The 54,148-nt window shown below is 73.1% G+C and carries 58 protein-coding genes and 1 tRNA gene (1 of these 59 cut by a window edge); 30 read left to right on the top strand and 29 right to left on the bottom strand.

The annotated features are described in order from the left end of the window. Window positions 1-198 carry the start of a DUF4383 domain-containing protein gene (locus BFL37_RS13560; protein WP_086515614.1) on the bottom strand. The gene continues 222 nt to the left of window position 1, outside the view, so only the first 198 of its 420 coding nucleotides appear in the window; its start codon is at window positions 196-198; its stop codon lies off the left edge, out of view. A gap of 100 nt (window positions 199-298) precedes the next feature. Continuing rightward, the gene (locus BFL37_RS13555; protein WP_086515613.1) at window positions 299-949 is read right to left on the bottom strand and encodes a dienelactone hydrolase family protein; all 651 of its coding nucleotides are present in this window, start codon (window positions 947-949) and stop codon (window positions 299-301) included. 55 nt (window positions 950-1,004) lie between these two features. On the opposite strand from BFL37_RS13555, the gene BFL37_RS13550 reads away from it, so the two are divergent. Beyond that, the gene (locus BFL37_RS13550) at window positions 1,005-1,718 is read left to right on the top strand and encodes a DUF305 domain-containing protein (RefSeq protein ID WP_086515612.1); all 714 of its coding nucleotides are present in this window, start codon (window positions 1,005-1,007) and stop codon (window positions 1,716-1,718) included. A gap of 88 nt (window positions 1,719-1,806) precedes the next feature. Here the strand turns inward: BFL37_RS13550 and BFL37_RS13545 are convergent, their stop codons facing one another. The 6 genes from BFL37_RS13545 to BFL37_RS13520 form a co-directional block, all read right to left on the bottom strand. Continuing rightward, on the bottom strand, window positions 1,807-3,102 hold the full coding sequence (locus BFL37_RS13545) for a M18 family aminopeptidase (protein WP_086515611.1): 1,296 nt from the start codon (window positions 3,100-3,102) through the stop codon (window positions 1,807-1,809). Continuing rightward, window positions 3,102-3,824, bottom strand: a complete 723-nt coding sequence (deoC, locus tag BFL37_RS13540) for a deoxyribose-phosphate aldolase (RefSeq protein ID WP_086515610.1) — start codon at window positions 3,822-3,824, stop codon at window positions 3,102-3,104. Before deoC ends, BFL37_RS13545 begins: the two co-directional genes overlap by 1 nt. Window positions 3,825-3,979: 155 nt before the next feature. Further along, a complete protein-coding gene (locus tag BFL37_RS13535) occupies window positions 3,980-4,705 on the bottom strand; it encodes a hypothetical protein (RefSeq protein ID WP_086515609.1) in 726 nt (241 codons plus the stop codon). Window positions 4,706-4,853: 148 nt separating this feature from the next. Beyond that, on the bottom strand, window positions 4,854-5,057 hold the full coding sequence (locus BFL37_RS13530) for a hypothetical protein (RefSeq protein ID WP_043583726.1): 204 nt from the start codon (window positions 5,055-5,057) through the stop codon (window positions 4,854-4,856). 71 nt (window positions 5,058-5,128) lie between these two features. Continuing rightward, window positions 5,129-5,908: an MBL fold metallo-hydrolase gene (locus BFL37_RS13525; protein ID WP_206601278.1), complete on the bottom strand. Its 780-nt coding sequence runs from the start codon at window positions 5,906-5,908 to the stop codon at window positions 5,129-5,131. A 130-nt stretch (window positions 5,909-6,038) separates the two neighbouring features. Continuing rightward, entirely contained in the window at window positions 6,039-6,923 is an 885-nt protein-coding gene (locus BFL37_RS13520; protein ID WP_086515608.1) for a manganese catalase family protein, read from the bottom strand. 339 nt (window positions 6,924-7,262) lie between these two features. On the opposite strand from BFL37_RS13520, the gene BFL37_RS13515 reads away from it, so the two are divergent. The 3 genes from BFL37_RS13515 to BFL37_RS13505 all read left to right on the top strand — a co-directional run bounded on the left by BFL37_RS13515 (window position 7,263) and on the right by BFL37_RS13505 (window position 9,602). Continuing rightward, the gene (locus tag BFL37_RS13515; RefSeq protein ID WP_086515607.1) at window positions 7,263-7,586 is read left to right on the top strand and encodes an ATP-dependent DNA ligase; all 324 of its coding nucleotides are present in this window, start codon (window positions 7,263-7,265) and stop codon (window positions 7,584-7,586) included. 136 nt (window positions 7,587-7,722) lie between these two features. Beyond that, a complete protein-coding gene (locus BFL37_RS13510; RefSeq protein WP_086515738.1) occupies window positions 7,723-8,049 on the top strand; it encodes a hypothetical protein in 327 nt (108 codons plus the stop codon). Between the two features lie 377 nt (window positions 8,050-8,426). Next, a complete protein-coding gene (locus BFL37_RS13505; RefSeq protein ID WP_086515606.1) occupies window positions 8,427-9,602 on the top strand; it encodes a zinc-dependent alcohol dehydrogenase in 1,176 nt (391 codons plus the stop codon). A gap of 91 nt (window positions 9,603-9,693) precedes the next feature. Here the strand turns inward: BFL37_RS13505 and BFL37_RS13500 are convergent, their stop codons facing one another. Both BFL37_RS13500 and BFL37_RS13495 read right to left on the bottom strand, forming a co-directional pair. Then, window positions 9,694-10,245 carry an NAD(P)H-dependent oxidoreductase gene (locus BFL37_RS13500; RefSeq protein WP_086515605.1) on the bottom strand — a complete coding sequence of 184 codons (552 nt, stop codon included), beginning with the start codon at window positions 10,243-10,245 and terminating at the stop codon, window positions 9,694-9,696. Between the two features lie 133 nt (window positions 10,246-10,378). Then, entirely contained in the window at window positions 10,379-11,410 is a 1,032-nt protein-coding gene (locus BFL37_RS13495) for a Gfo/Idh/MocA family protein (RefSeq protein ID WP_086515604.1), read from the bottom strand. Between the two features lie 129 nt (window positions 11,411-11,539). On the opposite strand from BFL37_RS13495, the gene BFL37_RS13490 reads away from it, so the two are divergent. Beyond that, a complete protein-coding gene (locus BFL37_RS13490; RefSeq protein WP_086515603.1) occupies window positions 11,540-12,568 on the top strand; it encodes a LacI family DNA-binding transcriptional regulator in 1,029 nt (342 codons plus the stop codon). Between the two features lie 47 nt (window positions 12,569-12,615). Here BFL37_RS13490 and BFL37_RS13485 read toward each other — a convergent pair whose 3' ends face one another. Beyond that, a complete protein-coding gene (locus tag BFL37_RS13485; RefSeq protein WP_086515602.1) occupies window positions 12,616-13,362 on the bottom strand; it encodes an SDR family oxidoreductase in 747 nt (248 codons plus the stop codon). A 265-nt stretch (window positions 13,363-13,627) separates the two neighbouring features. Between BFL37_RS13485 and BFL37_RS13480 the strand changes: the two genes are divergently transcribed. Continuing rightward, window positions 13,628-14,653, top strand: coding sequence for a hypothetical protein (locus tag BFL37_RS13480; RefSeq protein ID WP_143331611.1), 1,026 nt, complete (start codon window positions 13,628-13,630; stop codon window positions 14,651-14,653). A 40-nt stretch (window positions 14,654-14,693) separates the two neighbouring features. Further along, window positions 14,694-15,503, top strand: a complete 810-nt coding sequence (locus BFL37_RS13475) for a DNA-formamidopyrimidine glycosylase family protein (protein ID WP_086515600.1) — start codon at window positions 14,694-14,696, stop codon at window positions 15,501-15,503. A gap of 20 nt (window positions 15,504-15,523) precedes the next feature. Here the strand turns inward: BFL37_RS13475 and BFL37_RS13470 are convergent, their stop codons facing one another. From BFL37_RS13470 to BFL37_RS13460, 3 genes are all read right to left on the bottom strand, one after another. Beyond that, on the bottom strand, window positions 15,524-15,790 hold the full coding sequence (locus tag BFL37_RS13470; protein ID WP_143331610.1) for a hypothetical protein: 267 nt from the start codon (window positions 15,788-15,790) through the stop codon (window positions 15,524-15,526). 175 nt (window positions 15,791-15,965) lie between these two features. Beyond that, a complete protein-coding gene (locus tag BFL37_RS13465) occupies window positions 15,966-17,366 on the bottom strand; it encodes a GntP family permease (protein WP_086515598.1) in 1,401 nt (466 codons plus the stop codon). A 78-nt stretch (window positions 17,367-17,444) separates the two neighbouring features. Next, window positions 17,445-17,963, bottom strand: a complete 519-nt coding sequence (locus tag BFL37_RS13460; RefSeq protein WP_086515597.1) for a gluconokinase — start codon at window positions 17,961-17,963, stop codon at window positions 17,445-17,447. 149 nt (window positions 17,964-18,112) lie between these two features. On the opposite strand from BFL37_RS13460, the gene BFL37_RS13455 reads away from it, so the two are divergent. Beyond that, the gene (locus tag BFL37_RS13455; protein ID WP_172403822.1) at window positions 18,113-18,892 is read left to right on the top strand and encodes a FadR/GntR family transcriptional regulator; all 780 of its coding nucleotides are present in this window, start codon (window positions 18,113-18,115) and stop codon (window positions 18,890-18,892) included. Between the two features lie 220 nt (window positions 18,893-19,112). Beyond that, the gene (locus BFL37_RS13450; RefSeq protein WP_086515595.1) at window positions 19,113-20,795 is read left to right on the top strand and encodes an ATP-dependent nuclease; all 1,683 of its coding nucleotides are present in this window, start codon (window positions 19,113-19,115) and stop codon (window positions 20,793-20,795) included. A gap of 61 nt (window positions 20,796-20,856) precedes the next feature. Here the strand turns inward: BFL37_RS13450 and BFL37_RS13445 are convergent. Beyond that, a tRNA-Gly gene (locus BFL37_RS13445) sits at window positions 20,857-20,930 on the bottom strand. 82 nt (window positions 20,931-21,012) lie between these two features. Between BFL37_RS13445 and dcd the strand changes: the two genes are divergently transcribed. Next, a complete protein-coding gene (gene dcd / locus BFL37_RS13440; protein ID WP_043583745.1) occupies window positions 21,013-21,618 on the top strand; it encodes a dCTP deaminase in 606 nt (201 codons plus the stop codon). 15 nt (window positions 21,619-21,633) lie between these two features. Here the strand turns inward: dcd and BFL37_RS14895 are convergent, their stop codons facing one another. Together BFL37_RS14895 and BFL37_RS13430 are read right to left on the bottom strand one after the other, a co-directional pair. Then, on the bottom strand, window positions 21,634-22,410 hold the full coding sequence (locus BFL37_RS14895; RefSeq protein WP_086515594.1) for an SRPBCC domain-containing protein: 777 nt from the start codon (window positions 22,408-22,410) through the stop codon (window positions 21,634-21,636). 77 nt (window positions 22,411-22,487) lie between these two features. Then, window positions 22,488-23,294, bottom strand: coding sequence for an NAD-dependent epimerase/dehydratase family protein (locus BFL37_RS13430; RefSeq protein WP_086515593.1), 807 nt, complete (start codon window positions 23,292-23,294; stop codon window positions 22,488-22,490). Between the two features lie 80 nt (window positions 23,295-23,374). Here BFL37_RS13430 and BFL37_RS13425 point away from each other — a divergent pair, with 80 nt between their 5' ends. Next, entirely contained in the window at window positions 23,375-23,788 is a 414-nt protein-coding gene (locus tag BFL37_RS13425) for a winged helix-turn-helix transcriptional regulator (protein WP_086515592.1), read from the top strand. A 12-nt stretch (window positions 23,789-23,800) separates the two neighbouring features. Here BFL37_RS13425 and BFL37_RS13420 read toward each other — a convergent pair whose 3' ends face one another. Next, window positions 23,801-24,295, bottom strand: coding sequence for an Lrp/AsnC family transcriptional regulator (locus tag BFL37_RS13420; protein ID WP_086515591.1), 495 nt, complete (start codon window positions 24,293-24,295; stop codon window positions 23,801-23,803). Window positions 24,296-24,461: 166 nt separating this feature from the next. Between BFL37_RS13420 and ald the strand changes: the two genes are divergently transcribed. The 3 genes from ald to BFL37_RS13405 all read left to right on the top strand — a co-directional run bounded on the left by ald (window position 24,462) and on the right by BFL37_RS13405 (window position 27,191). After that, window positions 24,462-25,577: an alanine dehydrogenase gene (gene ald, locus BFL37_RS13415; RefSeq protein WP_086515590.1), complete on the top strand. Its 1,116-nt coding sequence runs from the start codon at window positions 24,462-24,464 to the stop codon at window positions 25,575-25,577. A gap of 77 nt (window positions 25,578-25,654) precedes the next feature. After that, window positions 25,655-26,374, top strand: coding sequence for a DUF4190 domain-containing protein (locus BFL37_RS13410; protein WP_086515589.1), 720 nt, complete (start codon window positions 25,655-25,657; stop codon window positions 26,372-26,374). 157 nt (window positions 26,375-26,531) lie between these two features. Then, window positions 26,532-27,191 carry a DUF4190 domain-containing protein gene (locus tag BFL37_RS13405; protein ID WP_086515588.1) on the top strand — a complete coding sequence of 220 codons (660 nt, stop codon included), beginning with the start codon at window positions 26,532-26,534 and terminating at the stop codon, window positions 27,189-27,191. 222 nt (window positions 27,192-27,413) lie between these two features. Here the strand turns inward: BFL37_RS13405 and BFL37_RS13400 are convergent, their stop codons facing one another. After that, on the bottom strand, window positions 27,414-27,917 hold the full coding sequence (locus BFL37_RS13400; protein ID WP_086515587.1) for a DIP1984 family protein: 504 nt from the start codon (window positions 27,915-27,917) through the stop codon (window positions 27,414-27,416). Window positions 27,918-28,020: 103 nt separating this feature from the next. On the opposite strand from BFL37_RS13400, the gene BFL37_RS13395 reads away from it, so the two are divergent. Then, window positions 28,021-28,629: a TetR/AcrR family transcriptional regulator gene (locus BFL37_RS13395; protein WP_172403821.1), complete on the top strand. Its 609-nt coding sequence runs from the start codon at window positions 28,021-28,023 to the stop codon at window positions 28,627-28,629. Between the two features lie 40 nt (window positions 28,630-28,669). On the opposite strand, the gene BFL37_RS13390 is transcribed toward BFL37_RS13395, so the two are convergent. Together BFL37_RS13390 and BFL37_RS13385 are read right to left on the bottom strand one after the other, a co-directional pair. Continuing rightward, window positions 28,670-29,422: an SDR family NAD(P)-dependent oxidoreductase gene (locus BFL37_RS13390; protein ID WP_086515585.1), complete on the bottom strand. Its 753-nt coding sequence runs from the start codon at window positions 29,420-29,422 to the stop codon at window positions 28,670-28,672. A gap of 89 nt (window positions 29,423-29,511) precedes the next feature. Next, window positions 29,512-31,602, bottom strand: coding sequence for an MMPL family transporter (locus tag BFL37_RS13385; RefSeq protein WP_086515584.1), 2,091 nt, complete (start codon window positions 31,600-31,602; stop codon window positions 29,512-29,514). 77 nt (window positions 31,603-31,679) lie between these two features. On the opposite strand from BFL37_RS13385, the gene BFL37_RS13380 reads away from it, so the two are divergent. Both BFL37_RS13380 and BFL37_RS13375 read left to right on the top strand, forming a co-directional pair. Beyond that, window positions 31,680-32,264, top strand: a complete 585-nt coding sequence (locus BFL37_RS13380) for a MarR family transcriptional regulator (protein ID WP_241534086.1) — start codon at window positions 31,680-31,682, stop codon at window positions 32,262-32,264. Between the two features lie 129 nt (window positions 32,265-32,393). Then, entirely contained in the window at window positions 32,394-33,272 is an 879-nt protein-coding gene (locus tag BFL37_RS13375) for a patatin-like phospholipase family protein (RefSeq protein WP_086515583.1), read from the top strand. Between the two features lie 72 nt (window positions 33,273-33,344). Here BFL37_RS13375 and idi read toward each other — a convergent pair whose 3' ends face one another. Beyond that, a complete protein-coding gene (idi, locus tag BFL37_RS13370) occupies window positions 33,345-33,911 on the bottom strand; it encodes an isopentenyl-diphosphate Delta-isomerase (protein ID WP_086515582.1) in 567 nt (188 codons plus the stop codon). A gap of 44 nt (window positions 33,912-33,955) precedes the next feature. Between idi and BFL37_RS13365 the strand changes: the two genes are divergently transcribed. Genes BFL37_RS13365 through BFL37_RS13345 form a run of 5 tightly spaced genes read left to right on the top strand, consistent with a single transcriptional unit; the run spans window position 33,956 to window position 39,236 of the window. Beyond that, the gene (locus tag BFL37_RS13365) at window positions 33,956-35,026 is read left to right on the top strand and encodes a polyprenyl synthetase family protein (protein WP_241534085.1); all 1,071 of its coding nucleotides are present in this window, start codon (window positions 33,956-33,958) and stop codon (window positions 35,024-35,026) included. Beyond that, window positions 35,023-37,638, top strand: a complete 2,616-nt coding sequence (gene crtI, locus BFL37_RS13360; RefSeq protein WP_086515580.1) for a phytoene desaturase family protein — start codon at window positions 35,023-35,025, stop codon at window positions 37,636-37,638. Before BFL37_RS13365 ends, crtI begins: the two co-directional genes overlap by 4 nt. Then, complete coding sequence (locus BFL37_RS13355; RefSeq protein WP_086515579.1) at window positions 37,638-37,982, top strand: lycopene cyclase domain-containing protein; 345 nt, start codon at window positions 37,638-37,640, stop codon at window positions 37,980-37,982. Before crtI ends, BFL37_RS13355 begins: the two co-directional genes overlap by 1 nt. Next, window positions 37,979-38,347, top strand: a complete 369-nt coding sequence (locus BFL37_RS13350) for a lycopene cyclase domain-containing protein (protein WP_086515578.1) — start codon at window positions 37,979-37,981, stop codon at window positions 38,345-38,347. The genes BFL37_RS13355 and BFL37_RS13350 overlap by 4 nt, the downstream gene beginning before the upstream one ends. Next, window positions 38,340-39,236 (top strand): prenyltransferase, encoded by an 897-nt coding sequence (locus BFL37_RS13345; protein WP_086515577.1) that lies wholly within the window; start codon window positions 38,340-38,342, stop codon window positions 39,234-39,236. The genes BFL37_RS13350 and BFL37_RS13345 overlap by 8 nt, the downstream gene beginning before the upstream one ends. Before the next feature lie 12 nt (window positions 39,237-39,248). Here the strand turns inward: BFL37_RS13345 and BFL37_RS13340 are convergent, their stop codons facing one another. Continuing rightward, window positions 39,249-39,569, bottom strand: a complete 321-nt coding sequence (locus BFL37_RS13340) for a hypothetical protein (RefSeq protein WP_086515576.1) — start codon at window positions 39,567-39,569, stop codon at window positions 39,249-39,251. Window positions 39,570-39,696: 127 nt separating this feature from the next. Between BFL37_RS13340 and BFL37_RS13335 the strand changes: the two genes are divergently transcribed. Next, the gene (locus BFL37_RS13335) at window positions 39,697-40,428 is read left to right on the top strand and encodes a hypothetical protein (RefSeq protein ID WP_086515575.1); all 732 of its coding nucleotides are present in this window, start codon (window positions 39,697-39,699) and stop codon (window positions 40,426-40,428) included. A 31-nt stretch (window positions 40,429-40,459) separates the two neighbouring features. On the opposite strand, the gene BFL37_RS13330 is transcribed toward BFL37_RS13335, so the two are convergent. Beyond that, window positions 40,460-41,476: a LysR family transcriptional regulator gene (locus tag BFL37_RS13330; RefSeq protein ID WP_086515574.1), complete on the bottom strand. Its 1,017-nt coding sequence runs from the start codon at window positions 41,474-41,476 to the stop codon at window positions 40,460-40,462. Window positions 41,477-41,579: 103 nt separating this feature from the next. On the opposite strand from BFL37_RS13330, the gene BFL37_RS13325 reads away from it, so the two are divergent. Next, window positions 41,580-42,008, top strand: a complete 429-nt coding sequence (locus BFL37_RS13325) for a DUF5997 family protein (RefSeq protein WP_086515573.1) — start codon at window positions 41,580-41,582, stop codon at window positions 42,006-42,008. Window positions 42,009-42,109: 101 nt separating this feature from the next. Further along, window positions 42,110-43,579 carry a DUF2079 domain-containing protein gene (locus BFL37_RS13320; RefSeq protein WP_086515572.1) on the top strand — a complete coding sequence of 490 codons (1,470 nt, stop codon included), beginning with the start codon at window positions 42,110-42,112 and terminating at the stop codon, window positions 43,577-43,579. A 105-nt stretch (window positions 43,580-43,684) separates the two neighbouring features. Here the strand turns inward: BFL37_RS13320 and BFL37_RS13315 are convergent, their stop codons facing one another. After that, complete coding sequence (locus BFL37_RS13315) at window positions 43,685-45,112, bottom strand: CitMHS family transporter (RefSeq protein ID WP_241534100.1); 1,428 nt, start codon at window positions 45,110-45,112, stop codon at window positions 43,685-43,687. A 159-nt stretch (window positions 45,113-45,271) separates the two neighbouring features. Between BFL37_RS13315 and BFL37_RS13310 the strand changes: the two genes are divergently transcribed. From BFL37_RS13310 to BFL37_RS13295, 4 genes are read left to right on the top strand one after another with little or no spacing between them, the layout of a single operon-like run. Beyond that, the gene (locus BFL37_RS13310; RefSeq protein ID WP_086515570.1) at window positions 45,272-47,170 is read left to right on the top strand and encodes a sensor histidine kinase; all 1,899 of its coding nucleotides are present in this window, start codon (window positions 45,272-45,274) and stop codon (window positions 47,168-47,170) included. After that, a complete protein-coding gene (locus BFL37_RS13305; protein ID WP_086515569.1) occupies window positions 47,167-47,829 on the top strand; it encodes a response regulator transcription factor in 663 nt (220 codons plus the stop codon). Before BFL37_RS13310 ends, BFL37_RS13305 begins: the two co-directional genes overlap by 4 nt. Before the next feature lie 28 nt (window positions 47,830-47,857). Continuing rightward, window positions 47,858-48,325, top strand: a complete 468-nt coding sequence (locus tag BFL37_RS13300; protein ID WP_086515568.1) for a YybH family protein — start codon at window positions 47,858-47,860, stop codon at window positions 48,323-48,325. Between the two features lie 38 nt (window positions 48,326-48,363). After that, a complete protein-coding gene (locus tag BFL37_RS13295) occupies window positions 48,364-48,711 on the top strand; it encodes an ASCH domain-containing protein (RefSeq protein ID WP_086515567.1) in 348 nt (115 codons plus the stop codon). Between the two features lie 64 nt (window positions 48,712-48,775). Here BFL37_RS13295 and ectB read toward each other — a convergent pair whose 3' ends face one another. Then, complete coding sequence (gene ectB, locus BFL37_RS13290; RefSeq protein WP_206601277.1) at window positions 48,776-50,107, bottom strand: diaminobutyrate--2-oxoglutarate transaminase; 1,332 nt, start codon at window positions 50,105-50,107, stop codon at window positions 48,776-48,778. 150 nt (window positions 50,108-50,257) lie between these two features. Here ectB and BFL37_RS13285 point away from each other — a divergent pair, with 150 nt between their 5' ends. Further along, on the top strand, window positions 50,258-51,154 hold the full coding sequence (locus tag BFL37_RS13285) for an alpha/beta fold hydrolase (RefSeq protein ID WP_086515566.1): 897 nt from the start codon (window positions 50,258-50,260) through the stop codon (window positions 51,152-51,154). On the opposite strand, the gene BFL37_RS13280 is transcribed toward BFL37_RS13285, so the two are convergent. From BFL37_RS13280 to BFL37_RS13270, 3 genes are all read right to left on the bottom strand, one after another. Further along, window positions 51,151-51,825, bottom strand: a complete 675-nt coding sequence (locus BFL37_RS13280; RefSeq protein ID WP_241534084.1) for a HEAT repeat domain-containing protein — start codon at window positions 51,823-51,825, stop codon at window positions 51,151-51,153. The two genes, BFL37_RS13285 and BFL37_RS13280, sit on opposite strands and share 4 nt — an antisense overlap. 62 nt (window positions 51,826-51,887) lie before the next feature. After that, a complete protein-coding gene (locus tag BFL37_RS13275; protein ID WP_086515565.1) occupies window positions 51,888-52,994 on the bottom strand; it encodes a VIT1/CCC1 transporter family protein in 1,107 nt (368 codons plus the stop codon). Between the two features lie 266 nt (window positions 52,995-53,260). Next, on the bottom strand, window positions 53,261-54,124 hold the full coding sequence (locus BFL37_RS13270; protein ID WP_086515564.1) for a M56 family metallopeptidase: 864 nt from the start codon (window positions 54,122-54,124) through the stop codon (window positions 53,261-53,263). Between the last annotated feature and the right edge of the window lie 24 nt (window positions 54,125-54,148).

The following is a 54,148-nucleotide window of genomic DNA, read 5'->3' as shown; positions in this document are numbered from 1 at the left end:
TCCGATGAGGAGGGCCGCGCCGATGAGGAGGTGGGCCACGTTGTGGAACGGGTTCACCATGAAGATCCCGAGCAGCAGGCCGCCGTCGGAGGAGAAGAAGCCGCCGCTCTGCGGCGGGAACAGGAAGCCGAGTAGGCCGACGAGGACGTAGACGGCGCCGAAGACGGTGCCGAGCAGGCGGTTCGGGGACGAGCTCATGATGGTGCCTCCACTGGTAGGGAAGAGCCGGGACATTCCCAGGCTCTCTCCATTCGTACCGCCTCCGCGCCCGGATTGGTGACGACGCGGCACTGAACGGTCACGGGTTTCCCAGATGATCCAGGAGGAAGGCCTCCGTGCGCCGGTACGCGAGGGCCGCGGCGCCCTGATCGACCCGGTCGCGGAGGCTCGCGTTCGGGAACACGGGGTACGTGCCGGGGTAGGTGTGCGAGGTGACGGGGGTGCCGTGCTCGCGCAGGCGGCCGATGAACGCCTCGGGCCGCTGGTCGTCGATCCAGTCGTCGTGCTCGGCGAGGTGGAGGAGCACCGCGCACGGGATGACGCCGTGCTCCTGCGGCCCGAGGCTCGCGCAGTAGGCGACCACGGCGTCCGCGCCGCCGTCCTGCGCCTCGAGGAGCGCGAGCCACCCGCCGGGCGCGAAGCCGACGAGGCCGACGCGCTGGGATCCGCGGGCGCGGGCCGAGTCGATGCCGTCGCGGATCGTGCCGAGGGCGAACCCCACGTCGAGCTGCGCGGCGAGGCCCTCCGCGAGGCCGTCGTCGAGGGTGGCGCGGCCGTCGTAGAGGTCGGGCACGAGCACGTGGAAGCCGGCACGGGCGAGCGCGAGCGCGTACTGGTCGAGCCAGGGGAGGCGCCCGTGGTCGTCGTGGACGAGCACGACGACGGGGCTCCCGGGCTCGCCGAACTCGAGCGTGACGCCGGGATGCGGCAGGTCGACGATCTCGGGCATGGGGAGAACCTATCGTCGGGCCGTCACACGCCGCGCCGTGGAGGAGGATCGTCGCATGGGATACCGCTACCGCCTCGCCGCCGCCACGACCGCCATCGTCCTCGCCGCCGGTCTCGCCGGCTGCTCCACTCCGCCGCGCACCCCCGAGGACGCCGCCAGCCCGAGCGCCGACGCGGCCGCTCCCTCGGAGACCGAGTCGCAGGGCTGGAACCGCGCCGACCTCTCCTTCGCCGAGGAGATGGGCGACCACGCCGCGGGATCCGTGGAGCTCGCCGTCGCCGCGCTCGAGGTGCAGGACCTGCCGCCGGGAGCGGAGGAGCTGGCCGTGCAGATCCGCGACGAGCAGGGCCCGCAGGCCAGGACGCTCGCGCAGCTCGCCGAGGAGTGGTCGGGCGAGGAGGGCGGATCCGGCGCGAACGGCACCGAGGACCGCGACGAGGCGGGCGGCGTCGCGGCCGGCGGCGGATCCGAGGACGGCAGCGCCGAGGGCACGGAGGGCGGCGCCGCGTCCGAGGCCGACATCGAGGCGATGAGCGACACCGCGTTCGACTCCGAGCTGCAGGTGCTGAAGGCGGCGTCCGGCACGGATGCGGCCCGGCTGTTCCTGCAGGGGATGATCTCCCGGCACCAGGCCGGGATCGAGCTGGCCGACGGGGAGTCGCAGCTCGGCACCTCGACGGAGGCGCTGGGACTCGCCGAAGCCATGTCGGCCGCGCAGGGCGAGCAGCTCACGAAGATGCGGGCGCTGCTGTCGTCGTTCGGGGGCTGATCCCCGCAGCATGACCGAGGGCCCGGCGCGGATCGCGTCGGGCCCTCGGTCGTGCGTGCGTGCGTGCGTGCGGTGCGGTGGCGTCGCCTCAGCCGGTCGGGCGGAGGAACGCGGCGGCCGCGGCGGCGAGGTGCCCCGGGTCGTCGGCGCCGCACAGCTCGCGGGCCGAGTGCATCGAGAGCAGCGGGATGCCGACGTCGACCGTGCGGATCCCGAGCCGCGTCGCCGTGATCGGCCCGATGGTGGAGCCGCACGGCACCGCGTTGCTGGAGACGAACTCCTGGAACGGCACGCCCGCGCGCTCGCAGGCCAGGGCCCACTCGCGCGCGCCCACGCCGTCGGTCGCGTAGCGCTGGTTCGCGTTGATCTTCAGCAGCGGGCCGCCGTTCGGCACGGGCCGGTTCGCCGGGTCGTGGCGGTCCGGGTGGTTCGGGTGCACCGCGTGGCCGGCGTCGGCGGAGAGGCACCAGGAGGAGGCGAACGCGCGGCGGCGCTCCTCCGAGCCGGCGCCGAGCCCGGCGGAGATGCGGCCGAGCACGTCCTCGAGGACGGGGCCGGCGGCGCCCGACGCGGTCGCGGATCCGACCTCCTCGTGGTCGAAGGCCGCGAGCACCGCGATGGGCGCGTCCGCGTCGTCGTCCGCGGCGGCCGCGAGCTCGAGCAGCGCGGCGAGGCCCGCGTGCACGGAGCTGAGGTTGTCCATGCGGCCGGCGGCGAAGAGCTCGCCGTCGAGGCCGAGGGATCCGGGCGCCTGGGTGTCGGCGACGCCCACGTCGTAGCCGAGCACGTCGTCGGCCGCCAGCCCCGCGAGGCGCGCGAGGTGGCCGAGCACGTCGGCGTCCGCGGGGGAGCCGGTGCCGAGGATCGGCGACATGTGGCGCTGCGGATCCAGCCGCAGCCCCTCCGCGTTGACGCCGCGGTCGAGGTGCACCGCGAGCTGCGGGAAGCGCAGGAGCGGGCCGGTGCGGACGAGGTGGCGGCGGCCGTCGCGCGTGACGAGGCGGCCGGCGAGCTCGAGGTCGCGGTCGAGCCACGAGTTGAGGAGCGGGCCGCCGTAGACCTCGACGCCGGCCTGGACCCAGCCGTCGGATCCGATGGTGGGCTTCGGCTTGAGCTTGAAGCCGGGGGAGTCGGTGTGGGCGCCGACCACGCGGAAGGGCGTGGTGGCGTGCGCGCCGGTGGGCTGGATCCAGGCGAGGATGGCGCCGTCGCGGACGACGTAGCGCCGTCCGGCCTCGACCGGCCAGGCGTCGCGCTCGTCGAGGGCCGTGAAGCCCGCGGCGTCGAGGCGGCGTGCGGCCTCCGCGACGGCGTGGAAGGAGGAGGGGGAGGCCTGGATGTAGCGGCCGAGGTCAGCGAGGTGGGCGCGGCGGTCCGCCGTCATCAGTAGCCGCTCGATCCGAGCGCGCCGTTCTCGGGCGTCTGCACGGGACCGGCGAGCACGACCGCGCTGCCCGAGACGCCGAGGCGGGTGGCCCCGGCCTCGATCATCTGCACGGCGGTCTCGTGGGTGCGGATCCCGCCGGACGCCTTGACGCCGGCCTTCCCGTCGACCGTGCGGCTCATCAGCTCGACCGCGTGCACGGTGGCGCCGCCGGTGGGGTGGAAGCCCGTGGAGGTCTTGACGAAGTCGGCGCCGGCGGCGACGGCCGCCTGGCAGACGGCGACGATCTGGTCGTCGTCGAGCGCGGCGGACTCGATGATCACCTTGAGCACGGCCGGCGCGGGCACGGCCTCGCGCACGGCGCGGATGTCGGCCTCGACGTCGGCGAAGCGGCCCTCGCGGGCGGCACCCACGTCGATCACCATGTCGACCTCGTCGGCGCCCTGGCGGATCGAGAGCGCGGCCTCGGCGGCCTTGACCTCGCTGTGGTGCTTGCCGCTGGGGAAGCCGCAGACGACGGCGACCTTGAGCTCGGATCCCGCGGGCACCTCGAGCGGGAGCATCGACGGCGAGACGCACACGGAGTAGGTGCCGAGCTCGACGGCCTCGGCGACGAGCGCGGCGACCTCGGCGCGCGTGGCCTCGGGCTTCAGGAGCGTGTGGTCGATGATGCGGGCGATCGCGGCCGTGTCGGTCGCGGGCGTGGACGGGCTGGTGCTCATGCGGGTTTCCTCACGTGGACGCTGGGCCTCGATCCTACGGCGGGGGTGGCGGCGCGGCCGGTCGGGGGCGTGGACGCCGACGGCTCCAGCCCCGACGACGGAGCGGCCCGCCCTCGCGTGAGGACGGGCCGCTCCGGGAGGCGGTCAGCTGCGGATCAGCGGCCGAGGCCCACGCGGTCGACCTTGCGGTGGAAGCGCATGCCGGCGAGGCCGCCGAGCACGGCGCCCAGCAGGCTGATGAGCGCGACCGCGACGGCGGTGACGATGCCGACGACCGTGAGGTCGCCCTCGCCGACCGGGATGCGCGGGAACGCGTTCACGTTGCCGAGCACGTCGAGCTGCGAGCCGGCGATCGCGGTGACCACGGCCACGACGATCGCGATGACGACGGCCCACAGCCACACGGCGAGGCCCTGCTTGGCGCCGTCGAAGCGGGCCATGCGGCCGGCCACGTAGCCGCCGCAGTAGTAGGCGATGAGGATCACGACGGCGAGGGCGATGGCGCCGGCCCAGCCGACGGTGTCGGCGTTCTGCGCGGCGGCGTCCGCGGCCTGGCCGGTGTCGCCGCCGGCCTGGCCGAGCCCGACGGCGGCGCCCGTCGCGGCGACGAGCGCCGTGAGGATCACGGCCGTGCCGGTCGCGGTGAGCCACCCGAAGAAGGCGGACCCGAACTTGATGCCGCCGAAGCGGTCCTTCTCGCGGGCGAGGACGTCCTGGCGGAGCGAGTCGTGCCCGGCGGCGGGGACGGCGCCGGCGGGGACGGCGCCGGGATCGCGGTCGACGTGGTCGCGACGGTCATCGCCATGACGACGGTCGTCACGGCCGACGCGGTCGCGCCCGTCGTCGGAGGCGTCGTGACGCGGGGTGTCCGGGGTGCTCATGGTGGTTCCTTCCGTGCGTCTCCGCCGGACGGGGATCCCCACCCGGCGTGCCTCGGACGCTACGCGCACCCCCGACCATTCGTGTACGAAAGGTCGGGGGTGGACACCCGGGTCCCTCGCGTGCGAGGGGCCGTGGTCCAGCCGCGGATCAGGAGTAGTCGGCGCCCGGGATGCCCGCGGGACGGTAGACGTACCCGTCGGCGTCGGCGTCGAGCTCCCACACGACCTCCTCCTCGCTGAGCGAGGTGGCGCGGACGAAGCTCTTCACGGGCTCGCCGTTGATGAGCTCGACCTCGGTCTCCTCCGTGCCGTCGGGGCCGACCAGCTGTGCGGTGTACGTCGAATCAGTCATGACCCGACCCTACGACCGTCCGCGCCCGGCGACCGGGCCGGCCGGATCCGCACAGCCGCTGCGCAGGCCGGTCACGACGGGCCCACGGCGCGGGCCGCGGCGACGGCGGCGCGGATCCCGTTGGTCCAGGGCGCGCCGTGACCCGGCAGGACGATGCGCGCGTCGGTCTCCTCGAGGGACCGGAGCGAGCGGAGCGCCCGGCCGCTGTCCGCGGTGGCGGCGCCCGCGACGATGCGGCAGCCGGTGCGGCCCGTGTAGGGATCCAGCGTCACGAGCGCGTCGCCCGTGATGAGCGCGTCGCGGTCGGGGAGGTGCAGCGCGACGTGGCCGTCGGTGTGGCCCGGGGTGGGGATCGCGATCGGCCGGCCGGGCACGTCGAGCGGCCCGGCGGCGATGTCCGCGGTGGCCTCCACTCCCTCGACGCGCAGGGCGCCGGCGGCCGCCATCGCGGCGACCACGGGGATCGCCCGGCCGAACCGCAGCGGGTAGACGAAGGGCGTGCGCTCGCGGCGGTAGGAGTAGGGGTGGCGGGCGATCGCCGCGTCGCCCGGGTGCACGTGCACCGGCACGCCGAGCTCGCGGGCGGCGCGCGCGGCGGATCCCACGTGGTCGAAGTGCCCGTGCGTCAGCACGATCGCGCGCACGTCGTCGGGCGTGCGGCCGATGGCGCCGAGCGCGCGCAGCAGGTGCGGCCACGTGGCGGGGAACGCGGTGTCGACGAGGGTGACGCCGTCCTCGCCCTCCAGCAGGTACAGGTTCACGTGCGCGTGGGCGAGCAGGTGCACGCCCGGCGCCACGTCGCGGGTGAGCACGGGGGACGAGGGTCGGGGCGGCGTGCCGGTGCGGATCATGCGGTCCTCTCGGTCGGGGCGCCCGCGCGGGGTGCACGCGTGCGGCGGATCCGCGTCGCAGCGTCCTCGCCACGGACGCGGGCGGGCGGCCGACCCGCGTGGGGTCGACCGCCCGGTCGTGCGTCTCGGATCACTCGGGCGTGACGGCGTCCTTCACGGCGCTCGCGGCCTTCTTCAGCATGCCCGGGTCCTTGGGCGGGATCGTGCCGTGCAGCAGCGGGTTGCCGAGGGGCGGCGCGGGCATCGGCACCGAGGTGGTCGGGCCGTCGTGGTACGTGAACGTGCCCTTGCCGTCCGGCGCGGGGCCGGACGCCCAGGTGCCCTCGGCGGCGGCGGGGCCGTCGGAGAAGTTGAGGTACTGGTACGAGACGTCGCGTTCCTCGAGCTCGACGGGGAAGTCACCCGGGACGGGCAGCTGCTCCGTGCCCTCCGCCTGCAGCTCGGCGATGGCGGCGAGCCACTGGTTCTGGTGCATGGTGTCGCGTGCGAGGAGGAAGGAGAGGAGGTCCTTCACGCCCTTGTCGTCGGTCATGTGGTACAGCCGGGCCACCTGGATCCGGCCCTGCATCTCGGCGTTCGCGTTGGCGTGGAAGTCGGCGAGCAGGTTGCCGCTCGCGGTGATGAAGGAGCCCTGCCACGGGTTCCCGTTGCTGTCGACCGGGCGCGCGCCGGCGCCGGCGACGATGGCGTGCTGGATGTCGCCGCCGCCGATGACCGCCGCGAGCGTCGGGTCCTTCATGGCGTCCTCGGTCGCCTCGACGGGTGCCGTCTCGAGCAGCTTGGCGATCATGATGGCGAGCATCTCGACGTGGCCGAACTCCTCCGCGCCGATGCCGTAGAGCATGTCGCGGTACTTGCCGGGGAGCTTCGAGTTCCAGGACTGGAAGCCGTACTGCATGGCCACGGAGATCTCGCCGTACTGGCCGCCGAGCACCTCCTGGAGGTGGCGGGCGTAGATGGGGTCGGGCTTGTCGGGGGTGGCGCTGTGCTGCAGCTCCTGCTTGTGGAAGAACATGGAGGGGTCTCTCCTCGTCGTCGGCGGCGCGGTCGGCTCGATCGCGGCTCTCCACCGACCGTCCGCCGCACCGGGGCGGAGCGCCTACCCCCTTGACAGACGCGGAGCGCGTCGGGCCGGGCGCGTCGGTCGTCGGGCCCGAACCGCGCGCGGCCGCCCGACCGGGCCCCTCCCCAGCCTCCGTCCACTACCACATGCGCGTCCCTCTGCCGGACGAGCCGGAAATCGTCGGCGACGCTGGCATAGTGGGTGGGCACGGCCGAAGCTCAGCGCCGCTCTCTGGCCCCCTCTCCGTCGGCGCGGGGCCCGAGAGCTCATGAGGGGGACACGGGATCGATCATGGGCACGTTCAAGTACGACTCGACGCTGACGGCGGAGTTCGACGACCGCCTGCTGGCGCACCTGCAGCTCGTCATCGGCGCGAAGCTGCGCCGCGGGGAGAACTTCTACTTCTCCTGGCGCGACGACGTCGAGGTGGGCGACGGGCGCACCACCATCTGGATGCACAACTCGCTGCCGCTGGTGTTCAAGTACCACGGCAGCCGCGTGCCGCCCATCAACCGCAAGTGGGTGGACGCGCTCATGACCACGGCGAACAGCCCCGGCGGCCTGCTCATCATGCGCGAGCCCCCGGAGGACGAGCTGCGCGACGACGCGCGCTGAGCGCGACCCCATCCCCCGCCTAGGCGCGGGCGGACGCGCGTGTCAACCCCCCGGGTCCCATTGGGGCCGTGCTCGCGCGGCTGTCATCGTGGGAGCGCAGGTCGCGCTGGACGCGTGATCTCGGATGGGGGACGCGATGCAGGACACCGGCACCGACGACGGGGGTGATCTGGTCCAGTCCTCCGCCAGCGAGTCCATCCCGATGCGCCGCGAGGGTCCCGACCGCAGCCCGACCGAGCAGGCCCGCTTCGTGGCCGGCTACTTCGGCTGGTCCATCACGGGCGACGCCATCTGCGGCACCGACGACGCGGTGGCCCTCTACATCGAGGACCTCGCCGTCGCGCTCACCGAGCTCGGCTGGATCTCCGCGACCGGCATCCACTGGGATCGCCTGCCCTACGGCGAGCACGACGCCGCCGCGGCCCTCCGCGACGTGCAGCGCGCCCACGGCTGGGACGTCTGAGCCGCCCGATCCCGGGGATCCGCCGGGAGACATGACGGACCCCTGTCGATTTCCCCACCCGCGGAGCACACTGGCCGCACGAGGCCGTCGCGGGCTCGGGCGCTTGAGGGTTGTCGAGAGTCCTCCTATGCAGTCCGGACCGTCGTCATCGGCCCTCCAGATCCGCCCCGGATCGGTCGTGTCGTGGACGACCGACTCCCCGGGGCGGATCGTCTGAGCGCCCGCTCGCCGTGCCGGCCGCGTCCCGATCCGGCGCGCCCGGGGGTCCGCGCTCCCTGGGCGACTTCTGGCGTTCGCTTGGCGGACAGCCCCGGAGGGCGTTGTGTGGACGAGCGTGGGTCCCACGAGGATCCGCGCCCGAGAGCAGAAGGAGCACCATGAAGGCACTCACCTGGCAGGGCACCCACGACGTCGAGGTCAAGGAGGTCGCCGACCCCGTCATCGAGCAGGACACCGACGCGGTCATCCGCATCACCTCGACCGCCATCTGCGGATCCGACCTCCACCTCTACGAGGTCTTCGGCCCGTTCCTCGAGAAGGACGACGTGCTCGGCCACGAGAACATGGGCGTCGTCGAGCAGGTCGGCAGCGCCGTCACGAAGCTCAAGGTCGGCGACCGCGTCGTCGTCCCCTTCGTCATCGCCTGCCACGACTGCTTCATGTGCGACCGCGGCCTCTTCACGCAGTGCGAGACCACGCAGGTCAAGGCGCAGGGCAGCGGCGCCGCGCTGTACGGCTTCAGCGAGATGTACGGATCCATCCCCGGCGGCCAGGCGGAGCGCCTCCGCATGCCGCTCGCCGACGTGAACGCGATCGTCGTGAACTCCGAGCTCCCCGACGAGCGCTACCTCTTCCTCAGCGACATCCTCCCCACCGCCTGGCAGGGCGTGCAGTACGCCAACGTGCCCGACGGCGGCACGCTCGGCATCATGGGCCTCGGCCCGGTCGGCCAGTTCGCGGCCCGCATCGGCAAGCACCTGGGCTACCGCGTCATCGCGGTGGATCCCGTCCTCGAGCGCCGCGCCATGGCCGAGCGCCACGGCATCGAGACCCTCGACCTCACCGACGACGTGGCCGACAAGCTGCGCGAGATGGTCGACGGCCGCGGGCCCGACGCCGTGGTCGAGGCCGTCGGCATGGAGGCGCACGGCAGCCCCGTCGCCTCGTTCGCGCAGAAGGCCGCCGGGCTCCTGCCCGACGCCGTCGCCCAGAAGGTCATGGACACCGCGAGCGTCGACCGACTCGCGGCCCTGCACACGGCGTTCGACGCGGTCCGCCGCGGCGGCACCGTCTCCATCTCGGGCGTCTACGGCGGCGAGGCCGACCCGCTGCCCATGAAGTCGCTCTTCGACAAGCAGATCGCGATCCGCATGGGCCAGTGCAACGTCCAGTACTGGATCGAGGACCTGCTGCCCCTCGTCGAGGACCCGTCCGACCCGCTCGGCGTCATGGACCTCGTCACGCACTCCGTGCCGCTCAGCGAGGCCGCGCACATGTACGAGATCTTCCAGAAGAAGGAGGACGGCTGCATCAAGGTGGTGCTGAAGCCGTAGCCTCTCAGGCGCATGACGACGGCCGCGTCCCCTCAGGGGCGCGGCCGTCGTCATGTGTGGGGCGTGCGGCGCCCCGGTCGGCGTGGTGGGCTCAGGCGGCGGTCGCCGAGGACCGCACGGCGTCGAGCACCTCGCGGAGCTGCTTCACGACCTCGGCGTCGTCCGCCGGGTGGCGCTCGGCGAAGCGGACGACCGACTCGGGGACGGCCATCTTGACGTCCTCGAGCACGCGCGCGCCGGCGATGCCGAGCGACTTGCGGGCCTCGTCCTGCGCCCACACGCCGCCGTACTGGCCGAATGCGCTGCCGATGACCGCGGCGGGCTTGCCCGCCAGGGCGGACGCGCCGAACGGGCGCGACGCCCAGTCGATCGCGTTCTTCAGCACCGCGGGCATCGTGCCGTTGTACTCGGGCGTGATCACGAGGAGCGCGTCGGCGGCGGCGATCGCGTCGCGGAAGGCCACGGCGTCGGCGGGCACGGATCCCTCGATGTCGACGTCCTCGTTGTAGAACGGGAGCCGGTCGAGGCCGGCGTGGATGTCGAGGGTCACGCCGTCGGGGGCGTGGCGCAGCGCCGCCTCGGCGATCTGCTGGTTGGTGGAGCCGGCGCGCAGGCTGCCGACGAGCACGAGGACGTGCGTCATGGTGTTCTCCTTCGGGGTCGTTCCGGTCGGGTTGTCTCCGTCGACGTGCCGCAGGGCGGAGGCGCGTGCCTCCCGGGCGACCCTAGACGGCGACCTCGGACGTCTCCTCGGAGGGTGCCGGTGCGGGGTCCGGTCAGCGCGCGCCGATCTCCGCGAGGATCCCGTCCATCAGCTCGGCGAGGTCCACCGACGCCGCGTGCGGCATCTCCGCGCACTCGACGGAGCCCGCGCGGACGGCGTCGCGCGCCGCCCGGAACATGGGCGCGTAGCCGCGGCCCTCGATCTCGTGCTCCTGCCGCTCGGGATCCCCGTCGGCGGGCACGACCGTGAGCCCGCGCGAGGCGAGGAAGAGCGGATCCACCTCGATGCGGCCGGCCGTGCCGCTGACGGTCGCGCCCGTGGGCAGGGCGGCGACGAGCGAGCAGGCGAGCGTCGCCTGGCGGCCGTCGGGCCAGCCGAGCAGGATCGCGACCTCGGTGTCGACGCCGCCGGCGATCACCGTGCCGACCGCGGCGACCGACGAGGGCGCGCCGAACAGGCCGTGCGCGAAGGCGAGCGGGTAGACGCCCATGTCGAGGAGCGTGCCGCCGCCGACCTCCGGGTCCCAGAGGCGGCCCTTCCCCTCCTCGGTCACGAAGCCGAAGGCCACGGAGATCGCGCGCGGATCCCCGATGCGGCCGTCCGCGATGGCCTGGCGGACGGCGAGGTAGCCGGGGGAGAACGCCATCCAGAGCGCCTCGAGGAACAGCAGGCCCTCCGCGCGGGCGAGCTCGACGAGCGCGCGGGTGTCCGCGGCCGTGGTGGTGGCGGGCTTCTCGCAGACGACGTGCTTGCCGGCGCGGAGGGCGGCCTCGGCCTGCGCGCGGTGGAGCGTGTGCGGGGTGGCGACGTAGACGGCGTCCACCGCGGGATCGGCGAGGAGCGCCTCGAGGGTGTCGTGGATCCGGGCGATGCCGCACGCCGACGCCAGCTGCTCGGAGCTCGCGCGGGTGCGGGAGTGCACGGCGACGACCTCGACGCCGGGGACGAGGAGCATGTCGGGGACGACCGAGGTCGCGATGCCGGCGGCGCCGATCACGCCGAAGCGCACGGGGCGGGCGTCATCGGGCGCGTCGCCTTCGACTGCGGTGGTGGACACGGGCGAGGGCGGCATCGTCGTCGACATGCCGCGAGCCTATGCCGCGCCCCCGGGTCGCGGCCGATGCGGGGGATCACGGCGGGAGCGGGAGCGGGGCGGGGGCCCGCCCGTACACTCGTCCTGATCCACGCCGCGCCTGATCCGACGAGCACCGACATGAGGGGGACCGTGGCCGCCAACCCCGAGCAGCACTCGCCCACCCTCGAGATGGTCGGCGCGCTCGCCGGGGTCAGCCGGGCCACGGTCTCGCGGGTGGTGAACGGATCCGACCGGGTCGCGCCCGACGTCGTCGCCGCCGTCAACGCGGCGATCGCGCAGCTCAACTACGTGCCGAACCGCGCGGCGCGCTCGCTCGCCGGGCGTCGCACGAACGCGCTGGCCCTCGTGATGCCGGAGCAGACGGCCCGGGTGTTCGCGGATCCGTTCTTCTCGGCGCTGATCCAGGGCGCGATGACGCACCTGGCCGCCACCGAGTACACGCTCACGCTCCTCATCTCCTCGCCCGCGCAGGCCGAGAAGACCCGGCGGTTCCTGCTGGGCGGAAACGTCGACGGGGTGCTCGTGGTCTCGCACCACTCGGGCGACGCCACGTTCAGCGGCCTGCGGGACCGGCTCCCGGTGGTGTTCGCCGGTCGGCCGCTGCGGGACGACGACCGCGATGCGCCCACGGTCGACGTCGACAACGTCGGCGCCGCCAGGCTCGCGACCGAGCACCTCATCGCGCGCGGGCGGACGCGCATCGCGTCGGTGGCGGGCCGGCAGGACATGCCGGCGGGGATCGACCGGCTGCGCGGGTTCCGGGAGGCGATGACCGGGGCGGGGCTGGATCCGACGCTCGTCGCGTACGGCGACTTCTCGCCCGCGTCGGGCGCCGACGCGATGCGCACGCTCCTCGCGCGCGGCGAGCCCGTCGACGGGGTCTTCGCGGCGAGCGACCAGATGGCCGCGGGCGTGTACGCGGAGCTGCGCGAGCACGGGCTGCGCGTGCCCGAGGACGTGGCGGTCGTGGGCTTCGACGACGACTACTTCGCGAAGTCCGCCGTGCCGCCGCTCACCACCGTGCGCCAGCCCAACCAGGAGTTCGGGCGGAAGATGGCCGAGGTGCTGGTGCGGCTGGTGGACGGGGAGGCGGTGGATCCGCTGACCCTCATGCCGACCACGCTGGTGGTGCGGCAGAGCAGCTGACGCGCCGCAGGCTGCGGCCGGCGGCCGGCCGCCGGCCGCCGGCGCCGCTAGCGCCCGCTGAGGAGCGCGAGCATCTCGTCGTGGCGGCTGTCGCGCTCGGCGAAGCGGAGGCCGTGCACGTCCTGCACGAGGACCTCCTCGTCCTCGGGGCGGGCCTGGAGGATCCCCATGACCTCGTCGAGGAAGTCCTCGAGCGGCATGGCGTCGCCCGCGTCCTGCTGGCCGGGCATGAGCGCGGTCTGCACCTTGGGCGGCACCAGCTCGACCACCTCGACGGACGTGTCGGCGAGCTGCGCGCGGAGGCTCTGCGTGTAGGAGTGCACAGCCGCCTTCGAGGCGGAGTAGGTGGGGGTGGCCGGCAGCGGCACGAACGCGAGGCCGGAGGACACGGTCATCAGGGTCGCCTCGTCGCTCGCGAGGAGGCCGGGAAGGAACGCGTCGATGGTGCGGATCGTGCCGAGGAGGTTCGTCGTGATGATCGACTCGGCCGTAGCCTGGTGCGCGGGATCCTGGAGGTCCTCGGGCTGCATGATGCCGGCCGTGGTGATCACCACGTCGAGGTCGGGGTGGCTGGCGGCGAGCTGGTCGCGCGCGGCCGTGATGGAGGCGGGGTCGGCCACGTCGAGCACGACGGAGGCCATGCCGTCGTGCTGCGCGGTGATCTCCTCGAGCAGCTCGAGGCGGCGGCCCGCGATCACGACGCGGTTGCCCGCGGCGTGGAACCGCTCGGCCAGCCCGCGGCCGATGCCCGAGGTGCTGCCGGTGATGAGGACGGTGCGGCCGGTGATCTTCATGGGGCTCCTTCGCCGCGGTGGCGCGCGGCTGTCGGGTTCGGGTTCGTGGATCGAGTGTGGCCCGTCGCGCGGGCGGCGGCAGCGGGCGCGCGGGGGAGCGGGGAGGATCCAGCGGGAGTTCATGTGGGGAGGGGCGTCCGGCTCGAACGGGGGCCACCCGGCGGCCGGGCGGGCGATGCCGGGCCGATACGTTCGAGGGATGAGCGGACATGGCACCGACCAGGCATCATCCGGCTCGAACGCGCCCAGGCGAGGCACGGCGCTGTTGATCACTGTGCTGGCCCTGCTGGGCCTCGGCACCTTCGTGCTCCTCTTCGTCGGCATGTTCCTGACATTCGTGGACGTGCCGGAGGATCCCCCGATCGTCGTCCTCGTCGTGCAGATGATGGCCGGCACGATCGCCGTGGGGCTGGCGGCTGGAGTCGGGCTCCTCGTCGTCCAGAGCCCGCTGCGTGCGCAGGCCGCTTCGACTGCGCGCCCGATCCGGCTGCTCATCTTCGGGGGCGTGGCGGCGGCGATGGCTGTGCTCCACGCGGTCGCGGCGCACATCGCGGGGACTCCCGTGCTCATCGTCGTCGGGTTCCTGCTCGGTCTCGTCGGAATGGCGGCTGCGGGAGGGATCCTCGGCCACCGTGCGCGCCTCGCCTCGTACCGGAGGGAGCACGACAGGGCCACGACAGGACCCGGAAACGCCGCCTCGCCGGATCTCGGGTGGAGCCCGGAGGTGATCCGCAGGAAGTGGCGGGCGGTCCTCCTCGCGTTCGTGATCGGGCTCGTCGTGACGACCATGTTCGCCGGCGTCCTCGCCCTCACGACCGGTGAGGGCTTCGACGAGACGTGGGCGTTCATCGTGCAGCTCTCGTTCCTCGCTGCCGGCTTCACCTCCCTCGTCGTCGCCTTCCCGGCGCAGCTCGCCGCGGCGCCCATCACTCGCGACCTCGGCATCCCGGACCGCAAGGCGATCAACCGCCGCGTCTTCGGCAAGGGCGGCCCGCTCGCGCCGGATCTCGAGTGGCGGGCCGCGCGGGTGGCGGCCGTGACGCGCGTCTCGCAACCGTTCCTCATGGCGCAGAGCGGGCTCGTCTTCATCGGGATCGTCGTACCGAGCATCTTCCGCGGGCTCTTCGAGGGCTGGTTCCTCCTCGTATTCGTCGCCCTGGGCGTGTTCCTGCTCGCCATGACGCCCTACATCGTCCGGTCGCAACGCGGTCTACGGCGATTTGCGGATGCGACCCGCGAGCTCGCGCTCTCGCCGCATCCGGTCAGCGCATCGGAGACGGCCCCGCGGTAGCCGCTGTCCGCTCACCGCCCCCCGGGACTACCGTCGACCCATGCCCGAGGGTGACTCCGTCTTCGTCCTCGCGGCACGGCTCCGCGCGCAGGTCGGCGGCGCCCTCATCTCCGACGGGGAGCTCCGGTCCGGCGCGCGGGCGGGCGCGCGGCTCGGCGGGCGGCGGATCACCGGGTTCGACACGCACGGCAAGCACCTGCTCATGCGGCTCGACGACGCCACCACTCTGCACACGCACCTGCGCATGCAGGGCTCGTGGACGGTCACGGCCGCGGGCAAGCGCGTGCCGCAGCGAATCCAGCACCAGGTGCGCGTGCGCCTCCGCCTCGATGACGGGCGCACCCTCTGGGGCATCGACCTGCCGGTGGTCGAGCTGATCCCCACCCGCGACGAGCGCGCGGCCATCGGCCACCTCGGGCCGGATCCACTGCGCGACGACTGGGATCCGGCGCTCGCCGTGTCCCGCCTCGCCGCCCGCCCCGACGACACGATCCGCGCCGCGCTCCTCGACCAGCGCCCGATGGCGGGCCTCGGCAACCTCTGGGTCAACGAGATCGGCTTCCTGCGCGGCGTGCACCCGGCGACGCGGGTCCGCGACGTGGATCTCCCGTCGCTGGTCGACCTCGCCGCCCGCTCCCTCCGGCGCTCGGCGACGGTGCCGGCGGCGTACCAGATCACGACGGGCGACCCCCGCCGCGGCCGCACGCACTGGGTCGTCGGCCGCGCGGGCCGGCCGTGCCTGCGCTGCGGGACGACGGTGATCGGCGTCGACGATCCCGGGAGCACGAGCGAGCGAGCGCGGCGGGCGTGGTGGTGCCCGCGGTGCCAGCCGGAGGCGCGGGCCGCCTGAATGCTGCGCCCCGCGCGACGTCAGCTGCGGTCCCGGCCCACCGCGGTCGCCGCGTCTCCGATGGAGGTGCCGGGGTGGCTCTCGCGGTAGGCGCGCACCTCCTGCGCGTCGATGTCGCCCTCGGGTCGCGTCGGTACCCGCCCGAGCACGGCCCGGCCGGAGAGGAACGCGACGGCCAGGGCGACCACGATGAGGAGCATCCCGAGGATGCGATCGATCGTGAGGAAGGTCACGATCGCGAGGAGTGTCAGGAGGAGCGGCGCGAGGGCCCGGAGCCAGCGGTTCACGACCCGCACCACCTGGTGATCCGCATCGCGTCGACGAGCTCGCCGGCACCGACGGCGCGCGCCGCGGCCTTCTCCTCGCGCTTCATCTCCCTGGGGCCCTCTCGGATCGGAGTCGGATGATCGTGCTGCTCAGCGCTCCCCACGGTAGTAGGGGACCGCCGCCCGCTCCACCGGGTCAGACGACCGACGCCACCCCGAACACCGCCGCCGCGATCGCGAAGCCCATCAGGCCGATGGTGGTCTCCATCACGGTCCAGGTCTTGAGGGTCGTCTTCACGTCCATCTCGAAGAAGCGGCCGACGAGCCAGAAGCCGGAGTCGTTCACGTGGCTCGCGACCACGGATCCGCCGGCCACCGCCACGACGAGCGCCGCCACCTGGAAGGTGTTGTAGTCGCCCGCGAGGATCGCCGGGGAGATGAGGCCCGCGGCGGTGGTGAGGGCGACGGTCGCGGATCCCTGCGCGATGCGGAGGATCGCCGCGATGAGGAAGCCGGCCAGGATGATCGGGATGCCGAGGTCGCCGAGCACGTCGGCGAGGGCGTCGCCGATGCCGCTGGTGCGGAGGACGCCGCCGAACATGCCGCCGGCGCCGGTGATCAGGATGACGGACGCGACCGGGCCGAGCGCCGACTCGAGCGTCTTCTCGAGCGCGGACTTGTCGATCCCGCGGCGACGGCCGAGCATGAACGCCGCGAACAGCAGCGAGATGAGCAGGGCGACGGGCGTCTCGCCGATGGTGCGGAGCACCTGGTACCAGGCCTCGTCGCTCGTGCCCTCGGGGAGGATCCCGCCGGTCGAGGCGGCGTTGAGGCCGGTGTTCAGGAAGATCAGGATCAGCGGGAGCAGCAGCACGGCGAGCACGGTGCCGAACTTCGGCGGGTTCGACTCGGCGTGCTCGTCGGCCTGGCCGAGGATCGAGGGGATCGGCAGCACGTACTTCTTGCCGACCCAGAGACCGAAGAGGTACGCGGTGACGTACCAGGTGGGGATCGCGGCGATGAGGCCCACGATGATCACGATGCCGACGTTCGCACCGAAGAACTCGGATGCGGCGACGGGGCCGGGGTGCGGCGGCACGAAGATGTGCATGACCGAGAAGGCGCCGGCCGCGGGGAGGCCGTAGCGGAGCACGCCGCCGCCGAGGCGACGGGCCACCGAGAACACGATGGGCAGCATCACGACGAGCCCGGCGTCGAAGAAGATCGGGAACCCGAAGAGCAGCGACGCGACGCCGAGCGCGAAGGGGGCGCGCTTCTCGCCGAAGATGCGGATCAGGGTGTCGGCCAGCGTCTTCGCGCCGCCGCTGGTCTCGACCAGGCGGCCGAGCATCGCTCCGAGGCCGACGAGCAGCGCGACCGTGCCGAGGGTGGAGCCGAAGCTGCCGACGAGCACGGTGACGATCTGCGAGGTCGGGATCCCGGTGGCGAACGCGGTGGCGAGGCTCACGAGGATCAGGGCGACGAACGCGTGGACGCGCAGCGCGATGATCAGGAACAGCAGGACGGCGATGGCGCCCGCGGCGATCAGGAGGAGCGGACCCGCGGTGAGGGTCTGCGTCCAGTCTTCGATGGTCATGTTCTCTCCGTTGACGAACGTGCGGTGTGCGGTGGTGGTGCGGGTGGGATGCGGGGGAGCGGTGCGGGCGGGCGCGGTCTAGCGGGCGTCGAGCCCGAGCTCGCGGACGATGCGCTCGGTGACCTCGGCGGGCGTGCCCGTGTTCTCGACGAGCAGCCCGTGCTCGTCGTCCGCGAGGGGCTCGAGCGTGCTGATCTGCGACGGCAGCAGCGAGGCCGGCATGAAGTGGCCGCTGCGGGTCTTCATCCGCTCGAGGATCAGCTCGGTGTCGCCGGTGAGCTGCACGAGGTGCACCTCGCCCTGGGCCTCGCCGAGCAGGTCGCGGTAGGAGCGCTTCAGCGCCGAGCAGGTGACGACGGTGCTGCGGCCGGCCTCGGCTTCGCTGGTCATCCAGTCGCGCATGGCGCGGAGCCAGGGCCAGCGATCGTCGTCGGTGAGCGGGGTGCCGGCCGTCATCTTCTCAATGTTGGCCTCGGGGTGGAACTCGTCCGCCTCGGCGAAGGTCCAGCCGAGCCGCTCGGTGAGGGCGGTGGCGATCGTGGTCTTGCCGGATCCGGAGATCCCCATCACCACGATGTGGCGCGGACGTGCGGGCATGCGGACTCCCTTGTCGGTCGATGCGGACGGCGACGGGTCGCCGTGCCGAGAAAGGTAACACCTTTCCTGGGTGAGGTGTTCGGCCGCGCCCCCGCCCGACCTATGGTTGACCGATCGACCACCTGGCCGACGCGCACCCGGAGAGGACCATGACGACGCAGTCAGCGCCCACCCCGGCATCGGCGAACGCCGCCGCGGTCTCCTCCGCTTCGGGTCCCGCCGCCGCGACTCCTGCCGCTCCGGTTCCCGCCGCCGAGGTGATGGCCACCCGGATCATCGATGCGCTCGGCCGCGACATCGTCGACGGCGCGCTCGCCGAGGGCAGCCGCCTCACCATCGAGGACCTCCAGCAGCGCTTCGGCGTCTCCCGCACGGTGGTGCGCGACTGCGTGCGCGTGCTCGAGGCGATGGCGCTGATCGTGCCGAAGCGCCGCGTGGGCCTCGTGGTGCAGGGCCCTGATCGTTGGAACGTCTACGACCCGCGCATCATCCGCTGGCGCCTCACCGGCCCCGGCCGCTCGGACCAGTTCCGCTCCCTCACCCAGCTGCGCCGCGCGGTCGAGCCGGTCGCGGCGTCACTGGCTGCGCGCAATGCGACCGCTGCTCAGCGCACGCGTATCGCCGAGCTCGCGGTGGATCTCCGTCGCCTCGGCGAGGCCGGCGCCCTCGTCGACTTCCTCGCCGCCGACATCGAGTTCCACCACCTGATCCTCGAGGCCTGCGGCAACGACATGTTCTGCGCCCTCCGCGAGGTGATCACGGAGGTCCTCAGCGGTCGCACGCACCAGGGGCTGATGCCGCGGACGCCGCGTCCGCATGCGCTCGACACCCATGAGCAGGTGGCGCATGCGATTCGCGACGGCGATGCGGCGACGGCGGAGGCGGGCATGGCGTCGCTGCTGGCGGAGGTGAGCAGCGCAGTGGGTTAGTCAGGGGGGGCGCCACAGCAGACTTTGCGTCGCCGGCCAGGTTGCGCAATAAGTGCTGCCGAGTGACGTAAGCGGCACCCGCACCTGCAGTATCTACGCTTGGTGCAGGAGGCGCAGTCGTTAATACTTCTGACTTAAAATAGCTAGTCCCCAATTCGGGTCTGATGCGAGTCCGCATGCGTTGACGCCCGCCGGCAGCTTGATCAGCTAGATTGGCGATATGAGGCTCCATTCTCTCGTCATCAATAACTTCCGATCGATTCGTGCGGCTGAAATCGACATACGGGATGCTGTGGCTCTCGTTGGTCAGAATAGCGCCGGAAAGAGTTCAATACTTCGGGCGCTCAATGCATTCTTCAATTTTGACCAGGAGCGTTCAGCATTTGAAAGTGGTCAGCACTCGTTTCAGCCCTCCTCGTTCGCAACTATAGATGTGACCATGAGTGATGTGCCGTCCTCGCTAAAGTTGCCACGAGATAGTCAAGGCAACGTTCGCGCAAAGCTTCGGTTTAGAAAAACGCCTCAATGGAGCGTCATGAACGGCAATACCTGGCAGCCTGCGGAAGAAGATCTACATTCGAAACTAGCACGGCATATCTCGTATGTATTTGTTCCGGTTAGGCGCGATCATGCTGTAGCGGGTTGGGGGCCCGGGACGCTGATGGCAAACGTGATCGATGCGTCCGTTACTGCAACTCGCCAGCGAGATCATATTACGCCAAAGGTGAAAGCCCTCAGTGAGCGTGTAAAGCAACAGTCGCTGGATCCGCTGCTAGCGGAGCTACGTCGAGCGACTCCCCTTACCGGTGAATTCGAGTACGCGCTGAAATACGCTATTGCCCCGGATTATTCACTACTACTCCGTAATCTTGCGCTACAGGTAAAAGAGGGCAACCGAGTCGTCGATCTGGAAGATTCGGGCAGCGGCACGCAAAGCATGGCTGTCTTTTCTCTCTACTCTTATTTAGCGCGAATAAGTCAAGTCGCCTACGTACTAGGATTCGAGGAGCCAGAGCAAAATCTGCACCCGCAAGCCCAGTCGCAACTGATTAAGCACCTTCGAGGTACGGGTCTACAAGTTGTCTTTACGACACACTCGGCAACTATGATTGACGCTCTGGACCACGAGGAAGTGGTTCTATGCCGTCGATTTGCGTCCGCTACAAGGGCTGTTGAAACGGAAGTTGCCCAGTTAGCCTCGGACTTTTTCGTCGCGAATGGATTGGATCGCGACAACTACTACAAATTTCACAAGCGACGCAACTCGGAGTTTTTCTTCGCGGATCATGTTCTCGTTACTGAAAGTCCAATCGATGCCTTGGTCATACAAACAATTTTGGCGCAAGCGGCAAGGCCGCTTGATGACGCGAATGTGTCGGTGATGCCGCTTGATGGCGTTCCAAACATTCCCTATATGTATCATCTACTGCAAGCACTTGGCATCGGGTCCACCTACGTTGTAGACAAGGACTATTTTTTGCCTTATGTCAACGACAAGCTGGATCAGAGTCGCGATGCAAAGGGTTATGCCGTGTACAGAAAGGAACTTAAATCAGACTCCTTGGCCGCCACCCTGTTTCCAGAACCAGTCGATCAATTACGACTCCTCGACGCGCTTTATGCCGATCATCAGGAGGCGGCACGAATGCTGGAGGCGGTCGATTTTGTTTGCTTTAAGCGGTCTATAGAAATGGATATTGTGGGAAGCTTGAGCACACGAGTGGCACTGTGTGCTGCCATCGGTCTCGGAGGTAGCCCGACAGAATACGACCTCCTTGTCACAAACAAGAAAGCCATTAAGCAGCAACGAGCATTAGTGGGTGCTGTAGATGGTGTTGATGCCCGAGGGCTGCCGTCGACACTGAAAGCACTCCGCAAGATGTTGTCTGCGCTTACGCGGTAGCGCTAGTGGCAAGTCGACCTGGTTATGCGGGCACCAGCTGTGATACAGAGAAACTCTCGTGTGGAGCGAGTGACGGGAATCGAACCCGCGCTATCAGCTTGGGAAGCTGAAGTTCTACCATTGAACTACACTCGCGCGACCGGCCAGAAGCCGGGTCGAGACCACAGCCTAGCAAGAGTCCGGCCGGGCGCCACCCAGCCCCCGGTAGGCTCCTGCCGTGCTCCTCTCCGACCGTGACATCACCGCCGAGCTCGACGCCGGACGAGTGGCCCTCGATCCGTACGACCCCGGGATGCTGCAGCCCGCGAGCATCGACGTGCGCATCGACCGCTTCTTCCGGCTGTTCGACAACCACAAGTACCCCTACATCGACCCCGCCGAGGACCAGCCCGAGCTCACGCGCCTCATCGAGTCGAAGCCGGGAGAGCCGTTCATCCTGCACCCGGGCGAGTTCGTCCTCGGATCCACCTTCGAGCTGGTCACGCTGCCCGACGACGTCGCCGCGCGCCTCGAGGGCAAGAGCTCGCTCGGCCGCCTCGGCCTCCTCACGCACTCCACCGCCGGCTTCATCGACCCCGGGTTCTCCGGCCACGTCACGCTCGAGCTGTCGAACGTCGCGACGCTGCCCATCAAGCTCTGGCCCGGGATGAAGATCGGCCAGCTCTGCTTCTTCCGCCTGTCGTCGCCCGCCGAGAAGCCCTACGGATCCGGCGAGTACGCCTCCCGCTACCAGGGCCAGCGCGGCCCGACCGCTTCACGCTCGCACCTCAACTTCGTGCACACCGACGTGACGGTCACCGACGCGGGGCAGTCGGGGGAGTAGCCCGATCGCTGCGGCTCAGGTCGGGTCGGTGAAGGAGACCGGCTTGCCCGCCGCTCGGGCGTAGGCGATCTCCCTGCGCGTCGACTCCCCGACGTACCCGCCCGGGTTCACGACCAGCACTCGATCCGCCAGGTCGATCTTCCGGAGGTGCAGGGCGTCGAGCACCGCCTTCTGCTCTTCGTCGACCGGGCCGCCCGCATCCGCCGGCGCGACGACAATCACGCCCGCGAGGGCCAGATCGTGCGCGGCATCCCGCATCTCGGCCGGGAAGCGCATGGAGCCGCAGATGCATACGGTCTCGGGTCGGTCGGGCGCGGCTGATCCTCCGCCGAGTCCGCGCGTCAGCGTCTCGTGCAGCGACCAGAACTGCGACGCCGGCAGCGGCACGCCGGCCATCGCCGCCTCCAGGTAGGTGAGGTGCGTGATCCAGCCGATGCGGTACGACTCCGCTAGCTCCGCGAGCCCGGAGTGGACGAGCTCGAGCACCGCGCGGTCCTCGGAAGCGCGCAGCGTGATCGCCACGTGGGATGCCGGTTCGTCCGGGAAGTCCCACGTCATCGTCAGCCGACGCGGCGGGTCGGCCTCGAGCACCGCGCTGCGGGATCGGGCGCCCTCGCCGTGGTCGACGACGAGCGTCCCACCGGGCCGGATGTCCCACTCGACGACCTCGCCGAGCCACCGGGCGATCGCCTCCCGCTCCGTGAGAGCCGCCCACACCCTCTCGAGCGAGTGCGCGAACGACCAGGCGATCCACGCGCTGTCCGGATGGGGGGAGACGGCGACGAGCGGCATGCGCTCAGTGTCACGGGATGCGGGCAGGCCGTCCAGCGGGTAGCCCGCCGTCGGCGCATTCGGTGGGATCCACGTCCCTATGCCGGCCGCGCGGCCGAGGCGGCATCGGCCGCCACCTGCACGGCGTCCGAGGGCGCCCGGCCGAGCAGCATCGCGAGGTCGCCGCTCGACTCCGCCAGGAAGCCGTGCCGGACGGCCGTGTGGATCGACATCAGCATCGCCGGCTGGAACGGCTTGAGCCCGGCGCCCTCGTAGGACGCCCGTCGTGCCGCGAGGTCGATCCGATCCAGTGGCGCACCGACCCGGTCGGCGACCGCGCAGGCCGTGATGGCCGGACCGACGAGGTCGTACGACCGACCGGCGTGCGCCTGCGGATCGCGGGCGACGACAGCCGCCGCCTCCGCGAGATCGCCACGCGCGACGGCCGCGAGGGCGCCGTCCCCGAAGGCCGACTCCAGCCGGGATCCGCGCCAGGTCAGCAGCGCCCCGAGCAGCTCCGCGTACAGGCCGTTCCGCAGCACGGTCGACGGCACGCTGCTTCGTGCGAGGCGCCGCTCCGTCCAGCGGTGCGCCAGCGCGAAGGCGAGGTGATCCCCGCCCGCCGCCACGCTCGTGTAGACGACGTGGCCGACGCCGTCACGCTCGGCGGCGCTGATCGCCGCGTCGTGCCGGGCGGTGACGACGTCGTCCTCGGCCTCGCCCGCCGAGACGAGCACCAGGGTGTCGACGCCGACGAAGGAGACGGTCGCGGGATCGTCGAGGTCGATCCGACGCATCCCGGCGGCGCCGGAGCGGCTGCTGCCGATCGCGTCAGCCCCGGTCGCGCGGAGGTGCTGGAGGATGGCGGAGCCGAGCTGGCCCGTGGCGCCGGTGACGAGGATCATGGATCCACCTCTCGTGGTTCGGATTCGGTGACGTCACCGAGCGTGCTGCGACCCCCGACCCCTCACAAGGAGGCACTTCCGTGTCACTCACGCACACCACGGTGACCGCCGACCTCGAACCCTGCGGCCGAGAGGATCACCCCGACTGCGGGATCCGCGACGTGCTCGACCGCGTCGGCGACACCTGGTCGGTGCTCGTCGTCGTCGAGCTGGCGTCGGGCGAGCGTCGGTTCCGCGAGTTGCAGCGCGCAATCGACGGGATCTCGCAGCGCATGCTGACGCTCACCCTCCGCCGCCTCGAACGCGACGGCCTCGTGATCCGCACGGTCTTCCCGACGGTGCCCGCGCAGGTCTCGTACGCGCTCACGCCGTCGGGCAGCCGGCTCACGCACCTCGTGAAGGCCCTCGCCGACTGGGCGCTCGCGGAGCGCGCGGGCATCGCGGAGTCGCGGGAGCGCTACGACGCGGAGCACCCGGGGCACGCGATCCGCTGAGCGTCCAGCACGCTAGTCCGCCGGATCCCCCACCGCCGGCCCCGAGTAGTGGTGGTCGAACACCACGCTCGTGCGGGTCGACGCCACGGCCGGGTGCGCCGAGAGGTGCTGGAGGACGAAGTCGCGGAGGTGGTCGCTGTCGCGGACGGCGATGTGGACGATGAAGTCCTCGGATCCGCCGAGGAAGAAGAGCTGCACCACGTCGGCGAGCTCACGCATCTCGGACGCGAACGCGGCCATCTCGTGGCGGGCGCCCGCGCGGATCGCGATGCTGATGAGCGCCTGCAGGCCCACGCCCACCGCGTCGGCGTCGATGGTGGCGGTGAAGCCGGTGATCACGCCGCGCTCCACGAGGCCGCGCACCCGGGTCACGCACGTCGACGGCGCGATGCCCGCCTGCTCGGCGAGGCGGCTGTTCGGGGTGCGCGCGTCGGCCCGGAGGAGGGCGACGAGCGTGCGATCCACCTGGTCGAGCGGCTCGGGCGCCCGCATTTCCTTCGTCGGCATCGGTCATCCTCGCTATCGGGGCGAAGGATCGCGCAGGCGAGGCGATCCGTGCCGACGATCCTACGGAGTTCACGCGTTCGAAACGCACGATGGCCACCATGAGTCTCGCCCTCCTGCATCGCTGCCGCCGGCCGCACCTCGCGGGGAGACGAGACGGAGCACGCGCATGAAGGTCGGGATCCCCACCGAGATCAAGAACAACGAGAACCGGGTCGCCGCCACGCCCGCGGGCGTGCACGAGCTCGTGCGCCGCGGTCACGAGGTGCTCGTGCAGGAGGGCGCGGGACTCGGGTCGAGCATCACCGACGCCGACTACGTCGAGGCGGGCGCGACCATCGTCGCCACGGCCGACGAGGTGTGGGGCGCCGCGGATCTGCTGCTCAAGGTCAAGGAGCCCATCGCCGAGGAGTACCCGCGCATGCGCGCCGGCCAGACCCTCTTCACCTACCTGCATCTCGCGGCGTCCCGGCCCTGCACGGACGCGCTCGTCGCCTCCGGCACCACGGCCATCGCGTACGAGACCGTGCAGCTCCCGAACCGCCAGCTGCCGCTCCTCCAGCCGATGAGCGAGGTCGCCGGCCGGCTCTCCACGCAGGTCGGCGCGTACCACCTGATGCGCGCGGCCGGCGGGCGCGGGATCCTCCTCGGCGGCGTCCCCGGCACCCCGAAGGCGCGCGTGGTCGTGATCGGCGGCGGCGTCGCGGGCGAGCACGCGGCGGCGAACGCGCTCGGCATGGGCGCCGACGTCACGATCATCGACCTCTCCATCCCCCGGCTCCGCGAGCTCGAGATCCGCTTCGGCGGGCAGGTGCAGACGCGCGTGTCCTCCGCCTACGAGATCGCGGCGCAGCTGAAGGACGCCGACCTCGTGATCGGCTCGGTCCTCATCCCCGGCGCGCAGGCCCCGAAGCTCGTGACCGACCAGATGGTCGCGACGATGAAGAAGGGCTCCGTGCTCGTCGACATCGCCATCGACCAGGGCGGCTGCTTCGAGGGATCCCGCCCGACCACGCACGACGACCCGACCTTCGACGTGCACGACAGCGTCTACTACTGCGTCGCGAACATGCCGGGCGCGGTGCCGGAGACCTCGACGCGCGCGCTGACGAACGCGACGCTGCCGTACGTGATCGCGCTCGCCGAGAAGGGGTGGAAGCGGGCCCTCGCGGAGGATCCCGCGCTCGCGCTCGGCTTGAACGTGCACGACGGGCACGTGACGAACCCGCACGTCGCCGCCGCGCTCGAGATGCCGCTCACGCCGGTCGCCGACGTCCTGGCCTGACGCCTCGGGCGGCGGCCGTCGCGGGATCGTGACCCCGCGGCGGCCGGATCCGCCCGGATCCCTGGCAGGGTCGATGCATGACCTTCAGCTACGCCCCCGAGCCCGACACCAGCGCACCCCGCGAGCGGAAGACGTCCAACGGCGTCGGGCTCGCGGCGCTCATCGTCGGCGTGCTGTCGCTCATCGGCGCGGTCATCCCGCTCCTCAACTACGTCTCGGGCTTCCTCGCGATCGTCGGCATCGTGCTCGGGATCATCGGCCTCGTCCTCCGGGACCGGCCCAAGGGCATGGCGCTCGGCGGCCTCGTCGTGAGCGTGATCGCGCTGATCCTCTCGATCGTGCTCGCGATCGTCTACACGGTGGGCCTCGCCGCGGTCATCGGCGACGCCGTCGAGGACTCGCGCTCCTCGACGAGCCCGGTGCCCCTGCCCGAGCCGCAGGGCGTCGAGACGCCGGACGACGGATCCGCCACAGGCGACGTGACCGTCTCCTACGAGCTCACCGGCACCGTGCCCGCCGTGAGCGCCGCGTGGACCAGCCTGGTCGGCGAGGCGTTCGGCGCCGAGGAGGCCGACGCCCAGCCGCTGCCGTTCACGCGCGAGGTCGTGCTGCCGGAGGGCAGCGGGTTCGACGACGAGCGCCTGATCCTCGTCGGCACGGGCGGCGCCGAGGAGGGCGACGTGACCTGCCGGGTCCTCGTGGGCGGGAACGTGCTCACCGAGCAGACGTCCTCGGGATCGGCCGCGCGCGCCGCCTGCGTCGTGACGGCCGCCGAGGTCCGCGCGGCCGTCGGCTGAGACGGGCGACGCGCATGAGCGGCACCCGTCCGCCGGACGTGATGGCCACGGCGTGACGGAGCCGACCCCGTACGGGCCAGCCGACCCGGAGACCCCGTACGGGCCCGCGACGCCCCCACCGGATGCCGCGGCATCGCCGTCTCCGCCCGCCGCCCCCGTGCGCGGACGGAACGAGGCCGCGTGGACCGCCGTGGTGCTCGCGGTCCTCGCGCTGGTCGGCGCGCTCGTGCCGGTGCTGGATCTCGTCACCGGGCTCCTCGCCGTGCTGGGGGCGGTGTTCGGGATCCTCGCGCTCACCCGCAAGCGCCGACGGAACTCCCGTCCCCTCGCGATCACGGGGCTCGCGCTCAACGTCGTCGCGCTGACGGCGTGGGTGATCGCGATCACGACGCTGGTCGGCCTGGTGCTCGACACGTACCCGCCGTCGCCCCCGGAGGGCGCGTCGAGTCCGGTGCCGACCACGCCCGGCACCCCCGAGGTCGTCTACCCGGTCACGCTCACCGTCGAGCTGACCGGCAGCGCGCCGCAGGTGCGCACGATCTGGCTGGGCGGGCTGAACGGGGAGTACCGCGACGAGCCGGCGGATGACCTCCCCCTCACCCAGGAGCACGACGTCTACCTCACCGACGCCGCCTACTCCGCCGGCGACTACTTCAGCGTCACCGCCGTGCTCGGCGAGGCGGGCGGCACCGTCTCCTGCCGGCTACGGGTGGCGGACCGGATCCTGGCGGAGGACACCGCATCGGGACGGGGCGAGGCGGCGTCCTGCCACGTGACGGCGTTCGACATGCTCGACTACCGGCACAGCGCGGGATGACGCCGGCGGCCCGACGCAGGGGGGGGCGAGGTCCCCGAACCCTCCCTCGTCGTCCGACCGGCACGTGGTGGTGAGCTGTACCCGTGCACCGTTCCCGGTGCGAGGTGCGGGGCTGACGTGTGCTCGGCTCTCGCCGGGTGCGCTGCCCTCCGCGCCACAGGGGATCAGGTTGCCCGCTGATCCGCCGGGGTGTGCCCGCTCCGGACGACTACCGACTCGCCCCTACTCCGTCGTCCCGTCGGCCTCCCCGACGAGCTCCACCTCCCAGTTCGCGCGCTGGATCCTGGCGTCGAGCTCCCGCAGCTCCCGAGCCGTGTCGTCGGCCCGGTCGCGCACCTCGCGGATGGGCAGCGCTGCGATCTGCCGCAGCTCGCTCCGCATCTGCCGCGGGGCGTAGCCGGCGGCGCTCGCGCCTGCTCGACCGGAGGCGGCGTCGGCGGCCGCGGTGAGGATCCCGTGCCGCGTCCGCAGCGCGTCCCGCCGGGCGAGCGCCGCGGTGAGGGGCGTGCCGTCGTCGAGGCGGGCGGCCGTGTTGGTGAGGTTGATCCGCGTCACGAGCGCCGCGAGCCGGTCGATCTCGTCGCCCGCCTCGGCGAGGAGCGCCGCCGCGTCCTCCGCGGGATCCTCGCCCTCCTGGTATCGGGCGGTCGCCTGGATCCTGCCCCGCAGCGACTCGATGCGCCTCTGCAGGTCGGACCGTTCCATCAGCGCCTCGGCGAGTCTCATGCCTCCACCGTGCCACGCGGCCGGGCGCCTCGCCAGCGCGGGCGGCGCGCTCGCGGCTCGTCCGCGGCTCTCGGGCGGGCGCCCCGGGCATAGCATTCCGGTCATGCCGTCGACCCCGCCGCCCGAGCGCGCGACCCCCGGTCGACCCGCGGCGATCGACGCGCAGGACCTCGCCCGCGTCGCCATCGGCCTGTTCGCCGAGCGCGGCTACGACGCCGTGAGCATGGCCGACATCGCCGAGGCCGCGGGCGTCGGCCGCCGCAGCCTCTTCCGGTACTTCCCGAGCAAGGCCGACCTGGTCTGGGCGGGGGCGGACGTCGTCGGCGCGGAGCTCGAGCGGCTCCTCGCCGAGGGCCCCGGCGACCGGCCGCTGGGGGAGGCGTACGCCGACGCCTTCGTCGGCGCGCTCGGCCCGCGCTTCCTCGACGTGGGGATGACGCGCGTGCGGCTGCGGATCATCGACGCGCACCCGGACCTGCACAGCCGGTCGTCGACGCGCATCACCTCCGCCTCGCCCGCGCTCGCCGAGTTCGTGGCGACGGCGCTGCCGGATCTCCGCGGCACGCTCGAGGCGGCCGCCGTCGCCGAGGCGCTCGCCTCCGCGAGCCACACCGCGCTGCTCTGGTGGGCGACGCGCTCGGACGACGAACGGCCCGACGAGTCCATCCGCCGGGCCGTCCGCGCGCTCGCGCTCCCCGGCGCCGTCCGCTGACGCGAGCGGCCGGGAGCGGCCGGGAGCGGCGCCGCGCCCGCTAGATCGCGGACCAGCCGCCGTCGGACGCGAGGATCACGCCGTTCACGTTGCTGCTCTGGTCGCTCGCGAGCCAGATCACCGAGTTCGCCATCTCGTCGGCCTCGACCGGCGCCGGCACGATCGTCTGCATGATCGGCCCCATCACTCGGCCGGCGTGCTCGGAGCGCATGGGCGCCTCGATCGCGGTGTTGGTCGCGCCGGGGGCGACGGCGTTCGCGCGGATGCCCTGCCCCGCGTAGAGCACGGCCGTGTTCTTGGTCATGCCGGCGACCGCGTGCTTGGAGGCGGTGTACGCGAGCCCGGCGGCGGATCCGCGGAGCGCGGCCTCGGAGGCGATGTTGACGATCGCGCCCTTCCCGGCCTCGATCATCAGCGGCAGCACCGCGCGGGTGAGGCGCATGACGGCCGTGACGTTCACCGCGAACACGAGGTCCCACGTGCGGTCGTCGACCTCGGCGGCGGGCAGGAACCCGTCCATGATCCCGGCGACGTTCGCGAGCACGTCGACCCGCCCGTCGGCCGCGGCGACGATCGCCTGCACGCCGTCCTCGGAGGTGATGTCGCCCACGACGGGCACGAGGTCGAGGTCGGGGTGCTCGGCGACGAGCGCGTCGAGGCGCTCGGCGGAGACGTCGGCGGCGATCACGCGCGCGCCCTCGCGGGCGAAGCGCAGCGCCGCCGCCCGGCCGATGCCGCTGCCCGCTCCGGTGACGATGGCGGTGCGTCCGCTGAACTGCTGGTCCTGGGTCATGTGGTTCCTCGCTGTCGGGCCGGCCTCGTCGCCGGCCCGACCATTGTGGCACGCGGTGCCATAAATGCGCGGGGGTCCTCAGGGGTCGCTCAGGCCGCGACGGGATCCCCGGTCGACGCCGCCTCGTGCCGCCCGGGGCGGTGCGACGGCCACCAGAACCGGTCGCCCAGGAGGAAGACCAGCGCCGGCACCAGCAGCGTGCGCACCACGAGGGTGTCGAGCAGCACGCCGATGCAGACGATGACGCCGATCTGCGTGAGCGCCACCACGGGCAGCACGCCCAGCACCGCGAAGACGGCGGCGAGCAGGATGCCCGCGCTCGTGATCACCCCGCCGGTCGACGCGAGCGCCCGCACCATGCCCTCGCGCGTGCCGTGCAGGCGCCGCTCCTCGCGGGCCCGGGTCACGAGGAAGATGTTGTAGTCGACCCCCAGCGCCACCAGGAAGAGGAACGCGAACAGCACCACGTTCGCGTCGAACGCGGGGAAGCCGAGCACCTGCTGGAAGAGGACGTTCGCGGCGCCGAGGCTCGCGAAGAACGTGGCCAGCACGGTCGCGATGAGGAGCACCGGCGCCACGAGCGAGCGCAGGAGCAGGCCGAGGATCACGAACACGATGGCCAGGATGATCGGGATGATCAGCCCCTGGTCGCGCTCGGACGACGCGGCGGTATCGGCGGCCGTGGCGTCGCTGCCGCCCACGAGCGTCGTGGACTCCGCGCCCGGTGCGTCCGCGTACGCGTCGCGGAGGTCCTGCACGGCCGCGAAGGCCGCCGCGCTCTCGGGCTCGGCGTCGAGCTGCACGTCGATGCGGGTGCGGCCCTCCGCGGACTCGCCCGCCGTGGCGCTCGCGACGCCGGGGACGGACTCGGCCGTGGCGACCGCGTCGGCGGCCGCCGCATCCGGCGCGAGCACGACGGTCTGCGCCGTGAGGCCGGCGGAGAAGGACGCGTCGACGACCTCCTGGGCCGCGACCGACTCGGGGTCGCCGAGCAGCTGGTCCGTCTGCGCGAGGCCGACCCGCGCGCCGACGAGGCCGAGCGCGAGCACGCCGACGCCGGCGAGGGCGACGACGGCCACGACGGCGGGGCGACGCCGGACGCCGAGCCCGAGCCGTCGCCAGGCGCCCGGCTTCCCGCCGTGGTCGGCGTCCGTGCCGGCGCGCGGGATGAACGGCCAGAAGAGGCCCCGCCCGCAGACCACGAGGGCGGCGGGCAGCACGAGGAGGGCGGCGGCGATCGCGATCAGCACGCCGATCGCGCACGCGAAGCCGAGCGCGCGGTTGCCGGAGAGCTCGGCGAGCAGCAGCGTGACCAGGCTGAGCGCGACCGTGCCGCCGCTCGCCGCGATCGCGGGTCCCGCGCTCGTGACCGCCGTGAGCATCGCCGCGTGGCGGTCCTCCTGGCGCGTCAGCTCCTCCCGGTAGCGCGCCACGAGCAGCAGCGCGTAGTTCGTGCCGGCGCCGAAGACCAGCACCGAGAGGATCCCGCCGATCGAGGCGTCGATCGTGATCCCCAGCGGCTCCGCGAGCGCCGTGACGACCACGCGGGCCAGCCCGTCGGCGACGCCGACCACGACGAGCGGGACGATCCAGAGCACGGGGCTGCGGTACGTGACGATGAGCAGCACCGCGACCACGAGCACCGTCACGATGAGGAGCCGGAGGTCGGCGCCCGCGAACGCGTTCGAGATGTCGGCCTGGAACCCGACGGGGCCGGTGAGCTGCGCGACGAGTCCGTCCGGCAGGCCGTCCGAGGCCGTGGCGCGGAGGGCGTCGGCGGTCCCGGCGACGTCGTCGGCGGCCTCCGAGGCGTCGAGCGGCACGGCGACGAGCGCGGCGCGGCCGTCGTCGCTGGCCTGCGGGACGACGGCCTGCGGGGCGATGGATCCGGCGGCCAGGGCCTCGGCGCGCTGGGCGATCGCGGCGCTGTCGGCCTCGGTGAGGGCGGCGCCGTCCCGGCTGAACACGAGGATCCCGACCGTCGTGTCCGCGCTCGGGAACCGCTCGAGCAGCTCGCCCACGTGCCGCGCCTGGCTCGACTCCGGCAGGCCGGAGGGCGGGAACGCGTCCGCCTCGCCCTTCGGCAGGAAGGCGAACAGGGCGGCGACGGCGGCGGCCGCGATGACGAGCGCCGTCCAGGCGGTGCGGCGGGCGCTGACGAAGCGGGCGATGGATCTCACGGGTCCTCCAGGGGTGCGGTGATCGTCAGCCTACTGATGATCAAGCGGCTTAGCTACCTCGGGCGTACGATGCGGGCATGCCCCGACGCCGTCCCCGCTCCGATCCGGACGCCACCGCGGCTCTGCCGGCACCGGGCGCGGGCGTCCCCGCCGAGGCGGGGGAGGCCGGGGAGCTCGGCCGGATCCTCCGCGACGTGCTGGGCCTCGCCGCGGGGTTCGAGCGCCGGCTCGGCGGCGTGCTCGAGGTCAACCCCACCGACATGAAGGCGATGGAGCACCTCATCCAGGAGGGATCGCTGTCGCCCACCGAGCTCGCGGGCCGCCTCGGGGTCTCCACCGCCGCCGCGACGCTCGTGGTGGACCGGCTCGTCGAGGTCGGCCACGTCGACCGCCGACCGCACCCGCACGACCGCCGCCGCGTCGTCGTCGTCCCGCGGCCCGCCTCCGTCGGCCGGGCCATGGCGGAGCTGATGCCCATGATCGGCGGCGTCGCGCGCGCAGCGGACGCCCTGACCGACGAGGAGCGCGCCGCCGTGATGCGGTTCCTCGGCGAGGTGCGCGAGGTCTACCGGGAGGCGGCCGCGGGTCCCGTGGGCGCCGGGACCGCCGCGGAGGCGGCCGCGAGTCCCGGGTCCGCCGCCGAGACGCCTGCCGCCCGCTGATCCCGTCCCCGTCCACCGCGCGTGCACCCGGCGCTCGGGCGGCGTCCACCGTGTTCGGGGATGATGGACCCGCATCCACCACCACCACGACGCGCACGCGGGCCTCACGGCGCGCGGCAGAGGAGGACCATGACCGGGACCGAGCGGGACACGACCACGCCGACGCGGGGACTGGTCCTCGGCGGCGGAGGCGTCGCCGGCATCGCGTGGGAGACCGGGCTCCTCTCGGGCCTCATCGCCGCGGGCGTGGACCTCGACGCGGCCGACACGGTGGTCGGCACCTCGGCCGGATCCGTCGTCGCGATCAACCTGCGCGCGGGCGCCATCGACGCCGCCTACGACGAGCACTTCGTCGACGTCGCCGGCATGGCCGAGCCGACCGGCAGCCGCGACCTCGCGCGCACCGTCGAGGTCATCGGCGAGGGCGTCGCGAGCACGGCGGGCGAGATCCCCACGCGCCAGAGGATCGGCGAGCTGGCGCTCGAGGAGTACGACCCCGAGGTGGACGACGCCGCGAGCGTCGAGCGCATCGGCCAGCTGCTGCCGATCCGCGACTGGCCCGAGAAGGACCTCCGCATCACGGCGGTCGACGCCGGCACCGGCCGCTTCACCGTCTTCGACGAGGAGTCCGGCGCCGACCTCGTGCGCGCGTCCGCCGCGAGCTGCGCCGTGCCCGGAGTGTTCCCGCCCGTCACCATCGACGGCCGCCCCTACATGGACGGCGGCATGCGCTCCGGCACGAACGCCGACGTCGTCGCCGACCACGAGCGGATCCTCGTCATCGCCTGCGGCCCCGAGGCCCCGCAGAGCGGCATGGGCCCGACGCTCCCGGGCGTCGTCCAGCAGCTGCGCGGCCGGGCCGACGTGCTCGTGATCCAGGCCGACGCCGAGAGCACGGCCGCCTTCGGCGAGAACTCGCTCCTGCTCTCGACCCGCAAGGCGTCCGCCGAGGCGGGCCGCCGCCAGGCCGAGCGGCTCGCCGAGGAGATCCGCGCCTTCTGGGGCTGATCCCGTCCGCACCACGTCGAGGGGCCCGGCCGCGTCATGCGGCCGGGCCCCTCGTGTCGACGGGTGCGCGGATCAGGCGGCGGGCACCGCGTCCGCGAGCCCGACGTGCGCCGCGTGCTCCGGGTACAGCAGCGGCAGCTGCAGCGTGAGCCACGGGCTGAAGGCCCACGGAGTGTGGGCGACCGCGGGGATGAGCTCCTCGGGATCCACCCACTGGAACTCGCCGACCTCCTCGGGCCGCGGATCCACCGGCGTGGCCGCCACCGCGCGGAACACCGGGCAGATCTCGTTCTCGACGACGCCCGCGGCGTCGGTGGCGCGGTAGCGGAAGTCCGGCAGCACGAGCTCGACCGACGCGAGCGTCAGCCCCAGCTCCTGCTCGGCGCGGCGGTGCACGGCCTCGAGCATGTCCTCGCCGGGGGCGGGGTGGCCGCAGAACGAGTTGGTCCAGACGCCGGGCCAGGTGAGCTTGCCGATGGCGCGGCGGGTGACGAGGATCCGGCCCTCGGCGTCGAACACGTGGCACGAGAACGCGAGGTGCAGCGCGGTGTCGCGGGTGTGGACCGTCGCCTTGGGCGCCGTCCCGATGGTCTCGCCGTCGTCGTCCAGGAGGACGACGAGCTCGGTGTGCTGTGACATGCGCTCCCTGCTTTCCGTTACCCCCACGATGTTAGGTTTCATCCGTGGACGCCACCAACCTCGCTGCCGTCTCCACATCGAGGCAGGCCCATGTGAACGGCGTGCTGGACGCGTTCTTCGCGAGGTCGCTCGTGCGGGCCGAGGCCATGGGCGACGAGTACGTGAAGCTGTGGCGCACGCTCGAGTCCAACACGGCCGGCGGCAAGCGCTTCCGCCCGCGCATGGTGATGGCCGCGTACGACGGCCTCGGCGGCCAGGACGTGCAGGCCGCGGCCCACGTCGGCGCCGCGTTCGAGATGCTGCACACCGCGCTCATCGTCCACGACGACGTCATCGACCGCGACTTCACGAGGCGCGGCGGCCCCAACGTCTCCGGCGCCTACCGCGACATCGCCACCACGCAGGGCCTGCCCCAGCCGCTCGCCGAGCACCGCGGCATGTCGGCCGCCGTCATCGCGGGGGACCTGGCGCTGGTCAACGCGTACCGCCTCATCGACGCGAGCGGCGTGCGCGACCTCACCCGGTCGCACCTCATGGAGATCCTCGACGACGCCGTCTTCGCGTCGGCCGCGGGCGAGCTCATCGACGTGGAGTTCTCGCTCACCGCGGACGTGCCGAGCGTCGAGGAGATCCTCCGCATGGAGCGCCTGAAGACCGCCGTCTACTCGTTCGAGGCGCCGCTCCAGGCGGGCGCCGTGCTCGCGGGCGCGCGCCCCGAGGTGGTCGCCGCGCTCGGCGACTTCGGCCGCGACATCGGCATCGCCTACCAGGTCATCGACGACGTGCTCGGCGTCTTCGGCGACGAGCAGGAGACCGGCAAGACCAACCTCGGCGACCTCCGCGAGGGCAAGCGCACCGTGCTCATCGCGCACGCGGTCCGCTCGTCGGAGTGGGGCGAGATCAGCTCGCTCGTCGGCAAGGACGACCTCTCCCGCGGCGAGGCCGCGCTCGTCCGCTCGGTGCTCGAGAGCTCGGGCGCGCGGGCGTACGCCGAGGGCGTCGCGCGGGACCTCGCGGTCGCCGCGTGCGCGCGCCTCGAGGACCCGGTCGTGCCGGACGCGCTCCGCCGGGAGCTCGCGCCCGTCGCGGAGTCCGTGCTCGGGCGCATCCGATGACGCGTCGCCTGCCCGGCCGTCGGCCCGCCGCCCCCGAGGCGCCCACCGGCCTGGAGAAGTACGACCGCGTCGCGCAGGAGACGGCCTCCGTCGTCATCCGCCGCTACTCCACCTCCTTCGGCCTCGCGTCGCGCCTCCTCGGGGCGGACGTCCGCCAGCACATCGAGAACGTGTACGCGCTGGTGCGGGTGGCCGACGAGATCGTCGACGGCGCCGCGGCCGGTGCCGGTGTGGATCCCGCGCACGTCGAGGCCCTGCTGGATGCGCTCGAGCAGGAGACCGAGGACGCGATGCTGCGCGGCTACAGCACCAACCTCGTGGTGCACGCCTTCGCGATCACCGCCCGCCGCGCCGGCTTCGGCGCCGAGCTCACCGCGCCGTTCTTCGCCTCCATGCGCATGGACCTGCGCCGGATGGAGCACACGCCCACCTCCTTCACCGAGTACGTGTACGGATCCGCCGAGGTCGTCGGCCTCATGTGCCTGCGCGCGTTCCTGGTCGGCCACGCGACCACGCGGCCCGAGCGGATCCGGTTCGAGGAGGGCGCCAGGCGCCTCGGCGCCGCGTTCCAGAAGGTCAACTTCCTGCGCGACCTCGCCGCCGACCACGGCGCGCTCGGCCGCAGCTACTTCCCCGGCGTCGACGTGGCGACCTTCTCGGAGGCCGACAAGGAGCGCATCCTCGACGACATCGACCACGACCTCCGCATGTCGGGCGCCGTGATCCCCGACCTCCCCGCCTCCAGCCGCCGCGCCGTCGCGCTGGCGCAGGGCCTGTTCGCGGAGCTCGCGGTGCGGCTGCGCGACACCCCCGCGTCCGAGCTGGTGCGCACGCGCGTGCGGGTGCCGGATCCGGTCAAGGCCCGCATCGCGCTAGCCGCCGCCGCGGGCGCCGAGCCGTCCGGCGTCGACGGCCGCCTCGTGCGCCGCTCCCGCGCGCCCCGCGTGCACGCCGCGCGCCCCGCTCCCGCATCCCAGCCCGCCCCGTCCGACCCCGAGCAGCAGGAGAGCGCCATGACCGCACCCACCGCCATCGTGATCGGCGGCGGGATCGCCGGCCTCGCCTCCGCGTCGCTCCTCGCCCGCGACGGCTACCGCGTCACCCTCGTCGAGGGCCGCGACGAGGTCGGCGGCCGCGCGGGCTCCTGGGAGAGGGACGGCTTCCGCTTCGACCTCGGCCCCAGCTGGTACCTCATGCCCGAGGTGTTCGACCACTTCTTCAAGCTCATGGGCACGAGCGCCGCCGAGCAGCTCGACCTCGTGCGGCTCCCCGGCTACCGCGTGCTCTTCGAGGGCGATCCCGAGCCCATCGACATCCGCGACTCCCGCGAGGCGAACCTCGACCTGTTCGAGAGCGTCGAGCCCGGATCCCGCCCCGCGATGGCCCGCTACCTCGACTCCGCGAAGGACGTCTACGAGGTCGCGAAGAGGCGGTTCCTCTACACGACCTTCGCCGACTACCGGCCGCTGCTGAAGCGCGACGTCGTCACCCGCACCGGCACCCTCGGCAAGCTGCTGCTCACGCCGCTCGAGACGCACGTCGCGCGCTACGTGAAGGACCGCCGCCTCCGCCAGATCCTCGGCTACCCGGCCGTGTTCCTCGGCTCCTCGCCGAAGCTCGCGCCGAGCATGTACCACCTGATGAGCCACCTCGACCTCGAGGACGGCGTGCTCTACCCGCAGGGCGGCCTCATCACCGTCATCGACGCGATCGAGCGGGTCGCGCGCGCGGAGGGCGTCGAGATCCGCACCGGTGCCCCCGTCTCGCGCATCCTCACCGAGCCGACGAGGGCAGGGCGGGCCCGGGCGCGCGGCGTGCAGATCACCACCGACGCGGGAACCGAGACCCTCGAGGCCGACGTGGTCGTCTCCACCGCCGACCTGCACCACACCGAGACCGAGCTCATCCCCGAGGCGTTCCGCACCTACCCGCAGTCGTACTGGGACAAGGCCACGGCCGGCCCCGGCGCCGTGCTCGTCTACCTCGGCGTGAAGGGCGAGCTGCCCGAGCTGCACCACCACACGCTGCTGTTCACCGAGGACTGGGACGAGAACTTCTCCCGCATCTTCCCGCCGAAGGGCGGCACGACCTCGGTGCCGGATCCCGCGAGCATCTACGTCTGCAAGCCCAGCGCCACCGACGGCTCGGTCGCGCCCGACGGCCACGAGAACGTCTTCATCCTCGTGCCGATCCCCGCCGACCCGACCATCGGCCGCGGCGGGATCGACGGCGCCGGGGACGCGCGCGTCGAGGAGATCGCCGACCGCGCCATCCAGCAGATCTCCGACTGGGCCGGCATCCCCGACCTCGCCGAGCGCATCGTCCTCCGCCGCACCTCGGGCCCCGGCGACTTCGCCGCCGACCTGCACTCGTGGAAGGGCACCATCCTCGGGCCCGCCCACACGCTCACGCAGTCGGCCATGTTCCGCGCCGGCAACACGAGCAAGCGGGTCGACGGGCTGCACTACGCCGGCGGATCCACCATCCCCGGCATCGGCCTGCCCATGTGCCTCATCAGCGCGGAGATCCTGGTGAAGCGCCTCCGCGGCGACACGTCGACCGGCCCCGGCGCCGAGCCGCTCGTGCGCACGGTCGGCCGCCCGGTGGTCTGATGGGTCTCGTCTACCTGGTGCTGCTGCTCGTGTCGCTGGGCTGCATGATGCTCGTCGACCGGCGCTGGCGCCTGTTCTTCTGGCGCGACCGCACGGCCGCGGCCCTCACGACCCTCATCGGCGTCGCGTTCTTCCTGCTCTGGGACATCGCCGGCATCTCGAAGGGCATCTTCTTCCGCGGGGAGACATCGATCATGACGGGGATCCTCGTCGGCCCGGAGCTGCCGCTCGAGGAGGTCTTCTTCCTCACGCTGCTCTGCTACCTCACGATGAACCTCGTCAACGGGTTCAGCCGCCTCGCCGACCACCACGTCGCCCGGGCGAGGGAGCGTGCGAACCGATGAGCTACCTCGTCCTCGACCTGCTGTTCCTGATCCCCGTCGCGGTCGTCGGGTTCCTGTTCCGCCGCCTGCTGCTGCGCGAGGCGGCCGCGGAGCCGTACGGATCCAGCCGCTTCGACTACCCCGAGTACTACTGGTACCGGCGGATGCCCGTCGCGATCCTGCTCGTGATGACGCTGATCTTCGACAACCTCATGATCAAGGTCGGCCTCGTCGGCTACGACCCCGACAAGCTCGTGGGTCTCATGCTCGGGTACGCGCCCATCGAGGACTTCGCCTACGCGATCGCCGCGCTCGTGCTGCTGCCGGCCGTCTGGTACCTCCTGCGCCGGCGCCGCCGCGTGTCCGGCATCGAAGCGCATGGGTGACGTGCGCACGCGGCCGGGTGCCGCCGGGATGCTGCGGACCATCGCGCTGTCGTCGCGTCCGCTCTCCTGGGTCAACACGGCGTTCCCGTTCGCGGCCGCGTACCTCACGGTCACGCGCGAGCTCGACCTGACGGCGATACTCGGCACCCTCTACTTCCTCATCCCGTACAACCTCGCGATGTACGGCATCAACGACGTCTTCGACTACGAGTCCGACATGCGGAACCCGCGCAAGGGCGGCGTGGAGGGCGCGGTGCTCGCGCGCGCCATGCACCGGCCGGTGCTCGTCGCGGTGCTCATCGCGAACGTGCCGTTCCTCGTCTACCTCGTGGCGGTGGGATCCGCGGCCAGCGTCGCCGTGCTCGCCGTGAGCGTCTTCGCCGTGATCGCCTACTCGCTGAAGGGCCTGCGCTTCAAGGAGCGCCCGGTGCTCGACTCGCTCACCTCGAGCACGCACTTCACGTCCCCCGCGGTCTACGGCATCGTGCTCGCGGGCGGGACGTTCACCCCCGCGCTCTGGGCGATCCTCACGGCCTTCTTCCTGTGGGGCGTCGCCTCGCACGCGTTCGGCGCCGTGCAGGACATCGTGGCCGACCGCGAGGGCGGGATCTCCTCCATCGCGACCGTGCTCGGCGGGGCCGTCACCGTGCGGATCGCCGTGCTCGCCTACGGCGCGGCCGGCGTCGCGATGCTGTTCACGGGCTTCCCGGGGATCATCGCGGCCGTGCTCGTGATCCCGTACATCCTCAGCACGGCGCCGTTCTGGTCGATCCGCGACGAGGACGCGGGAGCCGCGAACCGCGGCTGGCGCCGCTTCCTCGGCCTCAACTTCCTCTCCGGCTTCGTCGTGACCATGCTCCTCATCGCGTACGGGCTCACGAGCGCCTGACGCCCGCCGCCGTCAGTAGTGCGTGGGCATCATCCCCGGGACGAGCTCGCGGCGGCGGCGGGCGTGCTCGCCCGCGAAGGAGAGCAGCTCCATGTCGTGCTCGCGCATCCACGCGATGGCGGCCTCGAGCGTGACCGCGGTGGAGACCCAGACGCGACGGCCCGAGTCGTCGACCGCGTCGGCGTAGACCTCGAAGACGGTCGCGGCCCCGGGCGTGCGCACGGTGGGCACGACGTAGCCGAGCACGGGCTGCGACGCGACCTGCACGCGCCAGGCGCCCTGGTGGAAGCGGGCGTGCGGGTGGTGGATGAGGGGCTCGGGCTCGCGGGTCATCGGTGCTCCAGGTGGTGGGACGGGGGCGCGAGCACCCGGCCGTGCTCGAGGACGACGATATGCTGTGCGTCCGACACGGGGGTGCTCGGCGCATGACGGACGGGCGCCCCGCGATCCCCAGGAGCCCATGTCACCGCCCATCCGCCTCCTCCACCAGACGGTGCGCCCGTTCGTGGCGGCCGGCCTGCGCGGAGGCATCCCCACCCCGCTGACCGCGACCGTGCCCACGGACGCGCCCGTCGGCGTGGTGCCGGGGCCGGATCCCGACCGGATCCTCGCGCTCGGCGGCATCGGCGGATCCGGCGTGGGCCTGCGCACGCACGCGGAGGGCGTCGCGGCGCAGTCGGCGAGGGCGCTGGCCGCGATCACGGGCCGCGGCGTCGAGTGGCGCACCGTGCCGCTCGCCGACCAGCACCTCACCGCCACGCAGGAGGCCGTCCGGCAGATCACCGAGCTGCACCGCTACGACGTGGTGCTCGTGATGCCCGGGGTCGCCGACGCGCTGGAGCTCGCGCGCATCACCCCCTGGGTCCACCGCCTCGAGGACCTGCTCGACCACCTCGTGGAGCAGACCGCCGACAACTCGATCGTGCTCGTCTCGGACGTGCCGCAGGTGGCGCAGTACGTGGAGGCCGGAGCGTTCGTGCGGGGCCTCTTCCGGGATCACGCCATGTACCTCTCCGAGCGCAAGGCCGAGGTCTGCGCGCGGTTCCCGCAGGTCACGTCGGTGAAGCTGCCGGATGCGGGACCCGTCGACTTCGAGGGCGGGGAGTTCCGCTACGCGTCGATGTACCGCCGCTGGGGCGAGCACACCGGCCGCGTCATCGCCGACCTGCAGGCGCGGCGCGGCGCGGCCTGAGCCGACCCGGCCGGATCCGCCGCTCGCGTCCCTAGCGCCCGCGCCGCTGGCCGCGCGGCGGGGGAGTGCGCTTGCCGCCGCCCTTCGGGGTGGGCTTCTTCGCGCCCGCGGCGCCCGGCTTGCCCGCGGCCTTGCGGGCTGTCTTCTGCGCCGCGGTCGGCTTCCTGCGGTCGCGCTCGTCGTCGTCGCGCTGCGACCGGGAGCTCGCGGCCGTGCGCCCGCGGACGATGCCCACGAGCTCCTCGATGTCGGGGGAGGCGTCGCCCTCGCGCCAGGCCACGGCGATCCGCGTCTCGGGCAGGTCGTGCACCGGCACCGCGACGACGTCCTTGCGCGCGTGCAGCCGGCCGAGCGCGTGCGGCACAACGACGACGCCGACGCCGGCGGCGACCAGCTCGACGGCCGCCGTCACGTCGTCGGGCATCGGGCCGGGATCCGCGCCCGCGATGCGCCCCGGCCAGCCCGGCACGGCGTCGGCCGGCTGCAGGAGCAGGTCCTCCGCCAGGTCGACGACCGAGATCGCGTCGGCCCGGGCGTGCGCGTGCTCCTTGGGCAGGATCGCGACCTGCACCTCGCCGTAGAGCGGCACGACCGTGAGGCCCCGGCCGTCGACGGGCAGGCGGAGGAAGGCGACGTCCACGGATCCGTCGACGAGGGCGGGCGCCGCGTCCGGCGCGGCGAGGGGCACGACGCGCAGCGGCACGTCGGCGACGCGCTCGTCCCAGGCGCGGGTCCACTTGGCGATGGTCACGCCCGGCACGATCGCGACGACGAGCCCGCGCGGCGGGGCGGCGGCCTCCTCGGCGAGGCGCGCGTCGTCCGCGGCGATGGCGGCCCGGGCCTCGGCGAGGCGCGCCTCGCCCGCGGGACTGAGGCGCGTGGGCCCGTCGTCGCGCACGAACAGCTCGACGCCCCAGAGCGCCTCGAGGTCGAGGATGGATCGGCTGACCGCGATGCGCGAGACGTTGAGGGCCTTCGCGGCCCGGGCGAAGTGCAGCTCGTCGGCCACGGCGGCGAAGTGCCGGAGGGCGGTCGGGTCGGCGTCCACGGGAGTCCCCTCGATGGCCCGCTCGGTGGTGGCGCGGTGAGCGGCGGCGGGTCCGATCCAGGCTAGTGCAGGGCGCCCGGGGCCCCGACGGTACCCTGGGCACATGACGAGCGACGGATCCAGCCAGACGATGAAGGCCGCGACCGCGGCGAAGAAGCTGGGCGTGCACCTGCCGGCGACCCCGGTGGAGTTCCAGGAGTCGACCCCGTCGCGCGCCGAGCTCGCCGAGATGACCGCGAACCCGCCCGAGTGGCTGGCCACGCTGCTCCGCGACGGCCCGCACCCGCGCCAGGTCATCGCCGGGAAGCTCGGCGTCTCCATCGCGGGCCTCGCCCGCGCCGGCGTCGACGAGGCGCTCACCACCGCCCAGATCAAGGAGCTGCTCCAGGCGCCGCCGCAGTGGCTGGTGCAGGAGCGCGCGACGCAGGCCGAGGTGCGCGAGGAGCAGATCCGCGTGAAGAACCGCGACGCCGGCCGAGCCGCCATGGCCGCCGAGCGCGAGCGCCAGGACGGCGGCCGCTCGCGTCGCTGAGCCGATCCGCCCGACCGCGCGCCGGCGTCGACCGGCGCTGAGCGGATGGTGCCGGGGATCCCGCGGCCGGCATCACGGCCCCGCGTGAGACCCTTGCCTCCGTGACCCGCACGAACGACACGGCCCGACGCCGCCACGCCGCCGACGCCGCATCCGCCGAGCCGGATCCCGCGACCGCCCTGCCCGCCCCGATCACCGGATCCCGCGTGCCCGGCACGGTCGGCTCCGTGGTCGTCGCCGCGCTGGTCACGGCCGTCTACGTGCTGTTCTCGGCGCTCGAGTGGCGTCGCTTCACCGTGAAGTCGTGGGACACCGGCATCTTCACGCAGCTCGCGCAGGACTACTCGCGCCTCCAGATGCCGCTCGTCTCCATCAAGGGCGACGGCTTCAACCTCCTGGGCGACCACTTCCACCCGATCCTCGTGCTGCTCGGCCCGGTCTACGCGATCTGGCCGCACGCCTTCGCGCTGCTCGTGGTGCAGGCCGTCCTCATCGGGATCTCGGTGGTCGGCGTCGGCCGGCTCGCGGGCCGCGTGGTCGGCCGGTGGGGCGCGATCGTCGTGGCCGCCGCGTACGGGCTGAGCTGGGGGATCCAGGGCGCCGTCGCCTTCCAGTTCCACGAGATCGCGTTCGCCCTGCCGCTGCTGGCCTTCGCGCTCGACGCGGTGATCGCCCGCCGCGCGATGGCCGCCGCCGCGTGGGCCGTGCCGCTCGTGTTCGTGAAGGAGGACCTCGGCCTCACGGTCGCGGTGCTCGGCGCGATCATCGCCCTCACCATGGACCGCCGCGTCGGCATCGCGCTCGCCGGCTGGGGCGTCGCCTGGTTCGTGCTCGCGACCACCGTGATCCTCCCGGCCTTCAACCGCGACGCCCGCTGGGACTACGCGTCGAAGCTCGACGCGGGCGGCGTCGTCGCGGATCCGCTCGGCACCCTCGTGGGCCTGTTCGCCGTGCCGAAGCTCGAGACGGTCGCCTTCCTCGTCCTGGCCGGCGCGCTCATCGCGCTGCGCTCGCCGCTGCTGCTCCTCGTGGTGCCGACGCTCGCCTGGCGCTTCCTCTCGCCCACCGAGTCGTACTGGGCGCCCGGCTACCACTACGACGCCGTGCTCATGCCCATCGTGTTCGCCGCCGCGATCGACGGCGTGGTCCGCGCCCGGGCCGGTCGTCAGCGCTGGCTGGCGTCGGCGTCCCGCCTCGCGGTGCCGGTGCTCGCGATCGCCGCGGTCGCCCTGTCCTTCCGCTCGCCGATGGCCGAGCTCGCGAAGCCGACCATCTGGGAGCCGTCGCCGCGGGCCGCGCAGGCGCAGGCCGCGCTCGACCAGGTGCCGGCGGGCGCGTCCGTCCTCAGCGACATCGGCCTCATGTCGTACCTCGTCGACGACCACGAGGTCTACTGGCTCGGCAACCCCGGCAACCCGGCGCCGCAGTACGTCGTGATCGACACCGTCGGCGGCGGCCTCGGCCAGGGCGCCCTCGACGCCGACCAGTACGGCGAGGCGACCCGGGCGGGCACGACGTACGAGATCGTCTACGCCGACGCCGGGTACCAGGTCGCCAGGCGCGTCTCCTAGCCGGAGCGGGCGACGCCCGGACGCGCCGCCCCCGCACGCGCGGAGGCCGGGCGCTCCCCCGGGCCGCCCGGCCTCCGCGTGCGCGCTCCGCTCGGGAGCCCCTGATCAGATCGGGATCGCCGCCGTGAGCACGCCTACCGCGAGCATCAGCAGCGACACCAGCACGGCCCGCCACAGCACCTTGCGGTGGTGGTCGCCGAGGTTCACGTCCGCGAGCGACACGAGCAGCAGGATCGCCGGCACGAGCGGGCTCTGCAGGTGCACGGGCTGCCCGGTGATGGAGGCGCGCGCCATCTCGACGGGGTCGATGCCGTAGTTCGCGGCGCTCTCCGCGAGCACCGGGAGCATGCCGTAGTAGAACGCGTCGTTGCTCATGAAGAAGGTCATCGGGATGCTGAGCACGCCGGTGATGACCGCGAGGCCCGGGCCGAGCGCGTCCGGGATGATCGTGACGAGCCAGGCCGACATCGCCGAGACCATGCCGGTGCCGTTGAGCACGCCGATCAGGACGCCCGCCGCGAGCACCATCGACACGACGCCGACGACGCTCGGCGCGTGCGCCGCGATGCGCTCGCCCTGGTCCTTGAGGACGCGGAAGTTGACGATCAGCGCGACCGCGGCGCCCACCATGAAGACGTAGGCGAGGGGCAGCTGGTCCATGATCAGCAGCGCGAGCACCACGATCGTGAGGCCGAGGTTGAACCAGATGAGGCGCGGGCGCAGCGTGTCGCGGTCGGGGTCGAGCATCGTCGTGCCGAGCGTGGAGACGGCGGCCGTCTCGGCGCGGACGAGCGACGGGGCCATCGTGATGAGGCCGCCGCGCGGGGTCGCCGGGGCGCCGCGACCGGCGCGCCACCAGCCGGAGCCGCCCGCGGATCCGCCGGAGCCGGAGCCGGAGCCGCCGGCGGCGTCGAGGCCGCCCTCGGCGCGCGCCTCGCCGAGCGCGGCCAGGCGGCTGCGCTCGCGGAGGCCCATGGTCCAGGCGAAGATGAAGACGAGCGCGATGCCCACGAGGAGCGACGGGATCATCGGCACGAAGATGTCGGTCGGCGAGACCTTGAGCGCCGCCGCCGCGCGGACGGTCGGGCCGCCCCACGGGACGATGTTGAGCGTGCCGTTCGCGAGGCCCGCGGTGCAGGTGAGGACCACCGGGCTCATCCCGAGCTTGCGGTAGATGGGCAGCATGGCCGCCGTCGTGACGATGAAGGTCGTGGAACCGTCGCCGTCGAGCGAGACCGCGGCCGCGAGGATCGCCGTGCCGAGCACGATCTTCGCCGGGTCGCCGCCCGCGACGCGGAGGATGAGGCGCACCAGCGGGTCGAAGAGGCCGACGTCGATCATGATGCCGAAGTAGATGATGGCGAACATCAGCAGCGCGGCCGTGGGGGCCAGGTCGCCGAGCGCCTCGATGACCATGTCGCCGATGCCGAGCCCGGCGCCCGCGAAGAGGCCGAAGATCGTCGGCACGAGGATGAGGGCGACCATGGGCGTGAGCCGCTTGGTCATGATGAGCGCCATGAAGGTGAGGACCATGGCGAAGCCCAGGAATACCAGCACGTGTGACTCCTTCGTCGGTGGGCGGGACGCCCGGCTGAACACCACACGCTAGGTCGGCGTCCGTGTCCCGTCGCGCTTGTGCCGCTTCCCCGCGATAGTGCACGTAGACGACGTTCTGCGCATTATGCTCACTAGGTGGATCGAGCGACGGGGCGACGACGGGCGGGGCTCGACTTCGCCCGGCGGTCCCTCGTCCTCCAGCTGCTCGTCGTGCTCGTGGTGGTGGGGATCGCGACCGTCGCGTACGGCCTGCTGAGCTCCTCGGAGAACCGCGAGGAGGCGCAGGCCACGGCGCTCGCGATCGCGCGGACGGCCGCCGAGGACCCCGCGCTCCGGGCCGCCGTGACGAGCGAGACCGCGGATCCCGCGACGGCCACCGCCGCGGAGCTGGCCGACGGGCCCGTGCAGCGCACGGCTGAGGCTGTGCGCGCGCGGACGGGGGCGCTCTTCGTGGTGGTCACCGACGACCGGGGGCTGCGGCTCGCGCACCCCGACGCGTCCGAGCTCGGGCAGCGCGTGAGCACGGATCCGACGGTCGCGCTCGCCGGGCGCGAGGAGGTGACGTGGGCGACCGGCACGCTCGGGGAGTCGGCGCGGGCGAAGGTGCCGGTGCGGGCGCTCGAGGGCGGTGCCGGCGCGGGTGCTGCCGCGGGCGACGGGTCCGGACGCGTGGTCGGCGAGGTCAGCGTCGGCTTTGCGGCGGCGACCGTGCGCGACTCCATCGGCGTGGACGTCGCGGCCATCGCGGTTGTCGCCCTGCTCGCGCTGGGCGTCGGGGCCGTGGCCAGCGGGATCCTCTCGCGGCGGCTCGCGCGCCTCACCTTCGGCCTCCAGCCGTCCGAGCTCGCGGGCCTGGTGCAGGACCAGGCGGCCGTGCTCTCCGGCGTCGGCGAGGGCGTGCTCGGCATCGGCACCGACGGCCGGGTGACCGTCTGCAACCCGCGGGCCGCCGAGCTTCTGGGCCTGGTGGATCCGGTGGGCCGGACGCTCGCGGACCTCGGCGTCGCGCCGGTGCTGCGGGACGCGGTCGCGGAGGCGCGGGCCGGTGCGTCCTCGGGACCCGCCGCCGGATCCCCGTCGCTGCGCGCGGTGGTCGACGACCGGCTCCTCTTCGTCGACGTCGCCCGCGTCGACCGCGACGGGCGCGACCTCGGCACCGTGATGGTGCTGCGCGACGAGACCGACATCGAGGCGATGAGCCGCCGCCTCACCGCCGTCACCGCGATGTCGACGGCGCTGCGCGTCCAGCGGCACGAGTTCGCGAACCGCCTCCACGTCGTGCGCGGCCTCGTCGCGACCGGCCGGGTGGACGAGGCGGACGCCTACCTCGCGGGCGTGCTCGAGCAGGGGCCCGTCGCGTTCCCGACGGTCGATGCCGGGCTCGTCGACGAGCCGTACCTGCAGGCGTTCCTCGGCGCGAAGGCGATGGAGGCGGAGGAGCGGGGCGTGGCGCTGCGGGTCGGGCCCGGCACACTCGTCCGCGGGATCCTCGTGCGGCCCGAGGAGGTCACCACCGTGCTCGGCAACCTGGTCGACAACGCGATGCACGCGGCCGTCCGCGGATCCCGCGCCGACAGGTGGGTGGAGGTGGAGGCGCTCGACGACGGCGCCGACCTGCACCTCGCGGTCTCCGACTCCGGGGACGGGCTCGCGGGACCCGACGCCGGCCGGGTGTTCCAGCGGCGGCCCGACGACGTGGGCGCGGCGGCGGAGGCCGTGGCGGCGGGCGCCGAGAGCGGCGACGGCGGCGCGGACGGCCGTGGCGCGGACGGCCGCGGTGCCGACGGCCGCGGGGGGTCGGATCCCGCGCACGGCCTCGGCTTCGGCCTGCCGCTCGTGCGCGACATCGCCCGGCGCGACGGCGGCGACGTGTGGGTCGCGGATGCCGGTGGCCCGCCGCCTCGTGCTGACGCCGGCGCCGTGTTCTGCGCCCGCCTCGCGGGCGTCGTGGAGCCGCCCGACGCGGATCCGCCCGCCCCCGCCGACGACCCCGACCGCCCCGACACTCCCGACCCCCACGGAGCCCGCGCATGACCGACGACCTCACCGTCCTCATCGTCGACGACGACTTCCGCATCGCCCGCCTGCACGAGGGCATCGTGGAGCAGGCGCCCGGGTTCCGCGCCGTTGGTACCGCGGGCAGCGTGCGGGCGGCGCTCGCCGTGCTCGACACGTCCCGCCCGGACCTCGTGCTCCTCGACGCGTACCTGCCCGACGGCAGCGGCGTCGACCTGGTGCGGCGCATCGAGCCCGACGTGATCCTCGTCACGGCCGCCGACGACCCCGCCACCGTGCGCCGCGCCCTCCGCGGGGGCGCCGTCTCCTACCTCGTGAAGCCGTTCGCGCCCGAGCTGCTCACCGCGCGCCTCGCGGCCTACGCGGCCTTCCGCGCCGGGCTCGCGACCGACCGCCCGCTCGACCAGGCGGGCATCGACCGCGCCATCCACGCGCTGCGGCCCGGCCGGGTCTCCGCGCGCGAACGCCCGGCGACGGAACAGGCCGTGCTCGACGCGCTCTCCGGATCCGACGCGGAGCTCAGCGCCCCCGAGATCGCGGAGCGCGTCGGCGTCTCCCGCGCCACCGCGCAGCGCTACCTCGGCGCCCTCGCCCGCGACCGCGTGGTCGACGTGCAGCTCAACTACGGATCCACCGGTCGCCCGGAGCACCGGTACCGGATCCTGCGGCCGCGCTGACGTCGGCGGTCGGACGTACGCTCTCCCGATGACCTCCCCGCTCGATCGCCTCGGCTGGCACACGCCCCGCTCCGTCCCGCGCGCCGACATCAGCAGGGCGGCCGTGTCGAGCTGGCTCGACGCGTACGTCGCGGCCTGGCGCTCCTACGACCCCGCCGACATCGCGGCCCTGTGGTCGGAGGACGCGGTGTGGCACTACCCGTTCGAGATCCGCGCGACGGGACGCGCCGCCATCGTCGCGGAGTGGATGGCCGAGCGCGACGCCTTCGTCGGCGAGCGCTTCGAGGCCGAGTACCACCCGGTGATCCTCGAGGGGGACACCGCGGTCGCGCACGGGCGCACCGTCTTCTTCGCGTCGGACAGCGACGAGGTCGTCACGGCGTACGACAACATCTGGTTCCTCCGGTTCGACGCCGACGGCCGGTGCGCGGAGTTCCACGAGTGGTACGCCGGCCGCCCTGAGGACGAGCCGGACCGCGCCGTCCCGCGCCGCTGACCGGCCGCGAGCACGCGCCGCGCCCGTAGGCTCGACGGATGTCCGACGCAGGAGCCCAGGTGATCCGCTTCCACCGGAAGCACCACGACGCGATCGTGAGCGGCGAGAAGGTCACCACCGTGCGCTGGCAGGAGGACCTGCGGGTCGGGCCGGCCACGTTCGTCTTCGACGAGCACCCCACCGCCGTCCCACTGGCCGGGCGCGTCACGTCCGTGCGGCGGCACCTCCTGGCGGATCTCACGCCGGAGGACGCGCATCAGCCGCCGGGCACGGACATGGCCAGGTTCGCCGAGCAGCTCCGGGAGAACTACTACCCGACCATGCCGGCGTCGGCGTCCGTCGTGGTCGCGGAGATCGCGGTGCAGGACACCACGCCCGTGGCCTGAGTCGAGCGACGGCCCGGCCACCGCGCATGCGGGACCGGGCCGTGAGGTGATGCGGAGGAGCCGATCAGCTCCCGACCACCACCGGCAGCGGCACCTCGTCGGCCGCGAGCTCCTCGCTCGTGGATCCGAGCACCTCGCGGACGGCCTCGCGGATGATGGCGAGCCCCTCCTCGACCTGCTCGTCGGTGATGGTGAGCGCGGGCAGCACCTTCATGACCGTGCCGCCGGCGCCGCTGGTCTCCATGAGCATGCCGCGCTCGAACGCCGCCCGGCAGACCGCGCCGGCGAGCTCGCCCGAGGGGAACTCGATGCCGCGCGCGAGGCCGCGGCCGCGCACCTTGAGCTGCATCTCGGGGGCGGAGGCGGCGATCTCGGTGAAGACCTCGTGGATCCGCTCGCCCTTGCGGAGCGTGGACGCCTCGAGCTCGCCGTCGGCCCAGTACAGGCGCAGCGCCTCGGCGCCCGTGAGGAACGCGGGCGCGATGCCGCGGAAGGTGCCGTTGTGCTCGCCCGGCTTCCACTGGTCGAGCTCGGGCTTCAGCAGCGTGAGCGCCATCGGCAGGCCGTAGCCGCCGATGGACTTGGAGAGCGTGACGATGTCGGGGACGATGCCCGACTCCTCGAAGCTGAAGAACCCGCCGGTGCGGCCGCAGCCCATCTGCACGTCGTCGACGATGAGCACGATGCCGTGACGCGCGGTCAGCTCGCGCAGCTTCCGCAGCCACTCGGCGCTGGCGACGTTGATGCCGCCCTCGCCCTGCACGGTCTCGACGATGACGCCGGCGGGCTTGTCGAAGCCCGAGCCCGAGTCGTCGAGGAGCTTCTCGAAGTACGCGAGGCTGTCGGTCTCGCCGCCGAGGTAGCCGTCGAACGGCACCGCGACCGCGTGGTGCAGCGGGTGCCCGGCGCCGCCGCGCTTGAGCGCGTTGCCGGTGACCGCGAGCGCGCCCTCGGTCATGCCGTGGAACGAGTTGGTGAAGTGCACGATCGTGGTGCGGCCGGTGACCTTGCGCGCGAGCTTCAGCGCCGCCTCGACCGCGTTCGCGCCGCCCGGGCCGGGGAACATGATGCGGTAGTCGAGCCCGCGCGGCTGGAGGATGACGTCCTGGAAGGTCTGCAGGAAGTCGCGGCGGGCCTCCGTGAACATGTCGAGGGAGTGCGTGACGCCGTCGCGGAGGATGTAGTCGACGAGCTTCTGCTTGAGCCCCGCGTTGTTGTGCCCGTAGTTGAGCGCGCCGGCGCCCGCGAAGAAGTCGAGGTAGCGGTCGCCGTCGGCCGTGAACATCTCGCTGCCCACCGCGCGGTCGAACACGACCGGCCAGCCGCGGCTGTAGCTCCGGACCTCGGACTCCATCTGCTCGAAGATCGTCATGCCGTGTCGCTCCTTGATGCTCATCGGCGGCCTGCGGGGACCGCCGCACGTCGGGCGGGGCTCGTGGCTCCGGGCGACGGGGAAGGGCGCTGCGATGCGCAGCCCCTCCATCGTCGCACCTCCTCCCGACATCGCAGGAATCCCTCGCACGGGGGATCTCGATAGGGTCGCGGCATGGCCGGAACCGGGGACGTCGATCCGCTCCGGGCCCCGGGGACCGCGATGATCCGGGTCGGCGACCGGCAGGTGCGGCACCGCGTGACCGGCTCCGGGGACCCGCTCCTCCTCCTGCACGGCATCGGCCGCAGCCTCGAGGACTGGGACGAGCAGCACGCCCGCCTCTCCGTCGGCCACGAGCTGCACAGCCTCGACCTGCCGGGGTTCGGCTGGTCGGATCCCGTCGACGGCGACACCACGCTCGAGTCGCTCGCCGACGCGCTGCCCGCCTACCTCGACGCGGCGGGGGTCGCCGGTCCCGTGACGGTGGTCGGCAACTCGCTCGGCGGCGCGGTCGCGATGACCCTCGCGACCCGCCACCCGGATCGCGTGCGCGCGCTCGTGCTCGCCGACAGCGCGGGGTTCGGCCGCGGGGTCACGGTGGGGCTGCGGATGCTGGCGTTCGACCCGCTCGCGACGCTCCTCATGCGCCCGACGCCCGGCAACTCCCGGCGCTCGACGCGCACGATCTTCCACGACCCCGCGCTCACGACCGACGAGCGCGTGCGGCACGCGCAGGAGCTCTCGGCCCGGCCGACGCACGCGGCCACGATGCTCGACATCGCGCGCGACCTCGGCACGGTCCGCGGCGTGAGCTCGCGGTGGCGCCGGCCGCTCGTGGAGAGCGTGCGGCTCTCGGGCCTGCCGGTGCTGGCGGTGTGGGGCGACCGCGACCGGATCCTCCCGCCCGCGCACCTCGCGGCCGTCGCGCGCGAGCTGCCCGACGCGCGCACCCGCCTCATCCCCGACTGCGGGCACATGCCCCAGATCGAGCGGCCGGATCTCTTCGCCGGCCTCGTCGAGGACTTCCTCGCGTCGCTGCCGAGGGATCCCGCGGAGCGGCCCGGGGCCTAGGAGCGGTCGGCGTCCGAGGTGTCGTCCTCGGCGTCGCTGTCGCTGTCGCTGACGTCGTCCGCGTCCTCGTCGACGTCCACGGTGATGGCGCCCGCCTCGGCCGCGGCGGCCGCGTGCCGACCCGCGGGGGAGAGCACCTGGTCGTGGCGGGCCGCGAGGGCCTCGAGGCCGTCGTGGGCGGCGACGCGGACGGAGGTGTCGGGGTCGGTCAGCGCGCGGCGGATGACGTCCTCGTCGGACGGACCGCCGACGGCGCCGAGGGCACGGAGGGCGGCACCGCGGACGCGGGCGTTCTCGTCGGTGACCAGAACCGTGAGCGCGCGGACGAGCGGCAGCTGCCGGGCCGCCACGACCTTCGCGCACGCCTCGCGCACGCGCCAGGCGCGGTTGGTGAGGTTCTTCTCGACGACCTTCGCGGCCTCGGGGGTCCAGGCGTTGAGCAGCGCGCGGGCGCCCCAGGCCTCGGGCCAGTAGAGAGGAGGCGCGCCGTTGAGGATCCCGCGGGCGTGGCGTCCGCCGACCAGGAGCAGGAAGTCGTCGCCCTCGTACAGGCCGTCGAGCAGGCCCATCGCCCGCAGGGCGACCTCCCGCTCGCTCGTGCGCGACACCGCGTCGCTCATGCGCGTCGCGAGGGAGTCCTCGCGACGGCGGGGGTCATCTCCGTCAGCCATGCCGTCAACCGTATCGGCTGCGGCGGTCCGGCCCCGCCGCCCGGGAGCGGCGGGCGGGCGGATCAGCCGACCTGCGTGTTGAAGAGCAGCCCCAGCAGGTAGGTGGCCCCGGCCGCGCCGAACCCGATGAGCAGCTGGCGTCCCGCGCGGCGCAGCGGCGGCCCGCCCGAGAGGAGGCCGGTGACCGCGCCCGTGATCGACAGCGCGATGGCCACGAGCACGCACGCGAGGGCGAGCGCCGCGAGGCCCTGGAGGCCGAAGAGGTAGGGGAGCACCGGGATCACGGCGCCGGACGCGAAGAAGCAGAAGCTCGAGATCGCCGCGCCCCATGCGGTGCCGACGCTCTCGTGGTCGTCCTCGGCGGCGACGCCCGCGATGGTGACGGGGATCGGCCGGGTCTCGGCGGCGAGGTCGCGCAGCACCTCGTCGGCGTGCGCGAGCGCCTCCTCCTCCGTCATGCCGCGGGCGCGGTAGACGAGGGCGAGCTCGTTGGCGTCGACGTCGAGGTGGGGGAGCGCGTCGCGGGTACCCGGATCCGGGGCCGACGCCTCGAGCAGCTCGCGCTGGGAGCGCACGGACACGAACTCGCCCGCGCCCATGGAGAGCGCGCCGGCGAGGAGGCCCGCGAGGCCCGTGGCGAGGATCACGCCGTTGGACACGCCCGTGGCCGTGATGCCGAGGACGAGCGCGAGGTTGCTCACGAGCCCGTCGTTGGCGCCGAAGACGGCCGCGCGGAAGGTGCCCGAGAGGCGCATCCGGCCGCGGGTGGCGAGGCCGCGGACGACCTCCTCGTGCACGCGCTCGTCGGCCGCCATCGCGTCGGTGGCGTCGGCGTCGTCCGCGTACGGCGAGCGGCTCTCGGCGCGCTGCGCGAGCGCGAGGACGAACACGGATCCGAAGCGGCGGGCGAGCAGGCCGAGGACGCGGGTGCGGATGTCGCCGCGGACGGGCTTGCCGACGCGGTCGCCGAGCAGCTCGATCCAGTGGTCGGCGTGGCGGCCCTCGGCCTCCGCGAGGGCGAGCAGGATCTCCCGCTCCTCGCCCGTGCGGCGGCCGGCGAGGTCGCGGTAGACGGCGGCCTCGGCGCGCTCGTCGGCGAGGTACTGCCGCCAGCGGCGCACCTGGGCGGGCGTCGGATCGGGCGTTCGGGCAGGGGGCATGGTGGTCATGGGTCCTCCGGTCGGGCGACGACCGGGACCCGCGGGGTCTCCGGCCGACGCGACGGCGCGCGTGCGCACCTGTCGTTCGTCTGGCCGAAGGTCTCGTCCGCCCACCGTGAACCGTGCTCGTGGCGGGTGATGCACCGGGCCCGGGGGCCAGCATGTCGACGCATCGCCGTCCGGCGCGGAGGCCGGGGGGACTACTCCCCTTCGAGAGGAGACCCTAGCGCACGGCCCCGGCCGGCCCGGCCGGCCCGGCGGCGCGGGCGGCCGGCTCAGGCCGGCGGCAGCAGCACGATGACGAGCGGCAGCACGGGCAGCGCGCATGCGACCGCGCACAGCAGCCGCAGCGCCACCCGGTGCCCGCCGCGGGGGTGGCGCATGCGGTCGGCGCGGAGGGCGGAGAGGCCGCCGTCGGGATCCAGCTTGACGAGCGCCGCGGCCACCGTGTCCGGCCCCGAGACGCGCGCCGCGTGGTCGTCGGCGATGAACTCGATCGCGATGGTGGTGGAGAGCGCCAGGCGCTGGCTCGCGGGGAGGGCCGGGAGGATCGCGCGGGAGACCTGGGCGATGCGCACCGCGAGCGCGTGCCGCTGCTCCAGGTGCGCGGTCTCGTGCTCGAGGACGGCGGCGAGCTCGTCGTCGTCGAGGCGGGCGCGGGCCTCGGTGGTGAGGAGGATCACGCCGGTGGCGGGGGAGAGGGCGGCGAGCGGCACGTCGGACTCGACGAGGCGCGCATCCCGCCCGGCGACCCGGTACGGCCGGGACGCGAGCAGCAGCGTCGCGACCTCGCCCGCGCGCTGCCTCGCCTCGCGCACCACGCGGCCGCCCTCCTCCACGATGCGGAACAGCAGCACGCCGAGCACGCCGGCGGCCACGTAGGCGAGCGGGATCGCGGCGACGGGCGCGGGATCCTGCACCGGGCCGCCGCCCGCCTGCATCGACACGCCCTGGTGGATGAGGAGGCCGAGCCCGGATCCGAGGCTCAGCACCGCCGTGACGAGGAACCCGTGCCAGGCGGCGAGCATCGCGACGGGCCGCTGCGCGACGAGGGGCAGCCGCCCGAGGAGGAGCGGCGCCAGGAGCGTGACGGTGACGTAGCACTCCAGCAGGAGCACCGCGCGGACCGTGTCGCTCACTGGTCGCGCTCCGATCGGGTGGTG

It is taken from the genome of Clavibacter michiganensis (genome assembly GCF_002151125.1).
Classification (GTDB): Bacteria; Actinomycetota; Actinomycetes; order Actinomycetales; family Microbacteriaceae; genus Clavibacter; species Clavibacter michiganensis_C.
This window is presented reverse-complemented; position numbering and strand designations above follow the sequence as displayed.

Bases quoted from the DNA above. Each gene is read 5' to 3' on its own strand.
- BFL37_RS13390 (WP_086515585.1), bottom strand. From the start codon at position 29,422: ATGACCCAGGACCAGCAGTTCAGCGGACGCACCGCCATCGTCACCGGA.
- BFL37_RS13525 (WP_206601278.1), bottom strand. From the start codon at position 5,908: ATGATCCGCACCGGCACGCCGCCCCGACCCTCGTCCCCCGTGCTCACC.
- BFL37_RS13380 (WP_241534086.1), top strand. From the start codon at position 31,680: ATGCCCCGACGCCGTCCCCGCTCCGATCCGGACGCCACCGCGGCTCTG.
- BFL37_RS13465 (WP_086515598.1), bottom strand. From the start codon at position 17,366: ATGACCATCGAAGACTGGACGCAGACCCTCACCGCGGGTCCGCTCCTC.
- BFL37_RS13295 (WP_086515567.1), top strand. From the start codon at position 48,364: ATGTCCGACGCAGGAGCCCAGGTGATCCGCTTCCACCGGAAGCACCAC.
- BFL37_RS13355 (WP_086515579.1), top strand. From the start codon at position 37,638: ATGGGTCTCGTCTACCTGGTGCTGCTGCTCGTGTCGCTGGGCTGCATG.
- BFL37_RS13495 (WP_086515604.1), bottom strand. From the start codon at position 11,410: ATGTCGACGACGATGCCGCCCTCGCCCGTGTCCACCACCGCAGTCGAA.
- BFL37_RS13460 (WP_086515597.1), bottom strand. From the start codon at position 17,963: ATGCCCGCACGTCCGCGCCACATCGTGGTGATGGGGATCTCCGGATCC.
- BFL37_RS13530 (WP_043583726.1), bottom strand. From the start codon at position 5,057: ATGACTGATTCGACGTACACCGCACAGCTGGTCGGCCCCGACGGCACG.
- BFL37_RS13285 (WP_086515566.1), top strand. From the start codon at position 50,258: ATGGCCGGAACCGGGGACGTCGATCCGCTCCGGGCCCCGGGGACCGCG.
- BFL37_RS13280 (WP_241534084.1), bottom strand. From the start codon at position 51,825: ATGGCTGACGGAGATGACCCCCGCCGTCGCGAGGACTCCCTCGCGACG.
- BFL37_RS13545 (WP_086515611.1), bottom strand. From the start codon at position 3,102: ATGACGGCGGACCGCCGCGCCCACCTCGCTGACCTCGGCCGCTACATC.
- BFL37_RS13490 (WP_086515603.1), top strand. From the start codon at position 11,540: ATGAGGGGGACCGTGGCCGCCAACCCCGAGCAGCACTCGCCCACCCTC.
- BFL37_RS13500 (WP_086515605.1), bottom strand. From the start codon at position 10,245: ATGACGCACGTCCTCGTGCTCGTCGGCAGCCTGCGCGCCGGCTCCACC.
- BFL37_RS13275 (WP_086515565.1), bottom strand. From the start codon at position 52,994: ATGACCACCATGCCCCCTGCCCGAACGCCCGATCCGACGCCCGCCCAG.
- BFL37_RS13475 (WP_086515600.1), top strand. From the start codon at position 14,694: ATGCCCGAGGGTGACTCCGTCTTCGTCCTCGCGGCACGGCTCCGCGCG.
- BFL37_RS13515 (WP_086515607.1), top strand. From the start codon at position 7,263: ATGGGCACGTTCAAGTACGACTCGACGCTGACGGCGGAGTTCGACGAC.
- BFL37_RS13335 (WP_086515575.1), top strand. From the start codon at position 39,697: ATGTCACCGCCCATCCGCCTCCTCCACCAGACGGTGCGCCCGTTCGTG.
- idi (WP_086515582.1), bottom strand. From the start codon at position 33,911: ATGTCACAGCACACCGAGCTCGTCGTCCTCCTGGACGACGACGGCGAG.
- BFL37_RS13350 (WP_086515578.1), top strand. From the start codon at position 37,979: ATGAGCTACCTCGTCCTCGACCTGCTGTTCCTGATCCCCGTCGCGGTC.
- BFL37_RS13400 (WP_086515587.1), bottom strand. From the start codon at position 27,917: ATGAGACTCGCCGAGGCGCTGATGGAACGGTCCGACCTGCAGAGGCGC.
- BFL37_RS13305 (WP_086515569.1), top strand. From the start codon at position 47,167: ATGACCGACGACCTCACCGTCCTCATCGTCGACGACGACTTCCGCATC.
- BFL37_RS13535 (WP_086515609.1), bottom strand. From the start codon at position 4,705: ATGAGCACCCCGGACACCCCGCGTCACGACGCCTCCGACGACGGGCGC.
- deoC (WP_086515610.1), bottom strand. From the start codon at position 3,824: ATGAGCACCAGCCCGTCCACGCCCGCGACCGACACGGCCGCGATCGCC.
- BFL37_RS13315 (WP_241534100.1), bottom strand. From the start codon at position 45,112: ATGGTCCTCACCTTCATGGCGCTCATCATGACCAAGCGGCTCACGCCC.
- BFL37_RS13485 (WP_086515602.1), bottom strand. From the start codon at position 13,362: ATGAAGATCACCGGCCGCACCGTCCTCATCACCGGCAGCACCTCGGGC.
- BFL37_RS13345 (WP_086515577.1), top strand. From the start codon at position 38,340: ATGGGTGACGTGCGCACGCGGCCGGGTGCCGCCGGGATGCTGCGGACC.
- BFL37_RS14895 (WP_086515594.1), bottom strand. From the start codon at position 22,410: ATGCCGCTCGTCGCCGTCTCCCCCCATCCGGACAGCGCGTGGATCGCC.
- BFL37_RS13340 (WP_086515576.1), bottom strand. From the start codon at position 39,569: ATGACCCGCGAGCCCGAGCCCCTCATCCACCACCCGCACGCCCGCTTC.
- BFL37_RS13430 (WP_086515593.1), bottom strand. From the start codon at position 23,294: ATGATCCTCGTCACCGGCGCCACGGGCCAGCTCGGCTCCGCCATCCTC.
- BFL37_RS13450 (WP_086515595.1), top strand. From the start codon at position 19,113: ATGAGGCTCCATTCTCTCGTCATCAATAACTTCCGATCGATTCGTGCG.
- BFL37_RS13505 (WP_086515606.1), top strand. From the start codon at position 8,427: ATGAAGGCACTCACCTGGCAGGGCACCCACGACGTCGAGGTCAAGGAG.
- BFL37_RS13325 (WP_086515573.1), top strand. From the start codon at position 41,580: ATGACGAGCGACGGATCCAGCCAGACGATGAAGGCCGCGACCGCGGCG.
- BFL37_RS13550 (WP_086515612.1), top strand. From the start codon at position 1,005: ATGGGATACCGCTACCGCCTCGCCGCCGCCACGACCGCCATCGTCCTC.
- ald (WP_086515590.1), top strand. From the start codon at position 24,462: ATGAAGGTCGGGATCCCCACCGAGATCAAGAACAACGAGAACCGGGTC.
- crtI (WP_086515580.1), top strand. From the start codon at position 35,023: ATGACGCGTCGCCTGCCCGGCCGTCGGCCCGCCGCCCCCGAGGCGCCC.
- BFL37_RS13420 (WP_086515591.1), bottom strand. From the start codon at position 24,295: ATGCCGACGAAGGAAATGCGGGCGCCCGAGCCGCTCGACCAGGTGGAT.
- BFL37_RS13520 (WP_086515608.1), bottom strand. From the start codon at position 6,923: ATGTTCTTCCACAAGCAGGAGCTGCAGCACAGCGCCACCCCCGACAAG.
- BFL37_RS13300 (WP_086515568.1), top strand. From the start codon at position 47,858: ATGACCTCCCCGCTCGATCGCCTCGGCTGGCACACGCCCCGCTCCGTC.
- BFL37_RS13410 (WP_086515589.1), top strand. From the start codon at position 25,655: ATGACCTTCAGCTACGCCCCCGAGCCCGACACCAGCGCACCCCGCGAG.
- BFL37_RS13395 (WP_172403821.1), top strand. From the start codon at position 28,021: ATGCCGTCGACCCCGCCGCCCGAGCGCGCGACCCCCGGTCGACCCGCG.
- ectB (WP_206601277.1), bottom strand. From the start codon at position 50,107: ATGAGCATCAAGGAGCGACACGGCATGACGATCTTCGAGCAGATGGAG.
- BFL37_RS13510 (WP_086515738.1), top strand. From the start codon at position 7,723: ATGCAGGACACCGGCACCGACGACGGGGGTGATCTGGTCCAGTCCTCC.
- BFL37_RS13455 (WP_172403822.1), top strand. From the start codon at position 18,113: ATGACGACGCAGTCAGCGCCCACCCCGGCATCGGCGAACGCCGCCGCG.
- BFL37_RS13555 (WP_086515613.1), bottom strand. From the start codon at position 949: ATGCCCGAGATCGTCGACCTGCCGCATCCCGGCGTCACGCTCGAGTTC.
- BFL37_RS13375 (WP_086515583.1), top strand. From the start codon at position 32,394: ATGACCGGGACCGAGCGGGACACGACCACGCCGACGCGGGGACTGGTC.